At 62.1% G+C, this 57,671-nt stretch carries 44 protein-coding genes, 1 tRNA gene and 1 pseudogene (1 of these 46 running past the window's edge); 30 read left to right on the top strand and 16 right to left on the bottom strand.

All coding sequences use genetic code 11. From position 1 onward, the window contains the following. From BT125_RS25820 to pgaD, 5 genes are all read left to right on the top strand, one after another. Positions 1–1,283 carry the 3' portion of a YdgA family protein gene (locus BT125_RS25820; protein ID WP_072411694.1) on the top strand. 223 nt of this gene lie to the left of the window's left edge, so the window shows 1,283 of its 1,506 coding nt (coding positions 224–1,506); the start codon falls outside the window, past its left edge; it ends in the stop codon at positions 1,281–1,283. Between the two features lie 246 nt (positions 1,284–1,529). Next, entirely contained in the window at positions 1,530–4,010 is a 2,481-nt protein-coding gene (pgaA, locus tag BT125_RS25815) for a poly-beta-1,6 N-acetyl-D-glucosamine export porin PgaA (protein ID WP_072411692.1), read from the top strand. A gap of 12 nt (positions 4,011–4,022) precedes the next feature. Then, on the top strand, positions 4,023–6,020 hold the full coding sequence (pgaB, locus tag BT125_RS25810; protein ID WP_072411690.1) for a poly-beta-1,6-N-acetyl-D-glucosamine N-deacetylase PgaB: 1,998 nt from the start codon (positions 4,023–4,025) through the stop codon (positions 6,018–6,020). Between the two features lies 1 nt (position 6,021). Next, positions 6,022–7,377 (top strand): poly-beta-1,6-N-acetyl-D-glucosamine synthase, encoded by a 1,356-nt coding sequence (gene pgaC / locus BT125_RS25805; RefSeq protein WP_060739781.1) that lies wholly within the window; start codon positions 6,022–6,024, stop codon positions 7,375–7,377. Then, positions 7,374–7,880 carry a poly-beta-1,6-N-acetyl-D-glucosamine biosynthesis protein PgaD gene (pgaD, locus tag BT125_RS25800; protein WP_072411688.1) on the top strand — a complete coding sequence of 169 codons (507 nt, stop codon included), beginning with the start codon at positions 7,374–7,376 and terminating at the stop codon, positions 7,878–7,880. Before pgaC ends, pgaD begins: the two co-directional genes overlap by 4 nt. A 106-nt stretch (positions 7,881–7,986) precedes the next feature. On the opposite strand, the gene BT125_RS25795 is transcribed toward pgaD, so the two are convergent. Continuing rightward, complete coding sequence (locus BT125_RS25795) at positions 7,987–9,519, bottom strand: FAD-dependent oxidoreductase (RefSeq protein WP_072411686.1); 1,533 nt, start codon at positions 9,517–9,519, stop codon at positions 7,987–7,989. A 140-nt stretch (positions 9,520–9,659) separates the two neighbouring features. On the opposite strand from BT125_RS25795, the gene BT125_RS25790 reads away from it, so the two are divergent. The 3 genes from BT125_RS25790 (at position 9,660) to BT125_RS25785 (ending at position 11,899) form a co-directional block, all read left to right on the top strand. After that, on the top strand, positions 9,660–10,220 hold the full coding sequence (locus BT125_RS25790) for a YbhB/YbcL family Raf kinase inhibitor-like protein (protein WP_072411684.1): 561 nt from the start codon (positions 9,660–9,662) through the stop codon (positions 10,218–10,220). A 153-nt stretch (positions 10,221–10,373) separates the two neighbouring features. Further along, entirely contained in the window at positions 10,374–10,547 is a 174-nt protein-coding gene (locus tag BT125_RS29515) for a hypothetical protein (protein ID WP_170866874.1), read from the top strand. Positions 10,548–10,585: 38 nt separating this feature from the next. Continuing rightward, complete coding sequence (locus BT125_RS25785) at positions 10,586–11,899, top strand: MFS transporter (protein WP_072411682.1); 1,314 nt, start codon at positions 10,586–10,588, stop codon at positions 11,897–11,899. Between the two features lie 9 nt (positions 11,900–11,908). Here BT125_RS25785 and BT125_RS25780 read toward each other — a convergent pair whose 3' ends face one another. Further along, positions 11,909–12,787 (bottom strand): LysR family transcriptional regulator, encoded by an 879-nt coding sequence (locus BT125_RS25780; protein WP_072411698.1) that lies wholly within the window; start codon positions 12,785–12,787, stop codon positions 11,909–11,911. Positions 12,788–12,894: 107 nt separating this feature from the next. On the opposite strand from BT125_RS25780, the gene BT125_RS25775 reads away from it, so the two are divergent. From BT125_RS25775 to BT125_RS25755, 5 genes are all read left to right on the top strand, one after another. Further along, positions 12,895–13,893, top strand: a complete 999-nt coding sequence (locus BT125_RS25775) for a zinc-dependent alcohol dehydrogenase family protein (protein ID WP_072411680.1) — start codon at positions 12,895–12,897, stop codon at positions 13,891–13,893. A gap of 107 nt (positions 13,894–14,000) precedes the next feature. Further along, positions 14,001–14,582, top strand: coding sequence for a hypothetical protein (locus BT125_RS25770; RefSeq protein ID WP_072411678.1), 582 nt, complete (start codon positions 14,001–14,003; stop codon positions 14,580–14,582). A gap of 175 nt (positions 14,583–14,757) precedes the next feature. After that, on the top strand, positions 14,758–16,434 hold the full coding sequence (locus tag BT125_RS25765; protein ID WP_072411676.1) for a vWA domain-containing protein: 1,677 nt from the start codon (positions 14,758–14,760) through the stop codon (positions 16,432–16,434). A gap of 174 nt (positions 16,435–16,608) precedes the next feature. After that, positions 16,609–17,181 carry an RNA polymerase sigma factor gene (locus tag BT125_RS25760; protein ID WP_072411674.1) on the top strand — a complete coding sequence of 191 codons (573 nt, stop codon included), beginning with the start codon at positions 16,609–16,611 and terminating at the stop codon, positions 17,179–17,181. Beyond that, entirely contained in the window at positions 17,178–17,795 is a 618-nt protein-coding gene (locus BT125_RS25755; protein WP_072411672.1) for a hypothetical protein, read from the top strand. Before BT125_RS25760 ends, BT125_RS25755 begins: the two co-directional genes overlap by 4 nt. A 62-nt stretch (positions 17,796–17,857) precedes the next feature. Here BT125_RS25755 and BT125_RS25750 read toward each other — a convergent pair. Then, positions 17,858–17,934 (bottom strand) — tRNA-Arg (locus BT125_RS25750). A gap of 349 nt (positions 17,935–18,283) precedes the next feature. On the opposite strand from BT125_RS25750, the gene gabD reads away from it, so the two are divergent. The 3 genes from gabD to BT125_RS25735 all read left to right on the top strand — a co-directional run bounded on the left by gabD (position 18,284) and on the right by BT125_RS25735 (position 22,542). Then, positions 18,284–19,726 carry an NADP-dependent succinate-semialdehyde dehydrogenase gene (gabD, locus tag BT125_RS25745; protein ID WP_072411670.1) on the top strand — a complete coding sequence of 481 codons (1,443 nt, stop codon included), beginning with the start codon at positions 18,284–18,286 and terminating at the stop codon, positions 19,724–19,726. Between the two features lie 173 nt (positions 19,727–19,899). Further along, positions 19,900–21,177 (top strand): 4-aminobutyrate--2-oxoglutarate transaminase, encoded by a 1,278-nt coding sequence (gene gabT, locus BT125_RS25740; protein ID WP_072411668.1) that lies wholly within the window; start codon positions 19,900–19,902, stop codon positions 21,175–21,177. Positions 21,178–21,324: 147 nt separating this feature from the next. Further along, positions 21,325–22,542 carry an HDOD domain-containing protein gene (locus BT125_RS25735; protein ID WP_072411666.1) on the top strand — a complete coding sequence of 406 codons (1,218 nt, stop codon included), beginning with the start codon at positions 21,325–21,327 and terminating at the stop codon, positions 22,540–22,542. 149 nt (positions 22,543–22,691) lie between these two features. On the opposite strand, the gene BT125_RS25730 is transcribed toward BT125_RS25735, so the two are convergent. Beyond that, positions 22,692–23,681, bottom strand: coding sequence for a GGDEF domain-containing protein (locus tag BT125_RS25730; RefSeq protein ID WP_072411664.1), 990 nt, complete (start codon positions 23,679–23,681; stop codon positions 22,692–22,694). Positions 23,682–23,979: 298 nt separating this feature from the next. Continuing rightward, a complete protein-coding gene (gene desA, locus BT125_RS25725; protein WP_072411662.1) occupies positions 23,980–25,164 on the bottom strand; it encodes a delta-9 fatty acid desaturase DesA in 1,185 nt (394 codons plus the stop codon). A 144-nt stretch (positions 25,165–25,308) separates the two neighbouring features. On the opposite strand from desA, the gene dibA reads away from it, so the two are divergent. Next, positions 25,309–27,216, top strand: coding sequence for a phosphodiesterase DibA (dibA, locus tag BT125_RS25720; protein WP_072411660.1), 1,908 nt, complete (start codon positions 25,309–25,311; stop codon positions 27,214–27,216). A gap of 568 nt (positions 27,217–27,784) precedes the next feature. On the opposite strand, the pseudogene BT125_RS25715 reads toward dibA, so the two are convergent. After that, positions 27,785–28,167, bottom strand: a pseudogene (locus BT125_RS25715) (DUF6124 family protein). A 486-nt stretch (positions 28,168–28,653) separates the two neighbouring features. On the opposite strand from BT125_RS25715, the gene oscA reads away from it, so the two are divergent. The 8 genes from oscA to BT125_RS25675 all read left to right on the top strand — a co-directional run bounded on the left by oscA (position 28,654) and on the right by BT125_RS25675 (position 37,206). After that, a complete protein-coding gene (oscA, locus tag BT125_RS25710) occupies positions 28,654–28,836 on the top strand; it encodes a sulfur starvation response protein OscA (protein ID WP_003186967.1) in 183 nt (60 codons plus the stop codon). A 136-nt stretch (positions 28,837–28,972) separates the two neighbouring features. Then, complete coding sequence (locus BT125_RS25705; protein WP_072411658.1) at positions 28,973–29,986, top strand: sulfate ABC transporter substrate-binding protein; 1,014 nt, start codon at positions 28,973–28,975, stop codon at positions 29,984–29,986. Positions 29,987–30,134: 148 nt separating this feature from the next. Next, on the top strand, positions 30,135–30,953 hold the full coding sequence (gene cysT, locus BT125_RS25700; RefSeq protein ID WP_013692011.1) for a sulfate ABC transporter permease subunit CysT: 819 nt from the start codon (positions 30,135–30,137) through the stop codon (positions 30,951–30,953). Between the two features lie 12 nt (positions 30,954–30,965). Then, entirely contained in the window at positions 30,966–31,835 is an 870-nt protein-coding gene (gene cysW, locus BT125_RS25695) for a sulfate ABC transporter permease subunit CysW (protein WP_024618577.1), read from the top strand. 3 nt (positions 31,836–31,838) lie between these two features. Then, entirely contained in the window at positions 31,839–32,828 is a 990-nt protein-coding gene (locus BT125_RS25690) for a sulfate/molybdate ABC transporter ATP-binding protein (protein ID WP_072411656.1), read from the top strand. A gap of 288 nt (positions 32,829–33,116) precedes the next feature. Further along, positions 33,117–34,478 (top strand): cytochrome C, encoded by a 1,362-nt coding sequence (locus BT125_RS25685; RefSeq protein ID WP_072411645.1) that lies wholly within the window; start codon positions 33,117–33,119, stop codon positions 34,476–34,478. Further along, positions 34,475–34,987 (top strand): sorbitol dehydrogenase, encoded by a 513-nt coding sequence (locus BT125_RS25680; RefSeq protein WP_072411643.1) that lies wholly within the window; start codon positions 34,475–34,477, stop codon positions 34,985–34,987. Before BT125_RS25685 ends, BT125_RS25680 begins: the two co-directional genes overlap by 4 nt. After that, positions 34,984–37,206 carry a GMC oxidoreductase gene (locus BT125_RS25675; protein ID WP_072411641.1) on the top strand — a complete coding sequence of 741 codons (2,223 nt, stop codon included), beginning with the start codon at positions 34,984–34,986 and terminating at the stop codon, positions 37,204–37,206. The genes BT125_RS25680 and BT125_RS25675 overlap by 4 nt, the downstream gene beginning before the upstream one ends. Before the next feature lie 129 nt (positions 37,207–37,335). On the opposite strand, the gene BT125_RS25670 is transcribed toward BT125_RS25675, so the two are convergent. After that, positions 37,336–37,860 carry an Mpo1 family 2-hydroxy fatty acid dioxygenase gene (locus tag BT125_RS25670; RefSeq protein ID WP_072411639.1) on the bottom strand — a complete coding sequence of 175 codons (525 nt, stop codon included), beginning with the start codon at positions 37,858–37,860 and terminating at the stop codon, positions 37,336–37,338. Between the two features lie 87 nt (positions 37,861–37,947). On the opposite strand from BT125_RS25670, the gene BT125_RS25665 reads away from it, so the two are divergent. After that, a complete protein-coding gene (locus BT125_RS25665) occupies positions 37,948–38,634 on the top strand; it encodes a Crp/Fnr family transcriptional regulator (protein WP_072411637.1) in 687 nt (228 codons plus the stop codon). A 117-nt stretch (positions 38,635–38,751) separates the two neighbouring features. On the opposite strand, the gene BT125_RS25660 is transcribed toward BT125_RS25665, so the two are convergent. Beyond that, positions 38,752–39,756, bottom strand: a complete 1,005-nt coding sequence (locus BT125_RS25660; RefSeq protein ID WP_072411635.1) for an AraC family transcriptional regulator — start codon at positions 39,754–39,756, stop codon at positions 38,752–38,754. A gap of 100 nt (positions 39,757–39,856) precedes the next feature. On the opposite strand from BT125_RS25660, the gene BT125_RS25655 reads away from it, so the two are divergent. Beyond that, positions 39,857–40,930, top strand: coding sequence for a fatty acid desaturase (locus tag BT125_RS25655; RefSeq protein ID WP_072411633.1), 1,074 nt, complete (start codon positions 39,857–39,859; stop codon positions 40,928–40,930). 138 nt (positions 40,931–41,068) lie between these two features. Here the strand turns inward: BT125_RS25655 and BT125_RS25650 are convergent, their stop codons facing one another. From BT125_RS25650 to BT125_RS25640, 3 genes are all read right to left on the bottom strand, one after another. Beyond that, positions 41,069–43,573, bottom strand: a complete 2,505-nt coding sequence (locus BT125_RS25650; protein ID WP_072411631.1) for a TonB-dependent siderophore receptor — start codon at positions 43,571–43,573, stop codon at positions 41,069–41,071. An 85-nt stretch (positions 43,574–43,658) separates the two neighbouring features. Then, complete coding sequence (locus BT125_RS25645) at positions 43,659–44,660, bottom strand: FecR domain-containing protein (protein ID WP_072411629.1); 1,002 nt, start codon at positions 44,658–44,660, stop codon at positions 43,659–43,661. Then, positions 44,650–45,150, bottom strand: a complete 501-nt coding sequence (locus tag BT125_RS25640; RefSeq protein WP_072411627.1) for a sigma-70 family RNA polymerase sigma factor — start codon at positions 45,148–45,150, stop codon at positions 44,650–44,652. Before BT125_RS25640 ends, BT125_RS25645 begins: the two co-directional genes overlap by 11 nt. A gap of 251 nt (positions 45,151–45,401) precedes the next feature. Here BT125_RS25640 and BT125_RS25635 point away from each other — a divergent pair, with 251 nt between their 5' ends. Next, positions 45,402–47,282 carry a methyl-accepting chemotaxis protein gene (locus BT125_RS25635; protein ID WP_072411625.1) on the top strand — a complete coding sequence of 627 codons (1,881 nt, stop codon included), beginning with the start codon at positions 45,402–45,404 and terminating at the stop codon, positions 47,280–47,282. 196 nt (positions 47,283–47,478) lie between these two features. On the opposite strand, the gene BT125_RS25630 is transcribed toward BT125_RS25635, so the two are convergent. The 5 genes from BT125_RS25630 to BT125_RS25610 form a co-directional block, all read right to left on the bottom strand. Then, positions 47,479–47,943, bottom strand: coding sequence for an SRPBCC family protein (locus BT125_RS25630; protein ID WP_072411623.1), 465 nt, complete (start codon positions 47,941–47,943; stop codon positions 47,479–47,481). Positions 47,944–47,975: 32 nt separating this feature from the next. Then, positions 47,976–51,410 carry a non-ribosomal peptide synthetase gene (locus tag BT125_RS25625; protein WP_072411621.1) on the bottom strand — a complete coding sequence of 1,145 codons (3,435 nt, stop codon included), beginning with the start codon at positions 51,408–51,410 and terminating at the stop codon, positions 47,976–47,978. Between the two features lie 10 nt (positions 51,411–51,420). After that, positions 51,421–52,353, bottom strand: coding sequence for a diiron oxygenase (locus tag BT125_RS25620; protein ID WP_072411619.1), 933 nt, complete (start codon positions 52,351–52,353; stop codon positions 51,421–51,423). Continuing rightward, positions 52,350–53,126, bottom strand: a complete 777-nt coding sequence (locus BT125_RS25615; protein WP_072411617.1) for a DUF3050 domain-containing protein — start codon at positions 53,124–53,126, stop codon at positions 52,350–52,352. Before BT125_RS25615 ends, BT125_RS25620 begins: the two co-directional genes overlap by 4 nt. Before the next feature lie 683 nt (positions 53,127–53,809). Continuing rightward, positions 53,810–54,502, bottom strand: a complete 693-nt coding sequence (locus tag BT125_RS25610; RefSeq protein ID WP_072411615.1) for a GntR family transcriptional regulator — start codon at positions 54,500–54,502, stop codon at positions 53,810–53,812. A gap of 271 nt (positions 54,503–54,773) precedes the next feature. Here BT125_RS25610 and lapG point away from each other — a divergent pair, with 271 nt between their 5' ends. After that, a complete protein-coding gene (lapG, locus tag BT125_RS25605) occupies positions 54,774–55,397 on the top strand; it encodes a cysteine protease LapG (protein WP_370873791.1) in 624 nt (207 codons plus the stop codon). 14 nt (positions 55,398–55,411) lie between these two features. Next, on the top strand, positions 55,412–57,358 hold the full coding sequence (gene lapD / locus BT125_RS25600) for a cyclic di-GMP receptor LapD (protein ID WP_072411610.1): 1,947 nt from the start codon (positions 55,412–55,414) through the stop codon (positions 57,356–57,358). The last annotated feature ends 313 nt before the right edge of the window (positions 57,359–57,671 follow it).

Raw genomic sequence — 57,671 nt, 5'->3', positions numbered from 1 at the left:
GTCTCAAAGGCGAAGGCGAGATATTCGGCGGCGAGTCGGTCGAGCTGCTCTTCGTCGACCGGATCGAACACGGCCCGCTGCCATTCTCGCGCTTGATTACGCTCAAGTGGCTGCCGGTCATGGCCACCAGCCACACTGCGCTTGAGCGCAATCCACTGACTGACAAGTGGTTCGCTGCAACCAAGGACCAGTCCCCCCTCAAAGGTGTGGTCAACCTGGGTTACGACGAATCCATCAACGGCACCTACGAGCTGCTGCCGTTGGACACCAAGTTGGATGAACAGTCCCAGCTCACCTTCTCCGGTCTTAAAATCGACCTGGCCGCCAGCGCCCAAGGCCAGAAGGTCAAGGCTGACGGCTACATGGACAGCTTCAAGTTGACCACCGTTGCCGAAGACCAGACGCCGGTGCAGGTCGAGCTGAACGGCCTGACATTGGCCAGTAACCTGAGCAAAAGCTCATACGGTTACTACATGGGTGACAACACCCTGCTGATGAGCAGCACCAAGGCCACGTTTGGTGAGCCGAAGTCGGTGCTGGGCCTGAAGAACTTCGAAATGAAGAACAGCAGCAGCGAGAACGGCACCAGTGCTTCGGGGCGTGCCGATTACAAGATCGGTGAGTTGTCGTTCAACGACAAGACTATTGGTTCGGCACAGATGGCGGTCAGCCTGAAGAACCTGGATATCCCGGCCACCATGTCGCTGATGCAGATCTACCAGACCAAGCTGCAGCCCTACGAAAAAGCGGCCGCCGAAGCCGCTGCAGCCGGTGAACCGGCGCCAGAGTTGAGCCTGACCGAAGCTGAGGAAGCACAGGTCAAAGCCGATCTGGAAAAACTCTTGGCCGGTGCCCCGCAGGTGGCCTTGGAAAATCTGTCGTTCAACACTGCCAACGGTGAAAGCCGTGCCAGCCTGATCGTTGATCTGACCAAGCCGCAGTCCATGGACCTGCCGCCGGATGAATTGGGTCGTCAGTTACTCGCCCTGCTGGATTTCAATCTCAAGGTTTCCAAACCGATGCTGGTGGACCTGATGACCGTGCAGGCACAGATGGAAGGCCAGACGGATGCCAAGCTGATCGCCGATCAAGCCACGGCTACCAGCGATATGTTCAGCGCCATGGCCGTCGGTACGCAATTGGCGACCCTTGAAGGCAACGATGTTGTCACCAAGTTGCACTACGCCAACAACCAAGTCGATTTCAATGGCCAGAAAATGACCGTTGAACAATTCTCGGCATTTGTGATGAGCAAGCTGGGCGGCGGCGTCGCCATCCAGTAAGCCCGTTCAGGTCACACCCAAGACCCGGCCCGTGCGTGACGCACCGCCGGGTTTTTTTATGCCCACCGATCAACCCTTGGCCGAAATCTGTATCGATTCTGAAGAATTGTGGCGTTCCTGAAGATGACCCGCCCGAGAGTGCAAGACTAGGCCCATTAGAGCTTGGCTGGATTCCTTTGATCCGGCTTCCTGTTTGATGGGCAAGGGGGCACTGCGACCCGGCTGGCCATGTAAGGATGCTGACGAATGCCGCGTACTGTGGGTCCTTTTATTCAACGTGGTTTGCGCCCGTTGTTTCGTGTCGCGCTGTGCAGCCAACTGTGCTGGCCGATGCTGGCGTTTGCCGATACCGCCTATGACCAAATGGTGCTCGACGCCCGTGCAGGCCATTACACCCCTGCGCTGACTGCGTTGCGCCAGGTGCCGGCCGGCCAGGCCAGCGCCGCGCAGATCAGTGACCACCTGCAGATCGCCAGCTGGGCCGGCCTCGATACCGAGGTGGTGACGGTCTATGAGACCCAAGGCCGCAATCGAGCGCTGCCCGTCCAGGCGCTGACTGCGACGGCTCGTGCCTATCGCAACCTCAAACGTTGGGATTCGGCGGCCCAGCTGTACCGCCAGGCTTTGGTGATCGACCCTCAGAACCCCGATTTGCAACTCGGCCTGGCCTTGACCCAGGCCGATGCAGGCCAGCCCGACGAAGCCGTCACCCGCGCCAAGGCCCTGGTCGCTGCCAAGCCGACAGATCCGATGCGTCGACTGGCACTGGGTTATGCCTTGACCCGCGCCGACAGCCCCCACGAAGCGCTGTTCGAATACGACCAGGCCTTCACGCGCGCCGGCAACAGCCCAGAGGTTGCGCGCGAATACATCTACGCCCTGCAACGGGCACGGTTGCCGGAGCCGGCGCTGCGCCTGGCGCGCCTGCAGCCAGGGCTGATCGACCGTGGCGTGCAACGACGTCTGGAGGGTGACGTCGCCGCCGAGCGGGTGCGCCTGGCGGACATGGCCAGCCGCAGCGAGCAGGAGCGCTTCGTCATTGCCGACCGTGCCTTGGCCGACTACGACAAGTTGCTCGCCACCTGGAGTCCGGTGGCCGAGGCCCACGACGACGTACTCCGTTGGCGCATCGATCGCATGGGCGCACTCAATGCCCGTGCCCGTCGAGCAGAAGTGATTGCCGAATACCAGAAACTGATCGCCGAGGGCGTGAGCATTCCCACTTACGCCTTGCGCTGGGTGGCCTCTTCCTATCTGGAACAGCGTGAGCCGGAGATTGCCGTCGATCTGTACCGCCGGGTCCTGGCTGCGCCGGATGCCGATCCCGCGGAGCGTTTTGAAGACAGCACCGCGCTCTACTATGCGTTGCTGGAAAGTGAAAGATCCGAAGAGGCTCGTGCACTGGCCGAAGACATGGCGAAAGCCCAGCGTCCGCGCATCGAGCTCAAGGGCCTGCCGATCGGCAACCCCAACGATGAATGGATGGACGCCCAGCAACTCGCCGCCCAGGCCGGCACGTACGGCGCCGACCTGCCTACTGCCGAGGCGCGCCTGGAAACCCTGGTCAACCAAGGTCCCGGCAACACCGGCATGCGCCTGGCCCAGGCCGATCTGTACCAGGCCCGTGACTGGCCGCGCCGTTCGGAAAACCTGCTCAAAGAAGTCGAGGCGACGATCCCGCGCAACCGTGACCTGGAAATCGCCCAGGCCCGCGCGGCCATGGATTTGCAGGAGTGGCGGCAGCTGGATGCCCTGACCGACGACGTGGTCGCCCGCTACCCGGAAAACGCCCATGTCAAACGTCTGCAGCGCCAGCGCGAGGTACACGACATGGCCGAGCTGCGCATCGAGGCCTACACCGGCAAGAGCTATGGCGGTGGCAACGGTGACGCCGGCGCAGTCACTGGCAGCCGGGACTTTGGTATCGAAACGCTGCTCTACAGCCCGCCCATCGATGAAGACTGGCGGCTGTTCGGCGGTGCAGGCTACGCCACCGGTGATTTCGAGGAAGGCACTGGCCACCACCGTTGGCAGCGCCTGGGCGTGGAGCGTCGCACCCGGGACATGACGCTGGAGGCCGAGGTCTCCAATCACGCTTATGGTTCCGGCGACAAGCAAGGCGCGCGCGTGGCCGTGGCCCGAGACATCGACGACCATTGGCAGTACGGCGGTAGTCTGGATTACCTCTCGGCCAATACCCCGCTACGGGCGCTCAACAGTGGCATCCGTGCCAACGGCGGGAGTGGTTTCGTCCGCTGGCGGGCCCATGAAAGCCGCGAGTGGCGACTGGCGGTGAGCCCGTCCCATTTCAGTGACGGCAACAACCGCCTCGAAACCCAACTGACCGGCCGCGAGGGCATCTACAGCACGCCGCGCCTGCAAGTGGAGCTGGGTCTGGAAGTCGGTGCCAGCCGCAACAGCGGCTCCAACGAAGTGCCCTATTTCAACCCGAAAGCGGATTTCAGCGTCATGCCGACCGTGAGCGCCAACCACGTGTTGTATCGCCGCTACGAAACCACGTGGAGCCAGCAATTCCAGGTCGGTGCCGGTACCTACAGCCAGCGTGACTACAACACCGGGGCCATGGGACTGCTCGGCTACGGCCAGCGTTTCATCTGGAACGACGTGCTAGAGGCAGGTGCCGCGCTGAGTTGGCTCAACCGCCCCTACGACGGCGATCGCGAAAGCGATTTGCGCCTGCTTGTCGACCTCACCTATCGCTTCTAGAAGAGTTTGAAGATGCCTGTCATTTCGCGATTCATCCTTCTGCTGGGGGTCTTGCTGATCAGCGCTTGTGCCCAGCAAGCCCCGGCGTTCACGCCGCCTTCGCAGCGTCCGCTGGCGGCCAATGACGCCCCGTGGCCGAAGAACCATGTGCTCGGCATCGCCTACCACGATGTCGACGACCGAGACCCGGACCAGGCGCTGGTGGCCGTGCGCACCGAGCGGCTGATCGAGCAACTGGCGTGGCTGCGGGAAAACAATTACCAGCCGGTCACCGTGGACCAGATCATCACCGCGCGCAATGGCGGGCCGGCGTTGCCACCCCGTGCGGTGCTGCTGAGTTTCGACGACGGCTACTCGAGCTTCTATACCCGCGTCATGCCCATCCTGCGTGCCTATAACTGGCCGGCCATCCTGGCTCCGGTCGGTAGTTGGGTCGATACGCCATTGAACCAGACGGTGGATTTTGCCGGAGTGCCGCGCAAGCGTTCCGAGTTCCTGACCTGGGAGCAGATTCGCGAGGTGTCGAAGTCGGGCCTGGTGGAGATCGCCGCCCACACCGATGCCAATCACAAAGGCATCCTCGCCAACCCGCAAGGCAACCAACAACCCGCCGCGACCACCCGGCGCTACGACCCTGCCACCGGTCGTTACGAGACCGAGGCCGATTTCCAGGCGCGCCTGCGCAAGGACGTGGCGGCCATTTCCGAGAAAATCCGCAAGGTTGCCGGTTATAGCCCGCGCGTTTGGGTCTGGCCTTACGGGGAGGCAGACGGCACCGCGCTCCAGGTGATCGGCAGCGAGGGCTATCAAATGGCCCTGACCCTGGAAGATGGCCTCGACAGCCTGGATAACCTGATGAGCGGCCCACGCTTCCTGGTGGCGTCCGACCCGGATGGCGCCCATTTCGCCGAAAGCATTGTCTCGGTGCAGACAATGGACCCGATGCGGGTGCTTCATGTCGATCTGGACTACGTCTACGACCCGGACCCGGTGCAGCAAGAGGCCAACGTTGGCAAGCTGGTCCAGCGCATCTACGACCTGGGTGCCAATACCGTGTTTTTGCAGGCATTCGCCGATCCGAAAGGCGACGGCCTCGTGCACTCGTTGTACTTCCCCAACCGCCACCTGCCGGTACGGGCCGATCTGTTCGACCGGGTCGCCTGGCAATTGCGCACCCGGGCCAACGCCAAGGTCTATGCCTGGATGCCGGTGCTCAGTTTCGCCTTGGACGCCAAGTTGCCGCGGGTGCAGCGTTGGGACCCGGAAACCGGCAAGACCGGCGTCGCCCCGGACCAATATGTGCGCCTGTCGCCGTTCGACCCGAATGTGCGCAAGGTCATCGGTGAAATTTATGAAGACCTGGCGCGGATGAGTTCGTTGGATGGCGTGCTCTACCATGATGACGCGGTGTTTTCCGATTTCGAGGACGCCAGCCCTGCGGCCCTGAAAGTCTATGCCGCCAACGGCTTGTCGACGTCCATCGCGGCCCTGCGGGACGATCCGGCGGCGATGCAACGCTGGACCCGCTTCAAGAGCCGCTACCTGATTGACTTCACCCATGAGCTGACCGCCAAGGTCCGGGCGATTCGTGGTCCGCAGGTGCTGACGGCGCGCAATATCTTTGCCGAACCGATGCTCAACCCGCAAAGCGAAGCCTGGTTCGCCCAGAACCTCGACGACTTCCTCGGCGCCTATGACTGGACGGCACCGATGGCCATGCCATTGATGGAGAAGCAGACCCGCGCGCAGTCCGGCCCGTGGTTGGAGCGTCTGGTCCAGACCGTCAAAAGCCGGCCCGGTGCACTCAAGCGCACGGTGTTCGAGTTGCAGGCGCGAGATTGGGACAGCCAACCGGTGACCGACATCGACGGCGAACTCCTGGCCGACTGGATGGGGCGCCTCAAGCGCCAGGGCGTGACCAGCTTCGGCTACTACCCGGACAACTTCATCGAAGACCAGCCCGCTGTGAAAACCGTGCGGCCGGCGCTCTCCAACAAGTGGAATCCTTGACATGCTCGACAGACTGCTCGCCCTGCTGGTGCTGGCGATCGTCCTTGGGGTGCCCCTGGGCCTGATCTTCCTGGTCACCGGGCAATTCCTGATGGACTTCGTGTTCTTTTACCCGCTGTTCATGTCCGGGCTGTGGATCGCCGGCGGCCTGTATTTCTGGCTGCACTGGGAACGCCACTGGCCGTGGAAGGACGACACCTTGCCACCGCCACTGGCAGGCGAGCCGCTGATCAGCATCCTGATCCCGTGCTTCAACGAAGGCGATAACGTCGCCGACACCATTCACGCGGCGCTGGGTCAGCATTATCCGAACATCGAAGTCATCGCCATCAACGACGGCTCCAAGGACAACACCGCCCAGATGCTCGATCAACTGGCGGCCGAAGACCCGCGTCTGCGCGTCTTGCACCTGGCTGAAAACCAGGGCAAGGCCGTGGCCCTGCGCATGGGCGCCATCGCGGCGCGCAGCGAATATCTGGTATGCATCGACGGTGACGCGCTGTTGGCGCCGAACACCTGTGCTTACCTGGTGGCGCCGATGCTGGACAACGCCCGCCTCGGCGCGGTGACCGGCAACCCGCGCATCCGCACCCGCTCGACCTTGATAGGCCGGGTCCAGGTCGGCGAGTTTTCCTCGATCATCGGCCTGATCAAGCGTACCCAGCGGGTCTTTGGGCGGATCTTCACCGTGTCCGGCGTGATCGTCGCGTTCCGTCGCACCGCCCTGCACCGGGTCGGCTATTGGAGCCCGGACATGATCACCGAAGACATCGATATCAGTTGGAAGCTGCAACTGGATCACTGGAGCATCTTCTACGAGCCGCGCGCGCTGTGCTGGATTCTCATGCCCGAAACCTTGCGCGGTCTATGGCGGCAACGCCTGCGCTGGGCCCAGGGGGGCGCCGAGGTGCTGTTCAAGAACATCCGCGGCATCTGGCAATACCGCCATCGCTACCTGTGGCCGCTGCTGTTCGAATACTGCCTGTCCACCGGCTGGGCGTTCACCTTCCTGCTGTCGGTGATCTTCTGGGGCGCCGGCAAATTCGTCGAAATGCCTGCTGCCATCGCCGTGGATCACCTGATGCCGCCAGCCTTCACCGGCCTGTTGCTGGCCGTGGTGTGTCTGCTGCAGTTCGCGGTGAGCATCCTGATCGATCGGCGCTATGAAAAAGGCCTGTGGCACATCATGTTCTGGGTGGTCTGGTACCCGTTGGTGTTCTGGCTGATCAGCCTTTTCACCACCTTGGTGAGCTTTCCCAAAGTGTTGTTCGGGCAGCATCAGAAGCGTGCGCGCTGGATCAGTCCGGATCGCGGTATCAAACCGTTCGATGATCAGGAAGAGGAAGTGATCCGATGAAAATTATCAGGACCCGGCAACGGCCTTTTCTGGTGGTCATCGATGCGCTTTTCACCGTGTTGGCGTGGGTGGGGCTGTTGTATTTGCTGGTCAATGGGCTGTGGCCGCTGCTCGACGGCCAGGCCGGTCCGCGCCTGGGAGGGTCGCTGTTCGACACCCTGGGAACTTTGCAGGTCTATGGTTGGATCGCATTGGTCAACGCGGTGGTGCTGATTGCCTGGGCGCGTTATCAACAGCGCAAAAGCCGCAGCTTCGCCCAGCGCCGACTGCCGGCGCCGGTGGTGGATGACCAGGGCTTGAGCGCCAGTTTCAAGTTGACCGGCGAGCGCCTGGACACGCTGCGCCAGCCCGGCTCGAAGATCATCCACAACAACCAGGACGGCGACATCAGCCACGTCGTGCCGCATTTCCACTTGCTCAGCCCGGACTTGCAACCACCGCCCCTGGCGCCATTGGAGCGACCACGGGTAATCCACTTGCCGGCCGATCAGTCTGTGCAGTGATGCAAGCTGACCCGTCGCTATCGCGAGCAAGCTCGCTCCCACAGGGGATTGGGGCGTGGCGGATATTTCGGTTAACACAAGATAAAACTGTGGGAGCGGGACAGATCTACGACGAAAAATCCCGAACCAGCCGCCACGCTTCGTCCACCGGCAGCGGTTGCTTCATGCGCTGGGCCAGCGCTGCCATGGCCCGGCCTTCATCGCAGGCCACGGCGGCGGCAACGAGGCCGTCCTTGCCCAACAGGGCGATAAAGGGCGGATGCTCGGGCGTGCCCTTGAATTCCACCTCGTCCCAATGTTCAGCGTGCCCGAGGTAGTCGTAGCGTTTGCCAAAGTGATAAGTCCAGAAAAACGGCACGTCCAGATAGTGCTCGTCGCCGCCGAGCATGTTCGCGGCGGCGATGCGCGCTTGTTGCTGGGCCAGGCGCCAATGCTCGATGCGCACAGGCTTGCCGTTCAGGGGGAACGTCGCGATATCACCCACGGCCCATAAGCCATCAGCCACACGCATGCCCGCGTCAACGGACAGCGACTGGTCCTGCTCCCGCGGCAACTGGGCAAACGGCTCGGTGGCCGGGTGCACGCCGATGCCGACGATCACTAGGTCCGCAGCCAAGCGCTGGCCGTTATCCAGCACCACGGCTTCGACTTTGTGCGCTCCCTCGATCCGTGCCGCTTCGCCGTCGGTGTGGTACACCACGCCGTTGGCCCGGTGCCGGGCCAGGATGGCCTGGCCGACGCTCTCGCCCAATTGTGCGGCGAATGGCACCGGGTGCCGGGCCAGGACGGTGACGCTCAGCTCGCGTTTGCGCAGGGACGAAGCTACCTCCATGGCGATGAAACTGCCGCCAATGATCACCGCCCGTTGCCCTGGCCGGACCGTGTCGAGAATCTGCCGGGCGTGGGCGATCGAACGCAGCACGAAGACTTGCGGCAAATCGATGCCGGGCAGCGCTGGCGTCTTCGGCTCCCCGCCTGTGGCAATGAGCGCGGCGTCGTAGTCCAGGCGCCGGCCATCGGCGAGCTGGATTTGCCGGGCACTGGGGTCCAAATGGGTGACCTCGCCGTGGAGCCTTTCGATGCGTTGCTGGGTGAAATAAGTTTCATCGCGCAGCGGCGCCGTCTCGTTGACCGGCATGTCTCCGGCCAATACGTACTTGCTCAGCACCGTACGGTCGTAGCCGGCTTCGGCTTCGCGGTCGATCAGCAGAATTCGGCCGCCAAACCCCTTCTCCCGCAACGCCGCCGCGCAAGCCGTGCCGGCCGCGCCGGCGCCGATGATGACAAATGTGCGCGCGTCATCGGCCGGCGGAATTTTATCGGCCGGTAGCGGTTGGTCATCGACCCAGACGTCATCGCCGCGCACTTCGACGTGATAGCGCGCCAGGCTGTCGAGGGCTGGCGGCTCGCACAGGGCGCCATCTTCAGCCCGGAACGCCGCCTTGTGCCAGGGGCAAATCAGCCGTCCATGGCACACCGCGCCCTTGGCCAGTGGTGCGCCTGCATGGGGGCACTTGCCTTGGAAGGCGCGCACCTGATTGCCTGAACGCAGCAGCAGGATGGACGTGTCGTTGATTTTGACTTCGAGGCCGCGGTCTTCGCGAACATCGGCGAAACGGGCGACTTGATGCACAGGCATGGTCGTTCTCCGGCAGGCGTTTCCCTTTGGAGTCGCAGTGCCGGAACGAGGTTCAGCATAATTGTCACTGCATCCTCGGCGAAGCTGCGGCTATAGTTCGCAAGCCGTCCATGGCCAGACACGCACAAGGTGCCCCCGGTATGACTCGATTGAACATTCTCACCCCTTGGCTGGCGGCCGTCGCCCTGGTGCTGTGCGCTCAAGGGGCAGCCCAGGCCGAGGAGCGTTTTACCCTCAGTATCCCCGGCGTGTCGGACGACCGCCTCTTCACCGCGGCGGCGGCCAGTGACGCCAACGCCTGTGGTGGCAAGAACATTTCCCCGGCCTTGAGCTGGAACGCCGGCCCACCGGGCACCCTCAGCTATGCCATCGTCATGTTGGACCCGGACGGCCAGAGGGGCCAGGGTGTCGACCACTGGATCCACTACGGCATCAAGGCCACCACCCGGCAGATTCCAGCGGGCGCCGGTACCAAGTCCTCGTTGGAAGGCATGAGCGGCATCAACAGCAAGAACACCCACGGCTACATCGGTCCTTGCCCGCCCATCGGCGACAGCGCTCACCATTACCTGATCCAGCTCTTCGCCCTGGACCTGCCGCCGGAAGCCTTCCCTGCCGGCCTCACCCGGGCCCAACTGATGGAAAAAATCAAAGGTCACGTCCTGCGCAACAGCAGCGTAGTGCGCCGCTACCACCGCTGACCCGAACAACGCAAACTCTGTGGCGAGGGGATTTATCCCCGCTGGGCTGCAAAGCACCCCCCGCCACAATGGCGCCGCTCAGACACAAAATTGGCATCGCGCGCCAAAAGCGAGCACTATCGAGCCCCTGTTCACTCATGCCGGAGGATGGCGATGACGCAGAAACCCGACGGCATCGCCCGCCTCCTGAACTGCCCGACCAAGGGCGACGAAATGCGCCGGGCTATCGCCCAGAGCCGCAAGGATTTCCTGCCTGCCGACGAGGCCGAAGACGCCGAGCCAGGCCAACCACCGGTTCAACCGGTGGACACTGATCGCGACGACTGAGCCGTCGCCCTCTTTCAACTTATCGTTCAAATCCGCCTATGACTGCCACCTCTGTTCTACCCGGTGACCGATTCAGCCGATCCGATTACAAGACCCTGGGCCTGGCCGCCTTGGGAGGCGCGCTGGAGATCTACGATTTCATCATCTTCGTGTTCTTCGCCCTGACCCTCAGCCAGTTGTTCTTCCCGCCGGAAATGCCCGATTGGCTGCGCTTGCTGCAAAGTTTCGGGATTTTCGCCACCGGCTACCTGGCTCGCCCCTTGGGCGGCATTCTCATGGCGCACTTTGCCGATCGCCTGGGGCGCAAGCGAGTGTTCAGCCTGAGCATCCTGATGATGGCGTTGCCGTGCCTGCTCATCGGGGTGATGCCCACCTACGCGCAAATCGGCTATTTCGCCCCGTTGTTGCTGCTGGCCCTGCGTATCCTGCAGGGCGCGGCCGTGGGCGGCGAGGTGCCAAGCGCCTGGGTATTCGTGGCCGAACACGCGCCGCTGCATCATCGCGGCTATGCCCTGGGTTTCCTTCAGGCCGGCCTGACCTTCGGCTACCTGCTGGGCGCTCTGACCGCAACGGCGCTGGCGCGGATCTACACGCCGGCGGAGATTCTCGATTACGCTTGGCGCCTGCCGTTCCTGCTGGGGGGCGTCTTCGGTGTGATCGGCGTCTGGCTGCGCCGCTGGCTGAGCGAAACGCCGATCTTCATGGCCCTGCAAGCCAATCGTGAAGGCGCTGCGGAACTGCCGTTGCGCACGGTCCTGCGCGACCACCGCCAGGCCTTGCTGCCCGCCGCCATCCTGACCTGCGTGCTGACCTCTGCCGTGGTGGTGTTCGTGGTCATCACCCCGACCGTGATGCAGAAAAGCTTCGGCATGACGCCCAGCCACACCTTCGCCCTGAGCAGCCTGGGCATCGTCTTCCTGAACATCGGCTGCGTCCTGGCCGGCCTCATCGTCGACCGCATCGGCGCCTGGCGCACCGTCATGCTCTACAGCCTGCTATTGCCCCTGGGCATTGCTGTGCTCTACGCCAGCCTGATCAGCGGCAGCGCCTGGCTGGGCCTGGCCTACGCGGTGGCCGGCCTGGGTTGCGGTGTGGTTGGCGCGGTGCCGTCGGTGATGGTCAGCCTGTTCCCGCCGAAGATCCGCGTGTCCGGCATCTCGCTCACCTACAACATCGCCTATGCGCTATGGGCCAGCATGACACCGCTGATGCTGATCGCCCTGGTGCCGTGGAGCCCGTGGGTGTGCGTGGGGTATTGCATGGTGATGGGGGCGGTGGGCGTGGCTGCGGCGGCGTATTTCCCGGGACGTCATGGCAAGGCTGCGCAGCCGTCATTGGCCTGTGAGTCCTAATCCGGCTGTTCAAAGACGCTCGCGCAAAAAATCCACAAGGGCTCGGGTTCGTGCCGAGCGGCGTCGGTCGTGGCTGAACACGGCGCTGATGGGCAGCGCCAGCGGTTGGTAATCGGCCAGCAGGGGGCAGACGGTTCCCTGGCGGACATCGGCAGCGAACAACCACTGCGGTGAAAGCGAAACGCCCAGGCCCGACAGCACCATTTCCCGGATCGCCTCGCTGCTGTTGCAGGTGACGTTGCCCTTGATCGTTACGCTGTGCTGTCGGCCATCCTGCTCGAATCGCCAGACGTCGTAATGCTCCAGCAGCGTGAACCCCAAACAGTTATGGCGGGCCAGGTCGGCCGGTTCGAGGGGCGTGCCGTGCTGTTGCAGATAAGCAGGGGAGGCGTACACCCGGCGCGGGCTGTCGCCGAGGGAAATCGCCACCAGCCCTTCGTTTTTCACTACGCCGATGCGAATGGCAAGGTCGATGTTTTCCTTCAGCACATCTTCGTTCTGGTCGCTCAGCCTCAAGTCGATACGAAGCTGTGGATGATGGGCCAGGAACTCGCCCACCAGGGGCGCGATACACAACCGGCCGAAACTGACGGGCGCCGCCACGCGCAGAAGGCCGGCGATCTGTTCCTGGCCACTGGCGAAACTGAGTCGCGCGGCGTCCACGCTGGCGAGTATGTCCTTGCTCTCGGTGTAGAAGCGCTGTCCCTGGTCGGTCAGCGCGAGATGGCGAGTGCTGCGGGCAAACAGCGCCCCACCCAGATGTTGCTCCAAAGCGCGGATCTGCTTGCTCACCGCCGGTTGGCCCAGGTTCAGCTCCCTGGCGACCGCCGAGAACGACCCGCGCTCCACCACGCGCACGAACACCTGCATTGCATCGAGCAGATCCATCAGCATTTAGCCTCTGTCTGGAATAAATCCTATCCATTGTTGCTCACTTATCGGAATGCGTCTTCGCTCGCATGATGAACCTGCCCACTCACTGGAGGTTTACCGTCATGAACAACACCATGTTCGCCGCCGTTGCCGAAACCGCTCAGGCGCCGCTGATTGTCCGTTCCATCGTCCGGCCCGTTCCCGGCAAAGGCCAGGTATTGATCAAGGTGCATGCCGCCGGAATCAACCCGCTGGACACCAAGATCGCGGCAGGAGGCGGTGCCCATGCTCGCCAGCCGTTGCCCGCCGTATTGGGGATCGACCTGGCCGGGACAGTGGTTGAGCGGGGCGAAGGCGTGAATGACTTCGCCCGTGGCGACGAGGTATTCGGCATGGCCGGCGGAATCGGCGGGGCGCAAGGCGCTCTGGCCGAGTACATCGCGGTCGATGTCCGCCTGATTGCGCCCAAGCCCCGCTCATTGAGCATGCGCGAAGCGGCTGCCTTGCCGCTGGCATTCATCACGGCCTGGGAAGGGTTGGTCGATCGGGCCAACGTCCGGGCCGGGCAACAGGTGCTGATACATGGCGGCGCGGGCGGCGTCGGTCAAATGGCCGTGCAAATCGCCAAGGCCCGGGGCGCCGTGGTCTACGCCACGGGCTCGGCCAGCAGCCTGGACTTCATCCGCGAACTGGGCGCCTCAGCCATCGACTATCGGACCCAGGACCCTGACAGCTACGTGCGCCTGTACACCGATGGCGAAGGCTTCGACATCGTCTACGACACCGTTGGCGGCCCGACCCTGGATGCGTCGTTCAACGCGGTAAAGACCTACACCGGCCATGTGCTCAGTTGCCTCGGCTGGGGTCAACACAGCCTCGCGCCGTTGTCGTTCCGGGGCGCAAGCTATTCCGGAGTGTTTACGTTGATGCCGCTGCTGACCGGAAAGGGGTGCGAGCATCATGGGTGGATCTTGCGGGAGGCCGCGACGCTGGTTGAATCAGGACAGCTGGGGACCAAGGTGGATCCGCGCCGGTTTGGCCTGGGTGACGTCAATGAGGCGTTTGTCCAGGTAGCCGAGGGACGCGGGGCGGGAAAAACGGTGGTGGACATCGGGGGCTGAACAGGAGGGAACCGTGCCCCGTAAGGGCCGATTGACTTGAGCGCTCGTTCAAACCCCGTAGAATGCAGGCGCGATTATGCCGCTACCCCTCAAGGACGAATTCAACCATGCGCATTTTTACCCTCTTTCTGGCCCTCTGCCTTATGGCAGGTTGCGCTTCCAAGCCCGATTACTACATTTCTCCTGCGCCGGTGGCGATCCCCGAGACCGCCACCTATTGGATCGACACGTTCAACGTTGAAGTCGTCGGTAAAAACGAACGCTTCCTGCCCGACGAAAAAGTCCGCGACAAGTTGCACACTGACCTGATCGTCCGCCTGCTCGACGGCGATCGTTATGCCTCCAGCAAGGAAACCGCTGACTATCTGTTGGATGTCAACGCCGTCTATGCGCGCCGTATTCAAGACACTCAAGGTGGTTTCATGAACAAAATCGTCGCCGACGGTACGTATCTGGCCAGTGTCGATTTCAATTATCAGGTCAAGGTGAAGAAGGCCGGTGTCGAAGTGCTGCACTTTGCCCAGGCCCGCCAGGGGCTGATGCCGGGTGGGGCGATTGGGCAACTGGAGGTCATGCGAGGCATGGCAGGCGCCCTGACGAACAGAGGCAACTCCGATGTCGAAGACTATTACACCGGCCAGTTGAGCGGCTTCATCGCCGATGACCTGCGGGGCATTCCGTCCCGCTAGCCGTGTCTGCCGCAGCGTGCAGGCGATGGCTCCAATCGCGGTAACGGCCTGGCCACTTTGGGGTGGCCAGTCCTGTCTTCGCAGCGTTTCAAAAAATTTTTTGGTCGTTAACCCGAACCCCATGCGCCCTGCGTCTGAATCTGTGAACGGATCATTCATTCACGAGGTTCAGCCCATGTCCCGTCCATTTCCCTTTATGCGTCCTGCTGCCCAGGGCTTCGCCGTGACTTTGCTGGTGGCGTTGGCCGGTTGTGGGTTGTCTTCCTCCCGAGAGGCTGCCCAGCCGTCCGAACCGGTGCCTGTGGCGCCCAGCGTGGTGCCGCAAGGCGAGATCGCCCAAGGGCCCCAGTCGACGGTCAAGCGCATGCTCATGAAGCCGGCAGCGATGCCGGTTCCCAGCGTGGCGAACGATGCCCTTGCCGCGGGTTACCGTGCCGAACCGCGTGAACAGTACGAAAAGCTGCCGGACAACCCCATCCATAGCGTGGCCGAAACGCCCGTGTCGACCTTCAGCGTGGATGTCGATACCGGCAGCTATGCCAATGTGCGACGTTTGCTCAATCAAGGCAGCCTGCCGCCCGAAGGGGCGGTGCGGCTGGAGGAAATGGTCAATTATTTCCCGTATGACTACGCCCTGCCCACCGACGGTTCACCCTTCGGTGTGACCACCGAAGTCGCCCCCTCACCGTGGAACCCCCACACCCGCTTGCTGCGCATCGGCATCAAGGCCAGCGACCGTGCCGTGGCGGACCTGGCGCCGGCCAACCTGGTCTTCCTGGTGGACGTTTCCGGTTCCATGGACCGTCGCGAAGGCCTGCCGCTGGTCAAGAGCACGCTGAAACTGCTGGTGGACCAATTGCGCGATCAAGACCGGGTGTCCCTGGTGGTCTATGCCGGTGAGTCCCGGGTGGTGCTCAAGCCCACCTCGGGTCGCGACAAGGCGGTAATCCGCAACGCCATCGATCAACTCGACGCCGGTGGTTCCACCGCTGGTGCCTCGGGTATCGAACTGGCCTATCAGATGGCGCGGGAGAGCTTCATCGACAAAGGCATCAACCGCATCCTGCTGGCCACCGATGGCGACTTCAACGTTGGTATCAGTGATTTCGACAGCCTCAAGCAGATGGCGGTGGACCAGCGTAAAAGCGGCGTCTCCCTGACGACACTGGGCTTCGGTGTGGATAACTACAACGAACACCTGATGGAACAGTTGGCCGACGCCGGTGACGGTAACTACGCCTACATCGACAACCTGCTCGAAGCGCGCAAGGTCCTGGTGGACCAGCTCAGTTCCACCCTGGCGGTGGTCGCCCGGGACGTGAAGTTGCAGGTGGAGTTCAACCCCGCCCAGGTCAGTGAGTATCGACTGCTGGGCTATGAGAACCGTGCGTTGAAACGTGAGGATTTCAACAACGACAAGGTCGACGCCGGGGAAATCGGTGCCGGGCATACGGTGACGGCCTTGTATGAAATCGTTCCGAAGGGCGCGCCGGGCTGGTTGGAACCGCTGCGCTATGCAAGCACGCCCAAGTCGCAGAGCACGTCAGGCGAGTTGGCGATGTTGCGCGTACGCTACAAGCCGGCCGAGGGCGGAAGCAGTCGATTGATCGAACATCCCATTGCCAGCGTGCCGAACGACCGCAAGCCCAGCGATGACCTGCGCTTCTCGGCCGCTGTTGCCGCCTTCGCCCAACAGCTCAAGGGCGATGGACGCTACACTGGGACGATGACCTTGAAGGACACTGTGCAATTGGCGCGCTCGGCCCGCGGTGATGATCCGTTTGGGCTGCGCTCGGAGTTTGTGCAGTTGGTGGAACTGGCCCAGAGCCTTGAGCCTGCGGCCAAGCGCTGAACCTGACTGCAACGAGGATCAAATGTGGGAGCGAGCTTGCTCGCGATAGCAATAGCCCGATCATGTTCATCATTGACTGATCCGACGCCATCGCGAGCAAGCTCGCTCCCACGGGGTCCCCTTGTTGCCTGCCAGGACTGTGTTGCAATGACTGGAAAGGAGTTCGCCCCCTACATGCCCGCTGCGCTTGATTCTCCCAGCGACGAATCGCTGCTGGCCCGCTACCGCAATGGCGACGGGGCTGCTTTCGAAGTCCTGTACGCCCGCCATCGGCAAGGGCTTTACCGTTTCCTGCTGTCCTTGAGCAACAAAGCCGAGCTGGCCGAGGAGGTTTTCCAGGACACCTGGCTCAGCCTGATTCGCAGCGCCACCCAGCCACAAGGCCGGGCGAGTTTTCGTACCTGGTTGTTCCAGATTGCCCGCAACCGCTTGATCGACCACTGGCGCAAACACGGTGTCCACAACCCGTTGCACGACAGTTATGACGAGCAACTGCACGTCCAGCCCGACGACACCGGCAGCCCCGAGCAACAGCTGAGCCTGAGCCGTGACCAGGCGCGTCTCGACGCCGCGTTGCAGGCCTTGCCCGAGGATCAGCGAGAAGTCTTCCTTCTGCGCCTGCATGGCGACCTGGAGTTGCCACAGATTGCCGCCCTGACCGGCGCCCCGCTGGAAACGGTCAAAAGCCGCTTGCGTTACGCCCAGCAGAAATTGCAGCGACTGCTGGCCGAGGAGGTACCCGCATGATCGACACCAAACACATCCCGGATCCTAACGACGAAGTGCTGATCGAGCATTTCCGCCAACACACCAGCGGCGAGCCGCCGGCTTCCCTGGACGCCTTCATCCTGGCCACCGCCCGTCGCGAAGCACCGACACCCACGCCGAGCCTGTGGCAACGCTGGCTGCAAGCCTGCCAACGGCCGCGCTGGCAAATGGCATTCGCCACGGTCGCCGGCGTGGCACTGATGATCGGCCTGGTAGTGCGCTCTCCCGTGCCCCACGAGGAGCTGGCCTCACCCGCCTCGATGGAGTTTTCCGCCGATCGGCAAGCACCTGGCGTTGCCGCCGCACCACCACCGGCCATGCCCGCCCCCGCCCCGATCACCCGAATGGCGCCCCAGGGCGAATTGGCCAGGGCCCCGGCAAGCCCGGTGCAATCCTTGGCGGAAAAGCCAGCGGCGAAAATGAGCAAACCCGCGCCGACAGCATTGCCATCGCTGGAACAAGGCCTGATGGAAATCCTGCGCTTGCGCGAGGCGGGTGAGAGCAAGGCCGCTGATGAGAAACTGCTGGCGCTGCACAAGCGCTTTCCCGAGGAAGACTTGCCGGCGCGGTTGGAGGCGTTGCGCAAGCGTTGAGTGGGATCTGCGCCCACAAAAAAGCCCCGGGTCTTGCGACCTGGGGCTTTTTATTCCGAAGATGGTGCACCAGGCGGGATTCGAACCCACGACCCCTGCCTTCGGAGGGCAGTACTCTATCCAGCTGAGCTACTGGTGCGACGCGGGCGCCATGATACTCATATGCATGGCGGGCGTCCATGCTGCTGAATCGCCTGCGTTTTTGGTCAGCTCGCCGGGTGTTGGCTACGCTGATCAGAAAAAGCGGGCAAATTCGGTTTTTTCGTTCTTTTTTTCGAACAGGCTATTGTCCTTCACCCCCATCGGCCCTAGGATTCGTTTGAGATTTCAAACGCTCTTGTCTGGGTGCTGAACCGCACGTCTGTGCTTATGTGCGTTATTTCTGTGCTTCAGCCCGGTGAATGATTTCCCTGACGGCAGCCCCCGAGGCGCCTTTCTACAAATCTAATTCGCTCCGCGTGCGCGCGGTGCTGTTAAGGAAAGCCGACATGCAGCTTAAAGACACCCAGTTGTTCCGCCAGCAAGCCTTTATCGATGGCGCTTGGGTCGATGCGGACAATGGTCAGACGATCAAGGTCACCAACCCGGCGACGGGCGAAGTGTTGGGCACCGTGCCGAAGATGGGCGCGGCCGAAACCCGCCGGGCGATTGAAGCCGCCGACAAGGCATTGCCGGCCTGGCGTGCACTGACCGCCAAGGAGCGCGCCAACAAGCTGCGCCGCTGGTACGAATTGCTGATCGAAAACCAGGACGACCTCGGTCGCCTGATGACCTTGGAGCAGGGCAAGCCACTGGCTGAGTCCAAGGGTGAAATCGTCTACGCCGCCTCGTTCATCGAATGGTTCGCCGAGGAAGCCAAGCGCATCTACGGTGACGTGATTCCCGGCCATCAGCCCGACAAGCGTCTGATCGTGATCAAGCAGCCGATCGGCGTGACCGCGGCCATTACCCCGTGGAACTTCCCCGCCGCGATGATCACCCGCAAGGCCGGTCCAGCCCTGGCTGCCGGCTGCACCATGGTCATCAAGCCGGCTTCGCAAACCCCATTCTCGGCCTTGGCCCTGGTGGAACTGGCGCACCGTGCCGGCATCCCGCAAGGTGTGCTGAGCGTGGTCACCGGCAGCGCTGGTGATATCGGCGGCGAGCTGACCAGCAACCCGATCGTGCGCAAGCTGTCCTTCACCGGCTCGACCGAGATCGGTCGCCAGCTGATGGCCGAATGCGCCAAGGACATCAAGAAAGTCTCCCTGGAACTGGGCGGCAACGCGCCGTTCATCGTGTTCGACGACGCGGACCTGGATAAGGCCGTCGAAGGCGCGATCATTTCCAAATACCGCAACAACGGTCAGACCTGCGTCTGCGCCAACCGCCTGTACATCCAGGACTCGGTGTACGACGCGTTCGCCGAAAAACTGAAAGTGGCGGTGGCCAAGCTCAAGATCGGCAACGGTCTGGACGATGGCACCACCACCGGTCCGTTGATCGACGAGAAAGCGGTCGCCAAGGTGCAGGAACACATCGCCGATGCGGTCAGCAAAGGCGCGACCGTGCTGTCGGGCGGCAAGGCGATGGAAGGCAACTTCTTCGAGCCGACCATCCTGACCAACGTACCGAAGAACGCTGCCGTGGCCAAGGAAGAAACCTTCGGACCGCTGGCGCCGCTGTTCCGCTTCAAAGACGAAGCCGAAGTGATCGCGATGTCCAACGACACCGAGTTCGGCCTGGCTTCGTACTTCTATGCCCGCGACCTGGGCCGTGTGTTCCGTGTGGCCGAGGCCCTGGAATACGGCATGGTCGGCGTCAACACCGGGTTGATCTCCAACGAAGTCGCGCCGTTCGGCGGCATCAAGGCCTCGGGCCTGGGCCGTGAAGGCTCCAAGTACGGCATCGAGGATTACCTGGAAATCAAATACCTCTGCCTGGGTATCTGATCGGCTTCAAGCGCAAAGGGCACGAGAGCGCTGTCCCTTTGCGTGTTTCACCCGTTCTGATTCTTGTGGCCGGAACCCCGCGGCAGTCGATCATCGCATGCTGTCGCCGTTGTCTCCCCGCCATGTATTCCTTGAACTACGCCGACCGATGAGCGGCGAATGAGGACATTTTAATGAGCAAGACCAACGCAGACTTGATGGCCCGCCGCACCGCCGCTGTTCCACGCGGCGTCGGCCAGATTCACCCGATCTTTGCCGAGTCGGCGAAGAACGCCACGGTCACCGACGTTGAAGGTCGTGAATTCATCGACTTCGCCGGTGGTATCGCCGTGTTGAACACCGGCCACGTGCACCCGAAAATCATCGCTGCCGTGACCGCACAACTGAACAAGTTGACCCACACCTGCTTCCAGGTTCTGGCCTACGAGCCGTATGTGGAACTGTGCGAAAAAATCAACGCGAAGGTGCCAGGTGATTTCGCCAAGAAAACCCTGCTGGTCACCACCGGTTCCGAAGCGGTGGAAAACGCCGTGAAGATCGCCCGCGCCGCCACGGGCCGTGCCGGTGTGATCGCCTTCACCGGCGCGTACCACGGTCGTACCATGATGACCCTGGGCTTGACCGGCAAAGTCGTGCCGTACTCGGCTGGCATGGGCCTGATGCCCGGCGGCATCTTCCGCGCGCTGTACCCGAACGAACTGCACGGCGTGAGCATCGATGATTCCATCGCCAGCATCGAGCGCATCTTCAAGAACGACGCCGAGCCCCGTGACATCGCCGCCATCATCATCGAGCCGGTACAGGGCGAGGGTGGTTTCTACGTAGCGCCCAAGGCCTTCATGCAGCGCCTGCGCGCCCTGTGCGACCAGCACGGCATCCTGCTGATCGCTGACGAAGTGCAGACCGGTGCCGGCCGTACCGGCACTTTTTTCGCCATGGAACAGATGGGCGTTGCCGCCGACCTGACCACCTTCGCCAAATCCATCGCTGGCGGCTTCCCGTTGGCCGGTGTGTGCGGCAAGGCCGAGTACATGGATGCCATCGCCCCAGGTGGTCTGGGCGGCACTTACGCCGGTAGCCCGATCGCTTGCGCGGCCGCGCTGGCGGTGATGGACGTGTTTGAAGAAGAACACCTGCTGGAGCGCTGCAAGGCTGTGGGCGAGCGTCTGGTCACGGGCCTCAAAGCTATCCAGAAAAAGTACCCGGTCATTGGTGAGGTACGTGCCCTGGGCGCGATGATCGCCGTGGAGCTGTTCGAAAACGGCGACACCCACAAGCCGAACGCCGCGGCAGTGGCCCAGGTGGTGGCCAAGGCACGTGACAAGGGCCTGATCCTGCTGTCCTGCGGTACCTACGGCAACGTTCTGCGGGTGCTGGTGCCGCTGACTTCGCCGGACGAGCAACTGGACAAAGGCCTGGCGATCATCGAAGAGTGTTTCTCCGAGCTCTGATTTGACGAACGCTGACTGTGCACTGATCCACAAAAAAACCCGCTTCGGCGGGTTTTTTCATGTCCGCGGGCATATCCCGCAGGTTTGAGCTGTCTGGAACGGCCTTCATTGTCTAAGGTGCATGTATGGCAAGGGAGCGATGTTGCAATGACTGCTGTGGTTTTACCTGCTGTACCGCGTGTGTTGATCGCCGAGGCCGACCCGGCGTCCCGGGAGATGCTTGAGCAAGTGCTGTCGGGCGTGCGCTGCGATGCCCGAGTGGACACCTGCGGCGAGGGACAACAGGCCCTGGATTTGCTGGCGCATAACGCGTACGACCTGGTCATCGCCGATTGGGAACTGCCGGGTGTCGATGGCCTGACGATCCTGCGTGGCCTTCGCCAACAGCATCGAGCGGCGCCGTTGCCGTTCATTCTGATGAGCCGGCGTAACGACAGCGCCAGTGTGCGCGAGGTCGTTCCACTGGCGCCGACGGCGTATTTGACCAAGCCGTTGAACCGGGAAAGCCTGACCCTGCGTCTGCAAGGGTTGCTGTTGAGTGGCACTGAAGAAACCGCCGGCGATGTGCCGGTCCCCGGCCCGGGGCTGACCCTGATAGCCTTTCTGGAACGACGGCGCGATCTGTCCGAAGGCGCACCGCTGATGACCGATGTGCAGGTGGCGGTCAAGCGCTGCCTCAACCCCACAGGCCTGGACCTGAAACTGCTGGAAGAAGAAATCCGCACCGACCCGCAAATCACCGGGGTGCTGATTGCGGCGGCCAATGGCGCTGCCCAGCATCAGGGCGGCGGTCCGGTGCAGACCGTGGCCCAGGCGCTGCACCAGCTCGGTACCGGGCAAAGCATGAACCTGATCCTCGGCCTGACCCTCAAGCGCTGCGCCCGGCTCACCGTTCCCTGTCTGGCGGACTATGCCAAGCGCTACTGGGAATTGTCCCTGCACACCGCCGAGTACGCCCGGATCCTGGCGCGTTTGCTGGATCTGGAGCCGGAGCGTTGTTACTGCGCGGGGCTGTTGCATCGCCTGGGCGATCTGGCGCTGCTGCGGTGCCTGGAAGAGTGGGCGCAGGCGGGTGGCGAACTGGATGAGCTGGAGGAAGTCGGGAACGCTCTCGATCAATACGGCGCCGGCTTCGGCTCGGCGCTGCGCACTCGCTGGCGCCTGCCGCTGGAGTTGCGTGAGTTGATCGCGGCAGCCTATAGCCTGGGTGGTGGGGTTTATTCCCGCGAGGCGCTGGTGATGAACATGGCGGCGCAGATGGCCCATCTGACCGAGCATGAAGGGCTTGAAGAACTGGCCCAGGGGCGCACGGCGCGGTTGCTGAAGATCGGGTTGCCGGAACTGATGCGGTTGCGCCGCAAGTAGCACCGCCAAACCTGCCCCTGTGGGAGTGAGCTTGCTCGCGATGGCGGCATGACTGTCACCCCATCATTGAATATCACGCCCTCATCGCGAGCGAGCTTGTTCCCACAGGATCCGTGACATGACCGGGTTCAACTGCACTGCGATTGGCGTCAGGCCGCGATGATGCGGTTCTTCCCCTTGCGCTTGGCCTCGTACATGGCCGCGTCGGCGCGGGAGAACAGGCTGTCGAGGGACGGGTCTTCAGGGGTGATGGCGGTCAGGCCCTGGCTGACAGTAATGCCGAAGGTCTGTTCGCCGCAGCGGAACACCAGGCGCTGGATTTCCCGTTGCAACCGCTCGGCCACTTGCAACGCCATGTCGGGGGCGCAGCCCGGGAACACCGCCGCGAACTCTTCGCCACCGATCCGCCCGAACAGGTCGCCGCGCCGGAGCACGGATCGGCCGCTTTCGGCGATCTTCTGCAACACGGTATCGCCTTCCTGGTGGCCGTAGGTGTCGTTGATCACCTTGAAGTCATCGATGTCCAGCAACAGGAACGCCATGGGCGTCCCTTGTAGCCGCGCCTGCTCGAACTCACGGTGGGCGCATTCGAAAAAGTGTCGGCGATTGCTGCTCTGGGTCAGCACATCGGTGGTTGCCAGTCGCTGCAGCTCACTTTCCAACAGCTTCTTTTCGGTGATGTCCTCGGCGATGCCGACCACGATCACCGGTTGCCCAGGCTCGGCCTGGCGGTTGATGAAGCATTTGTCGCTCAGCCAGCGAACCTGGCCGTCGCCGGCGATGATGCGGTATTCACGGTCTTCGACGGCACCCTTGACCAGAACTTCGGCCAGGCTGCGTTCGGCGTACTCCAGGTCGTCGGGGTAGATCGCGTCGCGCCATTCGTTGTAGTCAGCCAGGACCAGGCCGGCGGGGCGGCCGAAGATCCGTTCGTAGGCGGGGCTGACATACAGCACTTGCCGGGTTTCCCAGTTGAACGCCCACAGCACGGCATTGACGCTGACCAGCAGCGAGCTGAACAGTTGCTCACGTTCGCTCAGGCGCGCCACTTCGCCCTGGGCGTGCATCAGCGCCATGAGCGTCTGGGCCGCCTCGGGCCAATGAGGTAGGGAGTAATCCTGTAGGTTCTTGTCGACCATCGGCACAAATCTCAAAGAACGTGCACTGCTGTTGTTTCGCACGCACTTTTCTCCAAATCCCGCCTGGATGGCGAAGTGCTCTTTGAGATAGGGGATTCGGGGCGAAGTTCCTTTTCAGGCGACGAAGGGCGTGGGGATTTAGCGAGTCAGATGCCAAGTGTTGGACCTGTGGCGAGGGAGCTTGCTCCCGCTTGAGCGCGAAGCGCTCACAAGAAAAGAAGGGCTGCTGCGCAGCCCCAGCGGGAGCGAGCTCCCTCGCCACAAAAAAGCCCTCATCCACAGTGGTGCAGTTGCCTGGTCAGGCCGTGGCAGGCCGTAGCGAGTAGGTCTTGAGTTGGTCGGCGAAGTCCCGCAGGGACTGGATGCCGCTGGCCTCGGCTTCGTGGACCCATTCCTTGATGGCCGCGAGCATGTCATGGCCGTTGCTGCTGGTCTTGACCCAGATCTGCTGCAAGGCCAGGCGTTTCTCGTAGATCACCTTCAGTGCCTGGCTGTGTTCGAGCATGTTCTGGATTCGCACGTGGTGACGGTCGTCCAGCAGGCTGGTTTCCCGCGACAGCAGGCGTTTGGCCCGATGGAACTGGTGGCGCACCGAGTGATCGACCTTTTCCAGTTCCTGCTTGACCAGCGGCGCGATGACCAGCCGGCGGTACTGCGCCATGATCTGGAAGCGGTTGTTGAGGATCGCCATGGCCGTGTCCATGTCCAGGTGGCCCTTGCCTTCGACCCGGTGGGCGATCGGCGCAACGCGCTGGACCTTGGCCAGGCGCAGGAAACTGAACACCCGGATCCAGGCCCAGCCCAGGTCGAACTCCCATTTGCGTACCGACAGCTTGGCCGAGTTGGGGTAGGTGTGGTGGTTGTTGTGCAGTTCTTCGCCGCCGATCAGGATGCCCCAGGGCACCAGGTTGGTCGCCGCGTCGCGGCATTCGAAGTTGCGGTAGCCCACGGCATGGCCCAGGCCATTGACCACGCCAGCGGCCCAGACGGGGATCCACATCATCTGGATGGCCCAGATGGTGATGCCGATGGTGCCGAACAGCAACAGGTCGATGATGCCCATGATTGCCACACCCAGCAGCGGGAAGCGGCTGTAGAGGTTGCGCTCGATCCAGTCGTCGGGGCAGTTCTTGCCGTAGATGCGCAGGGTTTCCGGGTTTTCCGCTTCGGCGCGATACAGCTCGGCGCCTTTGCGCAGCACGGTGGACAAGCCCTTGATGACCGGACTGTGAGGGTCATCCTCGGTTTCGCATTTGGCGTGGTGCTTGCGGTGGATGGCGGTCCACTCGCGGGTGTTCTGCGCCGTGGTCAGCCACAGCCAGAAACGGAAGAAATGTTTGAGACCAGCGTTGAGCTCCAGGGAGCGATGTGCCGAATAACGGTGCAGATACACCGTGACGGCAATGATCGTGACGTGGGTCATCAGCAGGGTGACTGCCACCAGTGACCAGGCCGACAAGCCAAGAAAACCTTCGTACCACATAGGCTGTAGGGCCCTCGATAAAGATAGAAACCGCCGTTGCATTATCACCAGCCCCACAGATAAAACCAGTCGGCCTTTCAGATAAGAGTGGCTGAATGTTTCTTCCTCTATAATCCACCTCTTTGTAGGGACATGGATGGCCGAATGCCTGCCTATCAACGCAGTGCCATGCGCGAAGCGCTGCTTTACCTCGTACTGTCAGTCCTCTGGCTGCAGCTTGTTGGTTATTTATTGAGCAGTTTCTTCGATCAATTCGCCGACCGGCAGCGTTGGCTCCTGATCAACGGGTATGCCTGGATACTGTTTAGCGCCGGGCTGATCTTCCTGGCCCGGGCGCGGATCTCGCGGTTTTTCGCCAAAGGCGAGCACGGCGTCGATCGCGAGCGCCTGCGCCAGGCCGCCGCCGTTTTCGATTGCACCCGCGAAGGGGTGTTGGTGACCGACCGCAACGGCTTGATCGTGCATGTGAACCGGGCTTTCATGGCGATCACCGGTTATGCCCGGGACGAAGTGCTGGGCCAGCGCCCGAATCTGTTCAAGTCCGGTCGCCATGGACCGGATTTCTATCGCGACATGTTTGCCGCCCTGGTCAGCCTGGGCGAGTGGAGCGGCGAAATCTGGAATCGGCGTAAAAACGGTGAGATCTACCCGCAATGGCAGACGATCCGCGTCATTCACGATGACAACGGCCAAGTCAGCCATTATGTCGCGGTGTTTTCGGACATCAGCGCCATCAAGGATTCCGAGCACGAACTGGCCTACCTGGCCCATCACGACCCACTGACAGGCTTGCCCAACCGCCTGCTGTTTTCCGACCGCACCGAGCAGGCCCTGGCATCGGCGCAGTTGCACAAGCGTGGCTGTGCCCTGTTGCTGGTGGACCTGGATCACTTCAAGAACATCAACGACAGCCTCGGCCACAACGTCGGCGACGAGTTGCTCAAAGGCGTGGCCGAGCGATTTCGCGGGCTGTTTGCCCCGGGCGTGACCCTGGCCCGACTGGGGGGCGACGAATTTGCGGTGCTGGTGGAAAACTGTTCCCAGCCTGGCCAGGCCGCGGCGCTTGCCCGGCGCATCCTCGACGCCTTGAAAGAACCGCTGCGGTTCGATGAGCACGCGTTGTTCATCAATGCCAGCATCGGCATCAGCCTGTTTCCCAGTGATGCCCTGAACGCTGGGCAACTGTTGCGCAATGCCGATTCGGCGTTGTTCAAGGCCAAGAGTGCCGGCCGCGACGGCTACGCCCTGTATACCGAAGAACTCACCGCCCATGCGCAGCAACGGGTCGAAATTGCTTTCGAACTGCGTCGCGCGCTGCAGCAGCAGGAGTTGCGCGTTCATTACCAGCCAGTACACGACTTGGCGAGCAGCCGTCTGATCGGTGTCGAGGCGCTGGTGCGCTGGGAGCATCCCACGCGGGGTCTGGTGTCGCCGGCCGAGTTCATTCCCATCGCCGAGCGTACCGGCCTGATTGCCCAGGTCGACGCCTGGGTCATGGACCAGGCTTGTCGGCAGATGTGCCGGTGGCAGCAGGCGGGTGTGGCGTTGTCGTTCGTCGCCGTCAACGTCTCGAGTCGGTTGTTTGCCCATCGCGAGTTGTACGAGCAGGTTGCCCAGGTGTTGCACGACACGGGCCTGGATCCGGCTTGCCTGGAACTGGAAGTGACGGAAAGTGCGGTGATGGAAGACCCTGAGGTGGCGCTGGAGCAAATGCACCGCCTGCGGGAGCTGGGCGTGCGCCTGGCCATCGACGATTTCGGCACGGGCTATTCGTCGCTGCTGCGGCTCAAACGCTTGCCGGTGCAGAAGCTCAAGATTGATCAGGGCTTTGTCGCGGGGTTGCCGTGGGATGAGGATGACGCGGCGATCGTCCGGGTGATCATCGCCCTGGCCCATAGCATGGGCATGCAAGTGCACGCCGAGGGCATCGAACAGCGCGAACAAGCGGCCTTTTTGCTTGGACAGGCGTGTGAGCTGGGGCAGGGCTACTGGTTTGGCCGGCCGGTGGCGGCGGCGCAGTTGGATTGGGGGCGGGCGCCGGTTATTGCTTGATCGTCGGTGGTATTGATGGCGGCCAGACAGCTGGCCAGGATTTTGTGATCGGGTACATATCCATTTCTGCGGTAACGGCCACTTAGGGTTCCGCCCTGACGGCGGGTCACTTTTGAAAAGCGCAAAAGTAACCAAAACGCTTCTGCCCCACCACTCGGTGCCTCGCCTAGGCTCGGCATGCCCTCACTCCGGCATTGCTCCGTGGGCCCGCCGCGAAGGGCCATCCATGGCCCCGCGCGGCTATCCCGGCATCCATGCCGGGATGCCCACTCCACAATGCCTGCGTTCGGCCATCGTGGTTAACGGGGCGCCCGAGATCAACGTCCACCGCGAGGCGGCCTAGTAGCCGACCTGGCTCTGGGTGAGACCGCGTTTCCCCTGTGGGAGCGGGCTTGCTCGCGAAGGCGTCGGCTCAGCTTGCATCGATAGCGACTGATCCACCGCCATCGCGAGCAAGCTCGCTCCCACAATGGATTGGCGTTGAACTTGAGATTCGGTTCGACACAGAACCCTGTGGGAGCGGGCTTGCTCGCGATGGCGTCAGCTCAGCTTGCATCAAAGCAAAGTGCTACCCCTTGGCCCCTGGCACCGCCATCTCCTTTGTTTCCAAATGATCCAACGCCCGCTCAACCAACAACTGCACCCCATCGGCCATGCGGTTGATCGCCAGGGCGATGCAGCGGCGTGAGTCGTCCACGTCGTCAGCCAGGTCGGCGGCGATGGTGCTGATGGAGAGCAGGTCTTCGGAGGCGTTGGCGAGCAGGGTTTCGGTGTCGATGTGCGGGGAGACGATGAAGAGTTGGTTTTTGTCGGGTTCGGGCGGTGAGGCGGGCTTGGGTTGAGGTAGTAGTCGAGGGCGCGGGTGGCGGCGTCATCGAGCTTTTTTTCTTCCTGCGCTTGGACGCGGGATTTGTGGCCGCTTTGCGGGGGATTCGGTGACGGCTTGAACATAGTTGTACTCCGAAGTTTTTAGGAGCCAACACCGCCTCGCTTGCACAGTCGAGAGAGGTGGCAGCTATGCATAGGTGTGCAAGACCGGTCGGAGTACCCGGCAGACCCGAAGATCTCCCATACACAGCTGCCATAACAATTCGCGAGCATAAAAAAATGCTCGATGAATAGCCATTCACAATTGTGTCCTCCGCCGGACTTGCACGTCCGTGTCACCGTTTTTTGCGATGACGAACCAAGGTTAGCGGTGCAAAACCAGGGTGCCTAGTTCATGAACAGCCCGGCGTTTTGAGGGAAATATCCGAGGGTTTGGCAGGGAAAAGCCCCCCAATCACCCCTGCCGTAGGACGTCGGCTACTTCCTTTTATTTTGGTTATATAAAAATTCTTAAATAGTCTTTTTAAGAATATCCGGCTTTATCTAGTATTGCTCCCACGCCGCAAGCAGTGCCGCCCACTGCCAGGCATTCATTTAAGGAGCAGCAGCATGAGCGCATCCCTACGTAGCGTTGACGGCCAGGACGAAGCAACCATCTTGCGCGAGATCCAGAGCGCGTTGCGCGACCTGCGCTTTGGGGCAGTGGAAATCACTGTGCACAACGCCCAGGTGGTACAGATCGAACGCAAGGAAAAATTCCGCTTGCAGCAGCCGAGCCATAAACCGTCTTGAAAACCAAAAGATCGCAGCCTTCGGCAGCTCCTACGGGGGGCTAGGTGTAGGCGCTGCCGAAGGCTGCGATCTTTTTCTACAAGCCAAACGAATTTCCAGAAGCCATAAGAACATCAGAATTCCAGGAGCTTTCACCATGTCGTCCATTCGTCGTTATGCCCTGGCCGTCCTGGCCAGTGCTGTTTTTGCAGGTTCCGCCGTCGCCAAGGATTACGAGCTGCTCAACGTGTCCTACGACCCGACGCGCGAGCTTTACCAGGATTACAACGCCGAATTCGTCAATTTCTGGAAGAAAGCGCACCCGGACGACAGCGTCAAGATCCAGCAGTCCCACGGTGGCTCGGGCAAGCAAGGCCGGGCGGTGATCGATGGTCTGCGGGCCGACGTGGTGACCCTGGCCCTGGCCGGCGACATCGATGAAATCGCCAAGCTGGGCAAGTCCCTGCCCGCGGACTGGCAAACACGCCTGCCGGATGCCAGCACGCCTTACACGTCCACCATCGTGTTCCTGGTGCGCAAGGGCAACCCCAAGGGCATCAAGGATTGGGGCGACCTGATCAAGAACGACGTGTCGGTCATCACCCCGAACCCGAAAACCTCCGGCGGTGCGCGCTGGAACTTCCTCGCTGCCTGGGCCTACGGCCTGAAGGCCAACGGGGGTGACGAAGCCAAGGCCAAGGAATACGTGCAGGCGTTGTTCAAGCACGTGCCGATCCTCGACACTGGCGCTCGTGGCTCGACCATTACCTTCGTCAACAACGGTCAGGGCGACGTGTTGCTGGCCTGGGAAAACGAGGCCTTCCTGGCGCTCAAGGAAGACGGTGGCGCCGACAAGTTCGACATCGTCGTGCCGTCGCTGTCGATCCTCGCCGAGCCGCCCGTGGCGGTGGTGGACAAGAACGCCGAGAAAAAGGGCAATGCCGAGATCGCCGAGGCGTACCTCAAGCACCTGTACAGCCCGGCCGGCCAGGAAATCGCTGCGAAAAACTACTATCGCCCGCGTGACAAGGACGTGGCCGCCAAGTACGCCCGGCAATTTCCAAAGGTGGAGCTGGTGACCATCGACAAGGACTTCGGCGGCTGGAAAACTGCCCAACCGAAATTCTTCAACGATGGCGGCGTGTTCGACCAGATCTATCAGGCGCAGTAAGCTGGGTTTTGTCTTAGTGCCTGCCAGTTAAGCCACAAACCTGTGGGAGCGAGCTTGCTCGCGATGGCGTCGGTTCAGTTTGCATTGATGTTGACTGATGCGCCGCTATCGCGAGCAAGCTCGCTCCCACAGTAAACCAAGGACTTCTATGTCGCGTCGCATATCCCCCGTCATACCCGGCTTCGGGCTGACGCTGGGCTACACCCTGGTGTACCTCAGTCTGATTGTGCTCATACCCCTGGCGGCGATGTTCGTGCATGCCGCCCAACTCACCTGGGAACAGTTCTGGGCGATCATCTCGGCACCGCGGGTGCTGGCGGCCTTGAAACTCAGCTTCGGCACCGCGCTGTACGCCGCGATCATCAACGGCGTGATCGGTACGCTGCTGGCCTGGGTGCTGGTGCGCTACACCTTCCCCGGCCGCAAGATCATCGACGCGATGATCGACCTGCCGTTCGCCCTGCCCACCGCCGTGGCTGGTATTGCCTTGACGGCGTTGTACGCGCCGACTGGTCTGGTGGGCCAGTTCGCCACCGACCTGGGCTTCAAGATCGCCTACACCCCGTTGGGCATCACCCTGGCGCTGACCTTCGTGACCTTGCCGTTCGTGGTGCGCACGGTGCAGCCGGTGCTGGCCGATATTCCCCGTGAAGTCGAAGAAGCGGCCGCCTGCCTGGGTGCCAAGCCGTGGCAGGTGTTCCGCCACATCCTCGTGCCGGCGTTGTTGCCGGCCTGGTTGACCGGCTTCGCCCTGGCCTTTGCCCGTGGTGTGGGCGAGTACGGTTCGGTGATTTTCATCGCCGGCAACATGCCGATGAAAACCGAGATCCTGCCGCTGCTGATCATGGTCAAGCTCGACCAATACGACTACACCGGCGCCACCTCCATCGGCGTGCTGATGCTGGTGGTTTCCTTCGTCCTGTTGCTGCTGATCAACCTGCTGCAGCGGCGTATCGAAACCCCATAAGGAGGCGCGAACATGTCCCAATCGTCTATTTCCGCAGCCTCCACCAACGCTGCCCGTCGCGGCAGTGCGACGTCGCGGCGCGTGCTGATCGGCCTCGGCTGGCTGATTTTCGCGCTGTTTTTGCTATTGCCGCTGTTCATCGTGGTGTCCCAGGGGCTGAAGCTCGGGCTGGGGGCGTTCTTCACCGCGATCTTCGAACCTGACGCGCTGTCGGCGTTGAAGCTTACGGTGATCGCCGTGCTGATCTCGGTACCGCTGAACCTGGTGTTCGGCGTCAGTGCCGCGTGGTGCGTGAGCAAGTATTCGTTCCGTGGCAAGAGCATGCTGGTGACGCTGATCGACCTGCCGTTCTCGGTGTCGCCGGTGATCGCGGGCCTGGTCTACGTGCTGATGTTCGGCGCCCAGGGTTTGTTCGGGCCGTGGCTGTCGGATCACGACATCCAGATCGTGTTCGCGCTGCCGGGTATCGTCCTGGCGACCATCTTCGTCACCGTGCCGTTCGTGGCTCGTGAGCTGATCCCGCTGATGCAGGAACAAGGCACCCAGGAAGAAGAAGCCGCGCGCCTGTTGGGCGCCAATGGCTGGCAGATGTTCTGGCATGTCACCGTGCCGAACATCAAGTGGGGCCTGATCTATGGCGTGGTGCTGTGTACCGCCCGGGCCATGGGCGAGTTCGGCGCGGTGTCGGTGGTGTCCGGGCACATTCGCGGGGTGACCAACACCCTGCCACTGCACGTCGAGATCCTCTACAACGAATACAACCACGTGGCCGCGTTCGCTGTGGCGAGCCTGTTGCTGATCCTGGCGCTCTTCATCCTGCTGCTCAAGCAGTGGAGCGAAAACCGAATCAACCGCCTGCGCGCCAGCGCCGCGGAGGAATAAGTCATGTCGATCGAAGTTCGTAACGTCAGCAAGAATTTCAACGCCTTCAGGGCCCTGGACGACATCAGCCTGGACATCCAGAGCGGCGAGCTGGTGGCGCTGCTCGGCCCGTCGGGTTGTGGCAAGACCACGTTGCTGCGGATCATCGCCGGCCTCGAAACCCCGGACCATGGCAACATCGTGTTCCACGGCGAGGATGTGTCCGGCCACGATGTGCGTGATCGCAACGTCGGTTTCGTGTTCCAGCACTACGCTTTGTTCCGCCACATGACGGTGTTCGACAACGTCGCCTTCGGCCTGCGCATGAAGCCCAAGAATCAGCGCCCGAACGAAAGCCAGATCGCGACCAAGGTCCACGAACTGCTGAACATGGTGCAACTGGACTGGCTCGCCGACCGCTACCCCGAGCAGTTGTCCGGCGGCCAGCGTCAGCGTATCGCCCTGGCCCGCGCCTTGGCGGTGGAACCCAAGGTACTGTTGCTGGACGAACCCTTTGGCGCCCTCGACGCCAAGGTCCGCAAGGAACTGCGCCGCTGGCTGGCGCGCCTGCACGAGGATATCAACCTGACCTCGGTGTTCGTGACCCACGACCAGGAAGAAGCCATGGAAGTCGCCGACCGGATCGTAGTGATGAACAAGGGCGTGATCGAGCAGATCGGCTCGCCAGGCGATGTCTACGAAAACCCGGCCAGTGATTTCGTGTACCACTTCCTCGGCGACTCGAATCGCCTGCACTTGGGTGAGGATCGGCATGTGCTGTTCCGCCCTCACGAAGTTTCGCTGTCGCGCTCGGAGCTGGAAGATCACCACGCCGCCGAAGTGCGCGACATCCGCCCGCTGGGCGCGACCACTCGGGTGACGTTGAAGGTGGAAGGCCAGAGCGAGCTGATCGAAGCGGAAGTGGTGAAGGACCATGACAGCCTGGTGGGCCTGGCCAAGGGTGAGACGCTGTTCTTCAAGCCGAAGGTCTGGCAGAAGGTTTCCAACCTTTAAGAGCAAAAAGCATCGCGAGCAAGCTCGCTACCACATGGATTCGGCGGTGGCTGCATCGTTGCGGTCATCCCCAAAACCTTGTGGGAGCGAGCTTGCTCGCGATGGCGACGGCACAGCCTACTTCCTCCGAATCTGAATAATACCGCTCGCCCTTGCTTCAATCGGTTCTACTTTTTCATCTGTTCTTGAATCAAACCCTACCTAGACTCTGACTTGCCAGGAGGCGAGAGAGAGTCCAACGACGGACCGGTGTTATCTCCTGGCGCCCTGATGCCAAGGAGATGAAGTATGAGAATGGAAGTCAGTCGGCACGGCCCGCTGGGCTGTGCATTGCTAAGTGCCTTGCTGGTCCCGGCCGCCAGCGCCGCCCCTTCGTTGTCCCCCCAGATACCCTTCGATGTCACGGTGACCAAACCGGTTTCACTGCCCAGCCTGCAAGCCGATTTCGATGACCTGTCATGGCAGACCTTCATCGCCCTGAACTGGCCAGCGCTGGATAACGGTGATCCGAATACCGGCACGCCCATTGGCAAGCAGGATGGCGCCACGGTGTGGGAAAGCTGGAAGGAGAGTTACCAGATCTTCCGGGCCAAGGGCCAGGCGCCGCTGCCCTGGAATGCGCCAGCAACCCTGCCTGATGCGTGCAAGTCGCTCAAGCCGGGTCGCTTGCTGCAGCAGATGGGCAAGGTTCCCGATGTGCTGGATGAGTTTATCCAACCTTTCGAAAGCGGTCCGTTGGTGGATCAGAACGGCACCTACACACGCAACGAAATCGTGGTCAATCAATCGATGTTCAACGGGATCGTCGACAACGGTCTGTACAGCATTGAAGGCCAGCAGCAGTTTTTCGCCGCCAAGCCGACCAACGCCGTGGCGTTCAGTTGCGGATCCTCCAATACCAAGCAGGTCGGTGCGCTGATGGTGAAGGCTTCGTGGAAAGTCCTGGGTGGCAATGATCGGACGCAGGATTTCCATACGGTCAATGCGCTGGTCTATACGCCGGGAAACAGCGATCCGAACAAAGGGCCGATTGTCGAAGAGTCGTGTAAGTCAGAGCCGGTCGGGCTGGTGGGGTTGCACATCGTTCATAAGACCAACAGTGCCGCGCAATGGGTATGGTCGACTTTTGAACATGTGAACAACGTGCCGGAAAAATCCACGCCCCTTGACCAACGGGTGGGCCCGTATCTGTTCTACAACGCCGCCAGCAAGAGCGAGATCAACCAGCCTCCACCGCGGCCGTGGAACCCGGCAGTGAAAGCGACGCCTTCGCAGATCGTGCGCGAAGTGCCGCTGACCGAGGCCACCAAAAGCCTGAACACGCGTTATCAAGCCCTGTTGCGAACGGTCAATCCGCAGAGCGTCTGGGCCAATTATCAATTGATCAGTACCCAGTGGCCGTCGGCCCCATCGTCGAACTGTCAGATATCGGCCGCCAACCCGCTGGGCAGTCCGGCCCCGTTATTCCTGGCCAATGCCACGCTGGAAACCTACATCCAGGGCACCGTGCCCCAGGCGTCGTCCAGTTGTATGGCGTGTCACGGCAATGCCGCCACCCATGTCACCGAATCTCCGCGTACCAGTTTTGCGGACTTCACCTATTTGCTCGAGCGCGCACAGTCCACCGGCGCGACAAGGAGTCAGCCATGAGCAGTGATCTGGAGAATTTCATTGGCCTTTCATCGGCCCTGACCGGCATTCCCACTGATCGGCTTGCACCGGCGATCGACCAGGTGGGACTGCCGCCGATCTTTCTTGCGTTCATCACGCCGCGAATCACGCCGGAGGTACTCGATGCGTTGCTATCCCAGTTCGCCGCGCAGGCGGCTGAAAAGTCTCATCCCGATCTGATTGCCCACAAAGTGTTGGTGGACATCGGAGTGCAGCCGGTCCTCCCGAAAACCGTGCTGGCCGCGCGTTCAATCATGAAGCTGTGGTTGCTGGGGGTCTGGTACCAACCCTATGACGCGGGGAGTTTCAAGGAGAAAGACCAGACGGTGGTCTCCGATCAGGCCTACATCCAGAGCTGGGCCTGGAAAATTGCCCAGGCCCACCCCATGGGCTACAGCGAGATGTTTTTCGGCTATTGGAACACGACGCCACCGAGCCTCGAGGATTACACCGGGGTGCCCGCTCACTCACAAGGAGCCTCGTCATGAGTACCGAACAAGCAGAGGTGGTCATCGTTGGCGCAGGACTGGCCGGCAGCATCATCGCGTATCAGTTGGGCATGGCCGGCGTGGATGTGTTGGTCCTCGAATCGGGTCCGGAGATCCCGGTCAACCGTGCGCAATACCTGGAGCGCTTCTACACCGCCACCCTGAAAACCCCGGAATCGCCCTACCCTCCGGTATCGACCTTGGACACGCCGCGAGATCCGACCAAGGAAAATGCGCCTCGGGCTACTATCGCCGACTTGATCAAGGGCTGGAACGATCACAACGTCAGCTATCTGGTGCAGAAAGGTCCGCTGCCGTTCAACAGCACCTATGAACGGGTAGGCGGCGGGACGACCTGGCATTGGGTCGGGACGTGCCTGCGCATGGTGCCGAACGATTTTCGCCTGAAGACGAAGTACCACGTCGGGGTCGACTGGCCGATCGGCTACGACGACCTGCAAAGTGCCTATTGCCGGGCCGAGGCGGAAATCGGGGTGTCGGCCAATGTCGCCGACCAGGCCTACCTGGGCATGACTTTCCCCGAGGGCTATTCATTCCCGATGCACAGCATTCCGTTGTCGCTGGTCGATGGCAGTTTTGTCGCGGCGGTGACGGGGCAGGCGTTCGACGGCTTGCCACTGGTGGTCAGCCCGACGCCGGCCGGACGCAACTCCCAGCCCTACGCCGGGCGCCGGGTGTGTGCCGGCAATACCAACTGCACGCCGATCTGCCCGATCCAGGCCAAGTACGACGCTACAGTGACCATGAACAAAGCCCTGGGCACCGGCAAGGTCCGGGTCATGTACCGGACCGTGGCCAGCAAAGTGAACGTGGGTCCGGACAAGAACATCAATGGCATCGAATTCATTCAATATCAACTCGGCGAGGGGCCGAAGACGGGAAATGGGGTGGCTGTCGGACAACGTTACGTGATCGCCGCCCATGCCATCGAAACCCCTAAATTGTTGCTCAACTCCAAGACCCCGGACTGGCCCAACGGTGTGGCCAACAGCAGTGGGCAGGTGGGACGCAGCCTGTCCGACCATCCGATTTACCTGGCGTGGGGGCTGATGCCGGAAGGCAAGTCGGTCTTTCCGTATCGTGGCCCGGTGTCCACGGCGGGCATCGAGAGCTTGCGTGACGGCGACTTTCGCAGCCAGCGAGCGGCGTGGCGCATCGAGATCGGTAACGAGGGTTGGAACTGGCCGGTGGGCGACCCTTACGTCACCGTCGCCGATTTTATCGATGGGGATAACAACAGCCGCACCAACCCATTGCCATCGACACAGAAACCGCCGCTGCCCAGTGAAGTGCTTTACGGTACGGCACTGATTCAAAAACTCAATGACCTGTTCACCCGCCAGTTTCGGATCGGGTTCCTGGTGGAGCAGGTGGAGGACAATCCCGATCACTCCAATTGCTACATCGTGCCTTCGACGGATGGCTACACGGATGGGCTTGGCCTTCTGCGCCCGGAAATCCACTATGACCTCTCCGATTACACCAAGGAAGGTTTCAGGCAGGCGAAAGTGTTGGCCACGAAGATCATTACGGAGCTGCTCGGTGCCGTGGAGCTGACGGTACCCATTGGCCAAGGCAAATTCACCTACAAAGGTGACGAGTACAGTTTCCAGGGCGCGGGGCACCTCATGGGCACCTACCGCATGGGCGATGATCCGGCCAAGTCAGTGGTGGACAAGGACCAGCGCAGTTGGGACCACAAGAACCTGTTCCTGGTGGGCGATGGCGTGTTCCCCAGTACGGGCACCTCGAACCCGAGCCTGACGATTGCGGCCCTGTCGTTTCAGGCTGGGGATACCGTGGCCAATGACCTGAAGGCGGTGACGATGCAAGTCCAATCCAACATCGCCTGGCAGGGCACTGGCGTGCAGGTCAACGGGTTGGTACCGCGCCTGGTCCGCTACGTCAGTGGGCTATGGTGTGCCAGTCCGCAGGGCGGCAATGTCGATGGCAATGGGGGTTCGAGGCACATCGACTACAGCAGCTATGCCTTGCCCGGTGCCGCCGAAGGCGCCTTGATCGGTCGTGTGGGCAACGGTGGCAAGCCGTTCCTGGTGGGTGATCTGGCGCAGGTGCCGGGCGACCAGCAAGGGGAGCTGCAGCTGTGCATCAACGATGACCTGACCGGGCAGCACGGGTCTGGCCTGAAAGATAATACCGGCGCGCTGACGATACGGGTCGAGTTTGGTGCCCTGTAACGCTTGAGCGGTAAGGCCTGACTCCTGTGGGAGCGAGCTTGCTCGCGATAGCGGTGAATCAGTCGACACGGATGTGTCTGGCCGAGCGCAATCGCGAGCAAGCTCGCTCCCACAGAGGGGCATGGTTTTTCACGCCGCCGAACGCTGGTTGCGCAACGCCACCGGCCCGACACGCTCTTCGATGGCCCGCTTCAGTTCGCTGCGAAGCCCCAGCAGGAAGCCCGCTTCCACCACCACGAACAACGGCCCGACAATCAACCCGGTGAGGTCGTCGACGAACGCCGGTTTGCGGCCTTCGTAATAGTGACCGACGAACTGGATCGCCCACCCCACCACAAACATCCCCAGGCCACTGCCCAGCCATACCCATGTACTTTGCCCGGCGAGCACCTGGCCCAGCCATACCGCCAGGCCCAGCAGCACCGTCATCAGCACCCCCAGGCGCAGCTCCAGGCGCAGGTAGAACCAGGCACTGGCCACCGCCGCCAGCAGCGCTGGCGACACCAGCACCGCGCCCATTGGCCAGCCGGGGCGTGACAGCAGCACGGCGACGGCGACGAAGATCAGCGGGATCCCGATGAAATGACTGGCGATGTTGCGCGGATCACGGTGGTACGCGGCATATTGACTGAGATGATCGACGAGGCTTTTCATTGTTGTTCCTCCTGAGGTGATGCCTGCATGATGCCCAGGTTCCACACGATGTTCTGTCAGCTAGCCGACACTTATCCCGGAGTTTCCATGAACGCGCATCCCTGGCACTCGCACCTGATGGCCGGTCACTGGTACAGCCATTTGCCTGCTGAGTTACAGAACAGTCTGCTGGCGATGTCGCGGGTGCGCCGCCTACCGCCGGGCCATGGGCTGTTCAAGCGCGGCGATCCGCCTTGCGGCCTGTATGCTGTGCTGGAAGGCGCGGTACGGGTAGGCGCGGTGAACGAGCAGGGCAAGGAGGCACTGCTGAGTATGATCGAAGCGCCCCACTGGTTCGGTGAAATCTGCCTGTTCGATGGCCAGCCACGGACCCACGATGCGATCGTGGTGGGTCAATGTACGTTGCTGCACGTGCCGCAGGCGCCGTTGCTGGCCTTCCTGCAAGCGCAACCGATCTACTGGCGGCATCTGGCGTTGTTGATGAGTCACAAGCTGCGCCTGACCTTCATCAACCTCGAACAGCTGAGCCTGATGCCCGCCCCGGCCCGCGTGGCCCACCGCCTGCTGATGATCGCCGAAGGCTACGGCGAAATCGAACCGGCGCGCCGGATCTTGCAACTGCCCCAGGAGCAACTGGCATTGATGCTTTCGCTGTCACGCCAGACCACCAACCAGATCCTCAAGGACTTGCAGGCCCAGGGCATTCTCCACCTGAGTTATGGCGAGATCGAAATCCTCGACATCGAGCGGTTGCGCGGGTTGACCACAATCTGAAATCGACCTGACCCCTGTGGGAGCGAGCTTTGTGTTGCCGCAGATATCGCGGTCACGCCGTTCCCAATGTGGGAGCGAGCTTGCTCGCGATAGGGCCAGCCCAGGCGCAACAAGTCCCTAGCGCAACCCATCCCGAAACTGCCCCGGCGTCATCCCGGTCCAGCGCTTGAACGCGCGGCTAAAGCTGCTGGTATCGGCGAAGCCCAGCAGGTAGCTGACTTCGCTCAGTGAGCATTGAGGATCGCGCAGGTGCAGCAGTGCGAGGTTTTCCCGGCACTCATTGAGCAGTGCGTCGAAACGACAGCCCTCGTCGGCCAAGTGCCGTTGCAAGCTGCGCAGGCTCAGATGCATGGTCTGGGCGATGCGTTCGGCGCTGGGTTCGCCTTCGGGCAATTGGGCCTCGATGGCCGCTCGCACCTTGCGCTCCCAGGTCAGCGGCTTGAGCTGCGCGAGGGTACGTTCGAGCACCGTTTCGTTGTGCTCGGCCAGTTCCGGGTTGGCGTCGTCCAGGTGGCTGTCGAAGTCGCTGAGGTTGAACTCCAGGCAATCCTGGGCGGCGCCGAAATGCACCGGCGAGCGAAACACCTTGTGCCATGGGCTGGGGTCCGCCGGTTCCGGGCGGCGCAGGTACACCGCCAGTGGCGCGTAATCACGGCCGAGGCGGTTGCGACAGGTGCGCACGTAAATCGCCGCGAATGCATCGATGGCTTCAAAGGCCGGTGACGGACTGCTCTGGGGCACATCGAGATTGAAGCGGTAGCGGTCTTCGCCGCGGCTCAGTTGCAGGGTCAGCGCATCGCTGACCACCGGGTGATAGCGCACGATCCGCTCGAACACTTCCCGCAGGCTGCCGCTGGCCACCAGGGCGTAACCCAGTGCGTGAAACGTGGTGGGGCTGACGAAGCGCGACACGCGCAGGCCGATGGCCGGGTCGCCGCTGGCCTGCACGGCCAATGCCCACAGGCGCGTGGTGGCCGAGAGTGGATAACGGGCGTTCGGGTCGTCCATCCATTGCGGGTCGAGACCCGCCTCGACGCACAGGGCATGGCTGTCCAGGCCCAATGCATCGAGCTGCTTGCGCAGGGCGCGGGTCCAGCTGGCGAGGGAGGTCGGTTCAGTCATGACGATTGGCGCTTGCGGTCAACAGGTTGGCGTTTACGGCTACCACCCCATGGGACAACGCCCGGCAGGATGAGCACATCTCTAACAGAGGATGTAAGCCATGCACGGCACTTGCGCAAGCCCCGAGCGATTGAATGCACAACAGCGATCCGCCCATATTCGCCAGGTGGTCTTGGCCCGGGGTGAGGAGTTGCGCCAGCGTTATCCGATCCTGCGTCAGCAGGATGCGTTGGGCGCGGGCATCCTGGCGCTGGCCCTGGCTGGGATGATCGGTTCGGCGCTGCTCTACATCAACGGTCACCTGGCCGGGTGGGCGTGCCTGTTGCTCAACGGTTTTTTCGCGTCCCTGACCCACGAGCTGGAACACGACCTGATCCACAGCATGTATTTCCGCAAGCAGCGCCTGCCCCACAACCTGATGATGGGCCTGGTGTGGCTGGCGCGGCCGAGCACAATCAACCCGTGGATCCGCCGCCACCTGCACCTCAACCATCACAAGGTGTCCGGCAGCGAGGCCGACATGGAGGAACGGGCGATCACCAACGGCGAACCCTGGGGGCTGGCGCGGTTGCTGATGGTGGGCGACAACGTGATGTCAGCGTTCATCCGCCTGCTGCGGGCCAAGACATGGGCGCACAAGCGCAGCATCCTCAAGCGTACGCTGAAGGTTTATTTCCCGCTGGCGTTGCTGCACTGGGGGGCCTGGTATGTGTTCCTCGGTTTCCACGGGGCCAACGGTGTCGCCAGTCTGCTGGGCACTTCAATTGACTGGTCGGCCACCACGCTGGCGACGATGCAGGTGATCGACATCGCGGCGGTGGTGATCATCGGGCCGAACGTGTTGCGCACCTTTTGCCTGCATTTCGTCAGTTCGAACATGCACTACTATGGCGACATCGAGCCGGGCAACGTCATCCAGCAAACCCAGGTGCTCAATCCCTGGTGGTTGTGGCCGTTGCAAGCGTTCTGCTTCAACTTCGGCAGCAGTCATGGCATTCATCATTTCGTGGTGAAGGAACCGTTCTACATTCGCCAACTGACGGTGCCGGTGGCGCACAAGGTGATGCGGGAGATGGGCGTGCGGTTCAATGACTTCGGCACGTTCGGGCGGGCGAATCGGTTTGTGCGCCAGGAAGGTGTGGTGCGGGAGGAAGGGGATACGGTTCGGGTTTGAAGTTAACCCATCCGAAGGGCCAGAACAGAACCTGTGGCGAGGGAGCTTGCTCCCGCTGGGCTGCGCAGCAGCCCCAAAAAACGGGCCGCTTCGCGTCCAGCGGGAGCAAGCTCCCTCGCCACGGGGAACGGGTGACGCTTAGAACTGGTAACTCACCGTCGCCGCCACATTGCGCTCTTCGCCCATGTAGCAATAGCTCAGGCTCGCGCACGAGGCGACGTAGCTTTCGTTCGTCAGGTTGTTCGCGTTCAGGCGCACGTCCACGCCCTTCAAGCCGACCTTGCCCAGGTCATACCCCACCGAGGCATCGAACAACGTGTAGGACGGCACCTTCATGGTGTTCTCCGCATCGGCCCAACTATAGCCGACATAGCGCACGCCGCCGCCCAGGCGCAGGCCATCGAGGGCGCCGCTGTCGAACTTGTAGTCCGCCCAGACCGAGGCCATGTGGCGCGGGGCCTGGGTCGGTGAGTTGCCCTTGTTTTCGATGATGTCGGTGGGCGTGCTGAGGGTGCTGACCATCGATTTCGAGTATTCGATGTCGGTGAAGGTGTAGCTGCCCAGCACTTTGAATTGTTCGGTCAACTGCAGGTGCGCTTCCAGCTCCAGGCCCTGGGAGCGCACGGCACCGATGGCGCGGTAGAAGTTGTCCTGGGGCAGTTTGGTCGCCAGGTTTTCCTGGTCGATGCGGAACAGCGAGGCGGTGTACAAATCATCCGTGCCCGGCGGCTGGTACTTCAACCCCAGTTCCCACTGCTTGCCATCGGTCGGCGGCAGCGGGTTGCCGGCGCTGTCGGCATAGGAGTTCGGGTTGAACGACTCGGAGTAGCTGATGTACGGCGCCAGGCCGTTATCGAACAGGTACAGCGCCCCGGCACGGCCAGTGAGCTTGGTGCGTTTGTCGTTGATCTCGGTGCCTTCCGGACGGCCGAACTCAGCGATGCGGTTCTCATCCGAGGTTTGCACCCAGTCCTGGCGCAGGCCGAGGGAGAAGCGCCACTTGTCCATTTCGATCAGGTCTTGCAGGTAGACGCCGGTCTGCTCCAGGCGCCGCAGGTAGCTGGTGGGGCTGAAGTAGCTGATGGCCGAGTTGCCGTAGACCGGGTCGAAGGCGTTGATCGGCGCCAGGCTGCCGCTGGTCCAGTCGACCACGGTTTTGCGCCGCTGATAGTCGGCGCCCATCAGTACGGTGTGCTGGGTGGCGCCAGTGAAGAATTCGGCTTGCAGCATGTTATCGACAATGAAGGAATGGAGCTTTTCTTCGGCACCGGTGTAGTAGCGGTTCAGCTCGTTGCTGGTGGGCGTGGTCCAGTCGTAGGCATAGACCTGATCGTTGGTGACCTTGGAGTCCAGGTAACGGAAGTTCTGCCGGGCGGTGAAGACATCGTTGAAACGATGTTCGAATTGGTAGCCGAACGACTGTTGGTCACGCTCATAGCGGTCGATACCGGGTTCGCCTTCGAAGAAGTGCTCGGAAATCCGCTGGCCGTTGCGCTGATGCAAGGTGCCGTTGGCCGGCATGCCTCCGTGGTAGCCGCCGTCGGGGTCATGCTGCAGGTAGGTTTGCAGGGTCAGCGAGGTGTCCTCGCTGAAGTCGATGTTCACCGTGGGGGCGAGGGCGAAGCGTTTTTCCTTGTTGTGGTCGAACTGGGTGTCGGAGCTGTCCGCCAGGCCGATCAGGCGATAGGTGACGCGTTTTTCGTCATCCACCGGGCCGCTGAAGTCGAAGCCCATGCCGCGTTGGCCTTGGGTGCCGACCGTGGCCTGGATCTGGTGATAGGCCTCGTACAGCGGCTTCTTGCTGGTCAGCGCCACCAGGCCGCCCGGCGAACTGCGGCCGTAGAGCACCGAGGACGGGCCCTTGAGAATGTCGACTCGCTCCAGGAAGTACGGATCGACCTGCATGGAGCTGTAGGTGCCGCTGTCACCCATGGACTTGAGGCCGTCGAGGTAGATGTTATCCACCGAGCCGTCGTTGAAGCCGCGCATCGCCACATAGTCGTAGCGGTGGGTGGCGCCGTAGGGGTTGGTCAGCACGCCGGGGGTGTAGCGCATGGCCTGGGACACGGTTTGCGCGCCCTGGTCGTCCATTTGTTCGCGGGTGACCACCGACACGCTCTGGGAGGTTTCCCGCAGGGCGGTACTGGTCTTGGTGGCGACCTGGCTGTGGGTCGCGTTGTAGCCTTCCATGCTGCCCAACGCGTTACCCAGGGAGAAGCCCTTGATGTCGGTGCTCGGCAATTCCAGTGTGCTGCCAGCCGTCTCGGTCTGCAGCACGTAACTGCTGCCATCCTGGCTGACGGCAACCAATCCTGAGCCGCTGAGCAACTGCCTCAGAGCCTGGTCGGGCGAATACTCGCCCTTGAGCCCCGGGGACTGGACGCCGCCGGTTTGCGCCGGGGTGCTTGCCAGGGTGATCCCGGCCTGGCGGGCGAACTGGTTCAGCACATCGCTCAATGGGCCCGGGGCTATGTTGTAGCTCTGATGGCTGGCGGTCACGCCGTTTTGTGCGGCCAACGTGAGCATCGGCACGACGCTGACGCCCAGTGCCGTGGAGAACAGCGCGGCATGAATCGCCTGGCGCAACAGGCGCGGTTGCGAAGAGAAGCCGAAGGGGTTCTTGAGAAGTACGCGCTCAGTCATTGTAGGTTCCGTAGGAGTCGCTGAAGGCAGATAAGGGTTGCTTACTGTCCTAGCCGGACGCCGGCCTGAAACCCGCCAAAAAAAATCAAGCCAGGCGTTCCACCGTGATCCACCAACGGGTTCGATAGCGCAACTGTACCGGGAGCGTGCGGGGCAGGACGGCCAGCAATTTGTCGGTGTCCTCCAAGCGGAACACCCCCGACAGGCGCAGGTCGGCGATCGACGGCGCGCAGTGCAGATAGCCCGGGCGGTAGCGTCCTACTTCATTGAGGAAGTCTTCCAGGCGCATGTTGCGCGTGATGATCAAGCCGTCGGCCCAGGCGCCTGCGTCCATGTCCAGCGGCGGTGCCAGGGCCGCTGTCGATGCAGTGACCAGATAGCTTTGTCCGGCCTCGACCTGGATGGGCGGGCCATCGCTGCTGGGGTGCGAACGGATGACGACGTGTCCGCTGGTGACGCTCAAGCGTGTGCAATCGCTGTCCTGGCGCACGACGAAGCGCCCCTCCAGCCCTTCGAACAGGCCATGCCTGCTTTTCACCAGCAGCGGCCGCCCCGGGTCGCGGCCACAGGTGACCATGATTTCGCCGCGGGCCAGGGTAATCAGGCGCTGCCGGGCGCTGAAGTCCAGGTCGGCGGCGCTGTGCGTATTGAGCTCAAGCCGCGTGCCGTCCGGCAACTGGAAACCTCGGCGTTCACCGGTGGCGGTGGCGAAGTCAGCGCTCCACGCTTGCCAGCCCAGGTCCTTGCCCAGCCAAGCCGCGCCGCTCATCACGGCGATGCCCGACAGAAACTTTAGAGCCTGGCGACGACTGAGGCGCTGGGCACTGTTTTCCAGGGTGTCCAGGGCGATATGGGCACCGGGCACCGCCCGCAGGTTCGAGGTCAATTCGCTGTGCAGCGATTGCACCCGTTGCCAGGCCAGTTCGTGTTCAGGGTGGGCGGCGCGCCAGGTGTCGCACTCTTGGCGCAGGGTCGGGTGAGCGGTGTGATTGCGCAGGCGCAACAGCCAGTTGATCGCCTGCCTGACCACCTGTTGCGACGGGCCGTTGCGGCGGCTCTGCAAGTGTTCCGCCAGCTCAGCTTTCATAGCGCAACACATAGCAGTGGTACAGCGCATCGGCGACGTAGCGCTCCACCGAGCGCAACGAGATGCCCATCTGTTCGGCGATCTGCTTGTACGTCAGGCCTTCGCACTGGGCCAACAGAAAAGCCCTGCGCACTTTCGGCTTGAGACCTTCGAGCATCCTGGCAATGGCTTCGAGCAGTTCCAGGATCAAGGCCTGGGCTTCAGCGCCTGGGGTTTCGGTTTCGGGCAGGTGAGCGATGGTTTCCAGGTAGGCGCGTTCGATTTCCGCTCGCCGCCAATGGTCGATCACTAGGCCTTGGGCGATGGTGCGCAAAAAGGCGCGTGGGGTCCGAAGCTCCAGGCGTTCGCTACGCTGCAACAGGCGCACGAAGGTGTCCTGGCCCAGGTCCGCCGCGTCGGCGGCATTGCCCAGCCGGGTGCGCAGCCACGTATTGAGCCAGCCGTGATGCCGGCTGTAGAGCGCCTGTACTGCAAACTCGGGAGATGACATGGACGCGACGGCCTGGATGTTACAAATGATAATAGGTCGCATTGTCATCATCGCCCGGCGAATTTGCAACCACCGTTCGCCTGCCTTGTCCTCCCGTCGTCTATTTCTTCGAATCCCTAATTATTTGTACAGGCTTGCCGACAGACTGATATGCGTGCACCAAAGTGGAGCGGATTGACAACCGCCCGCGCTGTATATGGAACGTTGCAATCTGGAATGCACCCCCACTCCTTGCATAAGAAGCCCCATAGATGAATCTAAAGTTCAGCCACAAAATCCTTCTCGCCGCCTCTGGTGTGGTGGTTCTGGCTTTTGCCCTGTTCACGCTCTACAACGATTATTTGCAGCGCAACACCATTGGCCGCAGCCTTGAATCGTCCATCGAGCAATCCGGCGACCTGACGGCCAGCAGCATTCAGAACTGGATGAGTGGCCGGATACTGGTGTTGGAAAACCTGGCGCAAAACATCGCGCATCAGGGGGCGACTGCCGATTTGCCGGGGTTGGTCGACCAACCGGCGCTGACGTCGAACTTCCAGTTCACTTATGTGGGCCAGGCCAATGGTGTGTTTACCCAACGGCCTGACGCGAAAATGCCTGACGGCTACGACCCGCGTCAGCGCCCTTGGTACAAACAGGCGGTGACCGCCGATAAAACCATGCTGACCCCGCCTTATCTGGCGGCGGTGGGTGGCCTGGTGGTGACCGTTGCCCTGCCGGTGAAGCACAACGGCGAACTGCTCGGTGTGGTGGGCGGCGACTTGAGCCTGGAAACCCTGGTGAAAATCATCAACTCCGTGGACTTCGGTGGTATCGGCCATGCGTTCCTGGTGAGCGGCGACGGTCAGGTGATCGTCAGCCCGGACAAAGACCAGGTGATGAAGAACCTCAAGGACATCTACCCCGGCACCCCGGTGCGCATTGGCAAGGGTATCCAGGAGGTTGAGCTGAATGGGAAGGACCGCATTCTTTCGTTCACCCCGGTGGCGGGCCTGCCGAATGCTGAGTGGTACATCGGTCTGTCGATCGACAAGGCCAAGGCCTACGCACCGTTGAGCCAGTTCCGTACGTCGGCGTTGATTGCGATGTTCGTCGCGGTGGCGGCCATTGCGTTGCTGCTGAGCATGCTGATCCAGGTATTGATGCGCCCGTTGACCACCATGGGGCGCGCCATGCAGGACATAGCCCAGGGCGAGGGCGATCTGACCCGGCGCCTGGTGGTGCAGGGCAAAGATGAGTTCGCGGTGCTGGGTGGTTCGTTCAACCAGTTCGTGGAGCGGATTCATGCGTCGATCTCGGAAGTGTCTTCCGCTACCCGCCAGGTGCATGACCTGTCGCAGCGGGTGATGACCTCGTCCAACGCTTCGCTCGTCGGCTCGGATGAACAGAGTGCCCGCACCAACAGCGTGGCTGCGGCCATCAACCAGTTGGGCGCCGCGACCCAGGAAATCGCCCGTAATGCCGCCGATGCCTCGCAGCATGCCAGCGGTGCCAGCGAACAGGCCGATGACGGTCGCCAGGTGGTGGAAAAAACCATCCAGGCCATGACCGAGCTGTCGCAGAAGATCAGCCTCTCGTGCACCCAGATCGAAACCCTGAACGCCAGCACCGACAACATCGGGCACATCCTGGACGTGATCAAGGGCATCTCCCAGCAAACCAACCTGCTGGCCCTGAACGCTGCCATCGAAGCGGCCCGTGCTGGCGAAGCCGGGCGCGGTTTTGCGGTGGTGGCCGATGAAGTGCGCAACCTGGCGCACCGTACCCAGGAGTCGGCGGAAGAAATCCACAAGATGATCACCTCGCTGCAAGTCGGCTCCCGTGAAGCGGTAACCACGATGAACGCCAGTCAGACCTCCAGCGAAGAAAGCGTGGAAGTGGCCAACCAGGCCGGCCTGCGGTTAATCAGCGTGACGCAGCGCATTGGTGAAATCGACGGCATGAACCAGTCGGTGGCCGCCGCGACCGAAGAACAGACCGCCGTGGTCGAAACCCTCAACATGGACGTCAGCCACATCAACCTGCTGAACCAGCAAAGCGTGGCCAACCTCAATGAAACCCTGAAGGATTGCGATGCCTTGTCCCAACAGGCCAATCGACTGAAGCAACTGGTGGACAGCTTCAAGATCTGACCTCAGTCGCAAGCCGAGCCACCGCCATCGCGAGCAAGCTCGCTCCCACAGGGGATTGGCGGTGAGCCTGGATCTTGGGGTCACGCCAACTCAATGTGGGAGCGAGCTTGCTCGCGATGACGTCGGTACAGCCACCATCATCGCCATCAGACCCACCGCCTTCGCGAGCAAGCCCGCTCCCACTAGGGACTGGTGCTTACTTGAACATCTCCTGCACATTTCCCATCGCCGCATCGGCGAAGCCTTGGAGGAAATCTCTGAAGCCTGACGGGGTGTGGGCGTCGGTGTGGTCGGCGATGATGGTCCAGGTGGCGCGGCAGCGGTTGCCCGCCAGGGGTTCGACGCGCATGGCCGCCCATAGGTTGTCGATGCCCAGGGTGTTGTAGATCAGCGTCCAGCTCATGTGCATGGCCTGGTCGTCACGGCTGTTGAGTTGTTCCACCACCAGGTTCTGACCATCGCGGAAGAATTTCTTGCGCAGGGACCTCACGCCCTCGCCGGTCATTTCGATGTGTTCCAGGGCCGGGATGAAACGGTTGAATCCGCCAAAATCACCCACCACGTCCCAGACGCGCGCCGCGTCGGCCGTGACCTCCACCGAGGTTTCGACCTGGCAGGCGTGGGGGTTTTTGATCAGGGTGTCGGGTTGAAATGCAGTCATGGTCTTGCTCCTTGCTTTGGGTTGAGGGTGTTTCAAATGAAGTCGATGGCCTTGAGGTAGTCGGCGCCGCGACGTAGCAGGGCCGGCGACTTTTCCGGGTAGCTGGCGCCCATCTGCCGCACGCCGGCACGGGCGTTGTCGTGGCTGATCAGCGAGATGTCGCCGATGTCTTCCTCGAAGCCGTTGAGGTAGAAACCCAGCACGCCAAACAACGCATTGTCGGCATCGACCCGCGCCAGTTGCCGTTGCCACTCGGCGACGCTCACCAGCGAAAATTCCCGGCCGCTGTCGCGGAACGACGCGACGTAAGCGTCCCAGCTCAAAGGCTGCGGGTTGTGCAGGTTGAACACCGCTTGGGTGGGCTGGTAGCGGCTGGCGTGGAAGGCAATGAAGCGGGCCAGGAAGTCCACTGGCATCAGGTCGAAATTGAGTGACAGGTCTGGCACCTGGCCGAGCTGGATCGAGCCCTTGAGCATCAACATCAAGCGATTCTTGTGGGGCTGACAGACCCCGGTCAGGCTGTTGAAGCTGATGTTGCCGGGGCGGAACAGATTGACCCACACCCCGCGGTCACGGGCCCGTTGCAGGATCCGTTCGCCGACCCATTTGGACAGGTTGTAGCCGTTCTTGATGTAGATCGGCGGCGTCTCGGCGGCAGGCTGTTCCAGCACCTGGCCATTGGCGTCCAGGGCACTGGAGGCGGACAGCGTGGAGACGAAATTGAAGATTTTCTTGCTGCGCCCTTCACACAGGCGCAGGCATTCGAAAATCGGCTCGACGTTGTCCCGTGCCAACGACGCGTAGTCGAGTACATGGTTGACGTGGGCCGCGTTGTGCACCAGCGCGCCGAACGTGCTGTCGATGCGGGCATAGACGTCGTCCGGCAAACCCAATTGCGGTTGGGTGATGTCGGCGGCGTACACGCTGACGCGATCGAGGTCCAGATGGGTCAGGTGATTGTCCCGCAGGGCCTGGGAGAAACGTTCGGCCGCGCTGTGTTCGGCGCTCGCGCGCACCAGGCACGCGACTTCGGTGGCGCCCCAGGCCAGCAGCGCTTCGACGATGTGCACGCCGAGAAAGCTGTTGGCACCGGTCACCACCACCTTGTGCACATCGCCGCATTGGCTGATGGGCAGAGGATCGAGGTGGAGCTCGGCCTCGGCATCGATGAAAGCTTGGGGGCTGAGGATCGATGCGCTGCTGTGTTCCGGGTCGTCCAGCAGCTTCGCCAAGGTCATCAGTGTCGGCGCTTCGATGAAGCGGTTGATCGACAGACTGCGGCCGAATACCTGACGGATGCTCAGCAGCAGTCGCGACAGCAGGATCGAGTGCCCGCCCAGGTTGAAGAAGCTCTCGTCGGTGGCAATGTCCTCGATTGGCAATTCAAGCAGCTCGGCCCACAGTTGCTGCAGTTGTGTTTCCAGGGCGTTCTGCGGCTGGCGCCGTTGGCCGTCGGCGTGCACCTGCACCGCCATGGCGAGCAATGCCCGGCGATCGACCTTGCCGTTGCTGGTGTAGGGCAGGCTGGGCAATTCGACGTAGGCCGCCGGGTGCATGTAGCTGGGCAAACTGTTCTGCACATGCTCGCGCAGCGCCTGGAGGGCCGCGCCGGGGTGTGCTTGTTCGGGGTGAACCAGGAACGCCAGGATCCGCCGCTTTTCATCGACCCCCACCGCCACCTGGCGAAACAGCTGGCTGTCGCGCAGGCAGTGTTCGATTTCCTCGGGCTCGACCCGAAAACCGCGGATCTTCACTTGGTTATCACGGCGGCCACACAGTTCGATGCCGTTGTCGGTCCACTGGCCGATATCGCCGGTGCGATAGACCCGCAGCGCTTGCCCGGTGGGCAGCGTCAGGTCGAGGTAACGCGTCGCGGTCAGCGCAGGATCGTTCAGATAGCCGAGACCGACGCCCGGGCCGGCGATGTACAACTCGCCGGGGACACCTTGGGGAACCGGTTGCAATTGTTCGTCCAGGATCAGGACCCGGCCATTGGCGATGGGCACGCCGAGGTTGCGGTTGTTGTCGCCGACACCGAACTGGCGTGTGGTCGCCAGCACCGTGGTTTCGGTCGGGCCGTAGATGTTGTGGAACTGGCATTGTGGCGCGAGCTGCTCGATCACGAACGGCTCGCAGACATCGCCCCCGGTGATCAGGTGCGTCAGGCCCAGCGGCATGTCCAGGGGCATGTCCAGGGGCATGACGCTCAGCAGCGCAGGCGGCAAAAAGGCATGGCTGACGTGCTGCTGGTGAATCAACGCGACCAATTGCTGCGGGTCGCGGCGCTGGTCTTCGCTGGGCACCACCAGCAGGGCGCCGTGGATGAAGGTCGGCAGGATATCCAGCAGCGACGCGTCAAAGTTGATGGTGGAAAACTGCAACGCCCGGCTGTCGCGCCGCAACCCGACGTAATCGCTGTACCAGGCACAGAAATGGCTGAGATTGCGGTGGCTGAGCAACACACCTTTGGGCTGGCCGGTGGTGCCAGAGGTGTAGATCGCCACGGCCGGCTCGTCGATGTTCACCACGCGCCGGATCAGCGAGGCCGGGATGCCGGGCTTGGGCGCTGGCAGTTGATGGACATTCAGCGTTGGCAGCGAGAGGTCGCCGAGGTCGCTGTTGCCGTCGTGCAGCAGCAGGTCCGCCTGGGCATTGTCCAGGACAAAGCGTCGACGTTGCGCCGGGTGTTGCGGGTCCAGCGGCAGGTACACCGCGCCGCAACCCAGCACCGCGAGGATCGCTGCGTATAGGTGTGCGGACTTGGGCAGGCACACGCCGATCACCAACGGGCGGTCGGTCGCCGGGCCTAGGCGGGCGAGCATGGCCTGTTGCAACCCCAGCGCCAGGCGGCGCAAGGATTTGTAGTCGATGAAATGCCCATCGACCCACAAGGCTGGTTGCGTGGCGTCATCGAGCAGGCGCTGTTCGATGCTGTGCATCACCGGCACGTCGGCGGCGGCCAACAGCCAGGGCACTGCCGGCCGATTGAGGCCGTGCTCGAAGGCCAGCGGCTCCAGCGCATCGAGCCCGAGCAGGGGCGGGTCGACAGCGTCAGCGTGCACCGTTGGCCAGTGATCGAAACAGGTTTCGTCCCGGGATAACTGGCTGACCAGCCGTGCGCCGGTCTCGACCAGCGTCGCCAGCGTACGCAGGCGCAAGGACTGGCCATTGCCATCGTGTTGCGGCGCGATCGCTTCCTGGCACAACAGCCGCTGCGCACTGTCGCGAAAAACCAGCACCGGTTGCGGCAATGCTTCACCGGGCAGCGTGCACAGCGCCACGCGGACCTGGAGGCATGAACGGGCTTCAATGGCTCGCGGTGTCGTCCCGTCGTCGATCAACAGGTCGACCGCGTCGTGGTCGGCTGGCGAGTGCCGAACCACTGCGTGGCCGTGCAGCTCCAGTTCCCGGGCCAGTTCGGTCATGGCCTGGCTGGTGCCAGGCACTGCAATGTCGAGGCGTCTCATCGAAAGGTCCTCATGGGGTCAGGTAATCGGCAAGGGCGTCGCGTACGCAGGGGGACGCGAGCATCGAGCTGCCGCGGAAAAAGCGCGTGATGTTGCCCACCAACGGGTGAAAACGATTGATGGGGTACGCCAGCGCACTGGCGTCTTCACGCAGCGACTGGCGTACCGATTCGTCGACGGGCAGGTGTGCGATCAGCTCGAAGTCGAATGCTTGTTGCAGGTCGCTCGCCAGGTACTGGGCGATGAAACCGGGCATCAAGCGCGCGATCGCCGCGCGATCCTCTTCGGGCGCGGTGCGCCAGTAGATCTGCACCAGTCGCGTCCAGAAACCGGAGTGCCGGCCCTCGTCGAGCAAGTGATCGGCCATCAACCCCTTGATCGAGGCCTTGACCGAATCGTCCCGGGCGAAGGCGGCCACCTCGTTGGTCACGGTGTTCTCGGCAATGGCGATGCAGATCAGCTCCACGGCGCTGAGCAAATGCTCCGGCGCTCGGGCCAGGGTCGCCGGTATGGCGCGGCTGAGTTCAATCTGCCCAGGCAATGGGATGGGCTCGATGCCGGTCATGTCGATGGTCTGCTGCATGAAGTCCATCGCCACCAGCGCGTGGTAATCCTCGTCCACCACCACGGTCATCGCGTCGTAGCGGCAGGCGAACGGGAATTCGATGCCGAAGCGGTTCTTGGCGATGCGCCGGGCGGTGTGGTCCACCAGTTCGGTCTCGAAAATCACCACGTCGTTGATGAACTTGTAGAGGCTCTGCACCAGCACAAAGTCCCGCAGTTGCGCACAGTGGCTGAGGAAGGTCTGGCTGTGCACCAGCGGTTGGCGGCTCATGGGGAAGATCAGCTTGTCGTCGTCTTCGACCCGGCGCCGTGGTCGAGTACGGATCGTGGCGCGGCTTTCCCAGGCATCGGCGAAGGATTGGTAGGGGATGGCGTTCATGGCATCACCTGCGCAACCGGTTGGGTCATGCTCTGGCGCAGGCCGTCCCACAAGGCCGCGCGGCTGTGGACGGCGGCGAGCGCGGCGGCCAGCACTTCGGTTTCCCGCTGCGGGTCGCCATCGATCAGCCGTGCCAACAGTTTTTCCGCTGCCGGCCCGTGGTCTTCGGAATCGACTTCGATGTGCCGTTGCAGGTAGTAACGAAAGGTCGGTGCCTGATCCAGGCCAATGCCCCAGGCGTCCAACATTCGCTGGAACATCTGCGGGATGACACTCTCGCGACCATGCACGAAGGCGGCGGCCACGCTGTGGGCCGGGGCGTGCAGGGCGGTGTGCAAGGTCTGGCGGACGAACCGCGCCGCCGCCGGCTCGACCTCGACACTGTCCAGCGCGGTCTCGGGGCTGACGCCTTCCTGCTGCAAGGTGATGAACTGCTCGATGGCGCGGGTATCGGCGCCGATTTCCCGCATGGCGTCCAGGTACAGTTCGAAATGGCTGCAATAGCCGGCGCCGGGGCGGTCATCCGACTCTTCCCCCAGCACGATCTCATTGATCAAGCGGGCCGCGTGGGGGTCGGCCGGCGGCAGCCAGGGCAGGCGGACACAGGTGAGCTCGCGTTGCAGGCGCTTGGTCAGCGACATGAAGTCCCAGACGGCAAAGACATGGCTTTCCATAAAACGGCGTAACAGATCGATTGATGTAATCTCGGAAAAAACCGGATGTTGGCCAAGTTCGTGTTTTTTGAGAGATAGTTGTTCTTTGGATGGCTGCATTGGAACGTCCTCATCAATGATGTTTTGTTCGGGGGCGGCTCGTTAGTTAGTGAAGGCGAGCGGGTGCCTGAACCGAAATCCATGAATTGCCAAAGTGGCTTGAGCATTCTCTTTAGATCGTGCTTTCGGCTTGCGATGCCCTTGTTTGCTTGGGTTTTAGCAAGTCTGAACGGCCGACAGTAACGCGGCGAATAAAAAACTAATACACGGAACAAGTAAGCGGCAAGTACTTTTTTAATTATTTAAAGTTGAAGTTTTATTGGGCGCGAAGAAGGGTTTTAAAACTTTTAATATAAGTTTTATTGGGGCGAAGAAGCTCCTTCCGATTTAGCGGTATCAGAATCGAATAGTTCGAGTGAATGCCTCACTCGGAGCACTTCAGGGATCGGGGAGTAAGGAAGTTTTATGTTATGGGCAGGACGTCGGTCGGACATCCGATCATCCCGCCGGTTGGACGACGCTCCTTGCGTATTGGCTTCGATTCGCCTGGCCTCAGCCAGGCGTTGACTTCTTCAGGTCTGTTTTGAATCGACAAGCGCAAGAGTGAGCCCAAATCGATGGCAGTGCCATTGAACTGATGGGGCGACGAGACGCGGCCACGGCCAGGCCGCGCCGCGCTGGCGACAAGTGAGTCGGAAGGATATGTAAGAAATTTTTACGCCGGATGGAGCGCCGACGTGGGATCACAGCTTCGGCGGCTGTTCCAAGTACCGGCGCATGGTGACAGAGGCTTTTTCCAGATGCAGTTCCAGCAGTGCGATCGCTTTATCGATGTCTTTGGCCCGCGCGGCCTCGAGCAGCGCGCGATGATCGTCCTGGCTCAACTTGCCCAGGCCCATGGACGACAGATGAAAGCGCAGGAAGCGCTCCTCTTCATTGAGCTCGCGCTCGATCAGGTCCAGCAATTTGCCGTTGGGTGCCTTGTGATAAAGCGACATGTGGAACAGCCGGTTGAGCTTGCCGATCTCGGCGTGGTTGGTTTCCGTTTCCAGCTGTTCGATGTACTGGTAGGCCAGTGCCAGGTCGCTGTCATCGAGCAAGGGAATGGACAGGCGCAAGGCGAAAGACTCCAGGACCGAACGCAGGGCATAGGTTTCTACTGCATTGTTGGTGATCAACGGTGCCACGACGGCACCTTTGTGCTGAACCACATTGAGCAGCGACTGCGCTTCGAGCTGGCGCAACGCCTCGCGCACCGGCATGCGACTCACGCCGAACAGGTCGGCCAGTTCCTGCTGGCGCAGGGCGGTACCGCAAGGCAAGCGTCCATCGAGGATGGCCTCGCGCAGAGACCCTTCGATGATCGAGCGTGCCTGGTCAGCGGGAATGGGACCGTTGATCTGGATAGTGCTAAGCGGCTTGGGCTTCTGTGTCACGACAACGCACCCTGATTGGTAGTAGAAATTGGATCCAGGCTCACGTTAGTTACAGGTTGGCGAGACGTCAAAGTCTCTCGACCGGAGGTTCCTGAACTAAAGTTTAGTCTGCCTGCGGTGATTGCACCTTGCCATTGTCTTTTGGTGGGCCAGGCGTCACCATCCAACGAATTTCCAACGACCCTTTTCGGACGTATTTCCCTTGGCTGCACCGTTCCCTGTCCTCAGGTCCTTGCGCTGGCTGTGTTCGGCATTGTTGCTGGCCGGCCTGATGCTGGGCGGCCTGCGGGCCGACTGGGACTTTGCGCAGATCAGCCGGCGGGCGCAAGCGTTATATGGCCCGCTGGGCGAAGGGCAGCAACGGATCGACGCGTGGCAGCAATTGCTGGCGACCCAGAAACAGATCCCGGAACTGGAACAGCTCAAGGTGGTGAACCTGTTTTTCAACAAACAGGTGCGCTACGTGGAAGACATCGACCTGTGGCGTGAAGTCGATTATTGGGAAACGCCGATCCAGGCCCTGTGGAAAGGCGCCGGCGACTGTGAAGACTACGCCATCGCCAAGTATTTCAGCCTGCGCCATCTCGGGGTGTCCAGTGACAAGCTGCGCATCACCTACGTCAAGGCCTTGCGGCAGAACCGTGCCCACATGGTGCTCACCTATTACGCCACGCCCGAGGCGATGCCGCTGGTGCTCGACAGCCTGATCGACGGGATCCTGCCGGCCAGCCAGCGAACCGACTTGCTCCCGGTCTACTCTTTCAATGCCGAAGGGCTGTGGCTGCCGGGCGCCAAGGGCAATAAGAAAGTGGGTGACACCAAGCGCCTGTCCCGGTGGCAGGATGTATTGAAAAAAATGCAGGCCGAAGGTTTTCCGGTCGAGACGACTAACTAGGAGCGCGCGCTCAGATGTCCTTGTTCAAACAGCTGTTGATCGCTATCTGTCTGTTCCTGGTGGTTGCCTTCAGTGGCAGCTTCATGGTCAGCCTGGAGAGCTCACGGGCCCAGTACGTCAACCAATTGCGCTCCCACGCCCAGGACGCGGCCACGGCGCTGGCGCTGTCGTTGACGCCGAACATCGACGACCCGGCGATGGTGGAGTTGATGGTCAGCTCGATCTTCGACAGCGGCTACTACGCGACCATCCGCGTGGTCGACGTGGCCACCGACAAGACCCTGGTCGAGCGCACCGGCACGCCGGACGCTGGCAGCGTGCCGCAATGGTTCGTCAAGCTGATCGGCCTGGAACCGGCCGGTGGCGACGCCATCGTCAGTCGCGGCTGGGAGCAGGCGGCGCGGGTCGAAGTGATCAGCCACCCAATGTTCGCCCTTGCCAAGCTGTGGCAGAGCGCGTTGGGCAGCCTGGGCTGGCTGTTGCTGTGTGGCGCCGTGAGCGCGGTGCTGGGGGCCTTGCTGCTGCGTCGCCAACTCAAGCCGCTGGACTACATGGTGCATCAGTCCCATGCCATCGCCCGACGTGAGTTCCTGAGCCTGCCAGAACTGCCGCGCACGCCTGAACTGCGGCGTGTGGTGCAGGCGATGAACCAGATGGTCGAGAAGCTCAAGGCGCTGTTCCAGGAGCAGGCCGAGCGCAGTGAGAAACTGCGGGTCGAGTCCTACCAGGACACCCTCACGGGCCTGGCCAATCGGCGCTATTTCGAAATGCAGCTCAACGCCCGGGTGAGCAACCCGGAGCAGGCCAGTTCCGGTTATCTGCTGTTGCTGCGGGTCAAGGACCTGGCCGGTTTGAACCAGCGGTTGGGCGGGCAGCGCACCGACCAGTTGCTCCAGGCCGTGGGCGAGCAATTGCAGCGTGAATGCGCCCGCTACCCGGAGACCCTCAACCTGGTCACGCGTATTCGCGGTGGCGAGTTCGCGGTGCTGGCCCCCGGGCTGGTGCGCGAGGAGGCGCTGCAACTGGCGCAGAACCTCGAAGCCGCCCTGGCGAGCCTGCACGCCACCGGCGCGACTGACGTGGCGTCGGTGGCCTCCATCGGGTTGGCGCCGTTCGTCCATGGCGACTCTCCGCAAGCGGTGCTCCAGCTTGGCGATCAGGCCCTGGCCCAGGCCGAAAGCCAGGGCGAACCGGGTTGGGCCTGCCTGGACCACAGTGCCTCGGCCAGCGTCGGCGACGATCACCATGCCTGGCACACCTTGCTCGATCAGGCTTTGAGTCATCAGCGCTTCGAGCTGTACTTCCAGCCGGTGGTAGCGGCCCAGGACACCCAGGTAGTGCTGCATTACAAAGTGTTGTCGCGGCTGCTGGACGAGCAGGGCCAGACCATCCCCGCCGGGCGTTTCCTGCCCTGGTTGGAGCGTTTCGGCTGGACCGCGCGTCTGGATCGTCTGATGCTTGAACAGGTGCTTGAGCAGATGGCCGGGCACGAACAAGCCCTGGCACTGAATCTGTCCTCCGCGACCCTGGCCGATCCTCAGGCGCTGAACAAAGTCTTTGAAATCCTGCGGGCCCATTCCAACCTTGGGTCGCGCTTGACCCTGGAGATTGGCGAAGAGCAACTGCCGGAGCAGGCCGTGCTGGAGCAGTTGACCCGGCGTCTGCGCGAACTTGGCTTCTCCTTGAGCCTGCAGCGCTTTGGTGGGCGCTTCAGCATGATCGGCAACTTGTCGCGGCTGGGGTTGGCTTACTTGAAAATCGATGGCAGTTACATTCGTGCCATTGATCAGGAAAGTGATAAGCGTTTGTTCATCGAGGCGATCCAGCGGGCGGCCCACAGTATTGATTTGCCGTTGATTGCCGAGCGGGTGGAGACGGAGGGGGAGTTGGCGGTGATTCGGGAGATGGGGTTGTTTGGGGTGCAGGGGCAGTTGGTTGGGGAGCCTCGGCGTTGGGGGTGAGGCTTGTTGGCGAAGCGGTCTATAGCCTTTTGACTGAGTACATATCCATTGCTGCGGTAACGGCCACTTAGGGTTCCGCCCTTACGGCGGGTCACTTTTGGCAAACGCCCGGAATGCCGGCCCAGCCAAAAGTAACCAAAAGGTCTTAGCCCCACCACTCGGCACCTCGCCTAGGCTCGGTGTGCCCGAACGCAGGCATTGTTCCGTGGGCCCGCCGCGAAGGGCCATCCATGGCCCAGCGCGGCTATCCCGGCATCCATGCCGGGATGCCCACTCCACAATGCCTGCGTTCGGCCAGCGTGGTTAACGGGGC

The organism is Pseudomonas sp. NFACC04-2 (genome assembly GCF_900119265.1).
GTDB lineage: Bacteria > Pseudomonadota > Gammaproteobacteria > Pseudomonadales > Pseudomonadaceae > Aquipseudomonas > Aquipseudomonas fluorescens_AA.
This window is presented reverse-complemented; position numbering and strand designations above follow the sequence as displayed.

What these genes read in the sequence shown, in the direction of transcription:
- pgaB (WP_072411690.1), top strand. Translation starts at nt 4,023, where the DNA reads ATGCCTGTCATTTCGCGATTCATCCTTCTGCTGGGGGTCTTGCTGATC.
- BT125_RS25615 (WP_072411617.1), bottom strand. Translation starts at nt 53,126, where the DNA reads ATGCAGCCATCCAAAGAACAACTATCTCTCAAAAAACACGAACTTGGC.
- gabD (WP_072411670.1), top strand. Translation starts at nt 18,284, where the DNA reads ATGCAGCTTAAAGACACCCAGTTGTTCCGCCAGCAAGCCTTTATCGAT.
- pgaD (WP_072411688.1), top strand. Translation starts at nt 7,374, where the DNA reads ATGAAAATTATCAGGACCCGGCAACGGCCTTTTCTGGTGGTCATCGAT.
- BT125_RS25755 (WP_072411672.1), top strand. Translation starts at nt 17,178, where the DNA reads ATGATCGACACCAAACACATCCCGGATCCTAACGACGAAGTGCTGATC.
- BT125_RS25645 (WP_072411629.1), bottom strand. Translation starts at nt 44,660, where the DNA reads ATGAAAGCTGAGCTGGCGGAACACTTGCAGAGCCGCCGCAACGGCCCG.
- BT125_RS25770 (WP_072411678.1), top strand. Translation starts at nt 14,001, where the DNA reads ATGCGCATTTTTACCCTCTTTCTGGCCCTCTGCCTTATGGCAGGTTGC.
- BT125_RS25685 (WP_072411645.1), top strand. Translation starts at nt 33,117, where the DNA reads ATGAGAATGGAAGTCAGTCGGCACGGCCCGCTGGGCTGTGCATTGCTA.
- BT125_RS25795 (WP_072411686.1), bottom strand. Translation starts at nt 9,519, where the DNA reads ATGCCTGTGCATCAAGTCGCCCGTTTCGCCGATGTTCGCGAAGACCGC.
- lapG (WP_370873791.1), top strand. Translation starts at nt 54,774, where the DNA reads ATGCTGGGCGGCCTGCGGGCCGACTGGGACTTTGCGCAGATCAGCCGG.
- pgaA (WP_072411692.1), top strand. Translation starts at nt 1,530, where the DNA reads ATGCCGCGTACTGTGGGTCCTTTTATTCAACGTGGTTTGCGCCCGTTG.
- dibA (WP_072411660.1), top strand. Translation starts at nt 25,309, where the DNA reads ATGCCTGCCTATCAACGCAGTGCCATGCGCGAAGCGCTGCTTTACCTC.
- BT125_RS25790 (WP_072411684.1), top strand. Translation starts at nt 9,660, where the DNA reads ATGACTCGATTGAACATTCTCACCCCTTGGCTGGCGGCCGTCGCCCTG.
- BT125_RS25780 (WP_072411698.1), bottom strand. Translation starts at nt 12,787, where the DNA reads ATGGATCTGCTCGATGCAATGCAGGTGTTCGTGCGCGTGGTGGAGCGC.
- BT125_RS25670 (WP_072411639.1), bottom strand. Translation starts at nt 37,860, where the DNA reads ATGAAAAGCCTCGTCGATCATCTCAGTCAATATGCCGCGTACCACCGT.
- desA (WP_072411662.1), bottom strand. Translation starts at nt 25,164, where the DNA reads ATGTGGTACGAAGGTTTTCTTGGCTTGTCGGCCTGGTCACTGGTGGCA.
- BT125_RS25655 (WP_072411633.1), top strand. Translation starts at nt 39,857, where the DNA reads ATGCACGGCACTTGCGCAAGCCCCGAGCGATTGAATGCACAACAGCGA.
- BT125_RS25785 (WP_072411682.1), top strand. Translation starts at nt 10,586, where the DNA reads ATGACTGCCACCTCTGTTCTACCCGGTGACCGATTCAGCCGATCCGAT.
- BT125_RS25705 (WP_072411658.1), top strand. Translation starts at nt 28,973, where the DNA reads ATGTCGTCCATTCGTCGTTATGCCCTGGCCGTCCTGGCCAGTGCTGTT.
- BT125_RS25665 (WP_072411637.1), top strand. Translation starts at nt 37,948, where the DNA reads ATGAACGCGCATCCCTGGCACTCGCACCTGATGGCCGGTCACTGGTAC.
- lapD (WP_072411610.1), top strand. Translation starts at nt 55,412, where the DNA reads ATGTCCTTGTTCAAACAGCTGTTGATCGCTATCTGTCTGTTCCTGGTG.
- BT125_RS25635 (WP_072411625.1), top strand. Translation starts at nt 45,402, where the DNA reads ATGAATCTAAAGTTCAGCCACAAAATCCTTCTCGCCGCCTCTGGTGTG.
- pgaC (WP_060739781.1), top strand. Translation starts at nt 6,022, where the DNA reads ATGCTCGACAGACTGCTCGCCCTGCTGGTGCTGGCGATCGTCCTTGGG.
- BT125_RS25650 (WP_072411631.1), bottom strand. Translation starts at nt 43,573, where the DNA reads ATGACTGAGCGCGTACTTCTCAAGAACCCCTTCGGCTTCTCTTCGCAA.
- BT125_RS25660 (WP_072411635.1), bottom strand. Translation starts at nt 39,756, where the DNA reads ATGACTGAACCGACCTCCCTCGCCAGCTGGACCCGCGCCCTGCGCAAG.
- cysT (WP_013692011.1), top strand. Translation starts at nt 30,135, where the DNA reads ATGTCGCGTCGCATATCCCCCGTCATACCCGGCTTCGGGCTGACGCTG.
- cysW (WP_024618577.1), top strand. Translation starts at nt 30,966, where the DNA reads ATGTCCCAATCGTCTATTTCCGCAGCCTCCACCAACGCTGCCCGTCGC.
- BT125_RS25620 (WP_072411619.1), bottom strand. Translation starts at nt 52,353, where the DNA reads ATGAACGCCATCCCCTACCAATCCTTCGCCGATGCCTGGGAAAGCCGC.
- BT125_RS25765 (WP_072411676.1), top strand. Translation starts at nt 14,758, where the DNA reads ATGTCCCGTCCATTTCCCTTTATGCGTCCTGCTGCCCAGGGCTTCGCC.
- BT125_RS25760 (WP_072411674.1), top strand. Translation starts at nt 16,609, where the DNA reads ATGCCCGCTGCGCTTGATTCTCCCAGCGACGAATCGCTGCTGGCCCGC.
- BT125_RS29515 (WP_170866874.1), top strand. Translation starts at nt 10,374, where the DNA reads ATGACGCAGAAACCCGACGGCATCGCCCGCCTCCTGAACTGCCCGACC.
- BT125_RS25625 (WP_072411621.1), bottom strand. Translation starts at nt 51,410, where the DNA reads ATGAGACGCCTCGACATTGCAGTGCCTGGCACCAGCCAGGCCATGACC.
- BT125_RS25735 (WP_072411666.1), top strand. Translation starts at nt 21,325, where the DNA reads ATGACTGCTGTGGTTTTACCTGCTGTACCGCGTGTGTTGATCGCCGAG.
- BT125_RS25690 (WP_072411656.1), top strand. Translation starts at nt 31,839, where the DNA reads ATGTCGATCGAAGTTCGTAACGTCAGCAAGAATTTCAACGCCTTCAGG.
- BT125_RS25675 (WP_072411641.1), top strand. Translation starts at nt 34,984, where the DNA reads ATGAGTACCGAACAAGCAGAGGTGGTCATCGTTGGCGCAGGACTGGCC.
- gabT (WP_072411668.1), top strand. Translation starts at nt 19,900, where the DNA reads ATGAGCAAGACCAACGCAGACTTGATGGCCCGCCGCACCGCCGCTGTT.
- BT125_RS25730 (WP_072411664.1), bottom strand. Translation starts at nt 23,681, where the DNA reads ATGGTCGACAAGAACCTACAGGATTACTCCCTACCTCATTGGCCCGAG.
- BT125_RS25680 (WP_072411643.1), top strand. Translation starts at nt 34,475, where the DNA reads ATGAGCAGTGATCTGGAGAATTTCATTGGCCTTTCATCGGCCCTGACC.
- BT125_RS25640 (WP_072411627.1), bottom strand. Translation starts at nt 45,150, where the DNA reads ATGTCATCTCCCGAGTTTGCAGTACAGGCGCTCTACAGCCGGCATCAC.
- BT125_RS25775 (WP_072411680.1), top strand. Translation starts at nt 12,895, where the DNA reads ATGAACAACACCATGTTCGCCGCCGTTGCCGAAACCGCTCAGGCGCCG.
- oscA (WP_003186967.1), top strand. Translation starts at nt 28,654, where the DNA reads ATGAGCGCATCCCTACGTAGCGTTGACGGCCAGGACGAAGCAACCATC.
- BT125_RS25630 (WP_072411623.1), bottom strand. Translation starts at nt 47,943, where the DNA reads ATGACTGCATTTCAACCCGACACCCTGATCAAAAACCCCCACGCCTGC.